The organism is Rhizobium sp. 01T417, from assembly GCF_056398905.1.
In genome coordinates this window covers 1-54,636 of record NZ_JBFTQH010000031.1, presented here as the reverse complement: position 1 = coordinate 54,636, position 54,636 = coordinate 1, and the positions used below count along the sequence as shown (strand labels likewise).

At 58.2% G+C, this 54,636-nt stretch carries 44 protein-coding genes and 9 pseudogenes; 21 read left to right on the top strand and 32 right to left on the bottom strand.

All coding sequences use genetic code 11. From position 1 onward, the window contains the following. From AC1DPR_RS24200 to AC1DPR_RS24190, 3 genes and pseudogenes are all read left to right on the top strand, one after another. Positions 1 to 237: EAL domain-containing protein (locus tag AC1DPR_RS24200; RefSeq protein WP_477817272.1), on the top strand; the 237-nt coding region annotated here is incomplete at its 5' end. Between the two features lie 225 nt (positions 238 to 462). Continuing rightward, positions 463 to 716, top strand: a pseudogene (locus AC1DPR_RS24195) (FitA-like ribbon-helix-helix domain-containing protein). After that, positions 713 to 1,125 (top strand): annotated as a pseudogene (locus AC1DPR_RS24190) (PIN domain-containing protein). The pseudogenes AC1DPR_RS24195 and AC1DPR_RS24190 overlap by 4 nt, the downstream one beginning before the upstream one ends. A gap of 266 nt (positions 1,126 to 1,391) precedes the next feature. Here the strand turns inward: AC1DPR_RS24190 and AC1DPR_RS24185 are convergent. Then, positions 1,392 to 2,210 carry an alpha/beta fold hydrolase gene (locus AC1DPR_RS24185; RefSeq protein WP_018860357.1) on the bottom strand — a complete coding sequence of 273 codons (819 nt, stop codon included), beginning with the start codon at positions 2,208 to 2,210 and terminating at the stop codon, positions 1,392 to 1,394. 177 nt (positions 2,211 to 2,387) lie between these two features. Here AC1DPR_RS24185 and AC1DPR_RS24180 point away from each other — a divergent pair, with 177 nt between their 5' ends. After that, the gene (locus tag AC1DPR_RS24180; protein ID WP_477817271.1) at positions 2,388 to 3,311 is read left to right on the top strand and encodes a LysR family transcriptional regulator; all 924 of its coding nucleotides are present in this window, start codon (positions 2,388 to 2,390) and stop codon (positions 3,309 to 3,311) included. Positions 3,312 to 3,407: 96 nt separating this feature from the next. Here the strand turns inward: AC1DPR_RS24180 and AC1DPR_RS24175 are convergent, their stop codons facing one another. From AC1DPR_RS24175 to AC1DPR_RS24150, 6 genes are all read right to left on the bottom strand, one after another. Beyond that, positions 3,408 to 4,412: a DUF2332 domain-containing protein gene (locus tag AC1DPR_RS24175; RefSeq protein WP_477817270.1), complete on the bottom strand. Its 1,005-nt coding sequence runs from the start codon at positions 4,410 to 4,412 to the stop codon at positions 3,408 to 3,410. A 523-nt stretch (positions 4,413 to 4,935) separates the two neighbouring features. Further along, a complete protein-coding gene (locus AC1DPR_RS24170) occupies positions 4,936 to 5,754 on the bottom strand; it encodes a GNAT family N-acetyltransferase (protein ID WP_018860352.1) in 819 nt (272 codons plus the stop codon). Between the two features lie 89 nt (positions 5,755 to 5,843). Beyond that, on the bottom strand, positions 5,844 to 6,695 hold the full coding sequence (locus AC1DPR_RS24165; RefSeq protein ID WP_018860351.1) for an alpha/beta fold hydrolase: 852 nt from the start codon (positions 6,693 to 6,695) through the stop codon (positions 5,844 to 5,846). A 12-nt stretch (positions 6,696 to 6,707) separates the two neighbouring features. Then, entirely contained in the window at positions 6,708 to 7,178 is a 471-nt protein-coding gene (locus tag AC1DPR_RS24160; protein WP_018860350.1) for a nuclear transport factor 2 family protein, read from the bottom strand. Further along, complete coding sequence (locus AC1DPR_RS24155) at positions 7,178 to 7,807, bottom strand: pyridoxamine 5'-phosphate oxidase family protein (protein WP_018860349.1); 630 nt, start codon at positions 7,805 to 7,807, stop codon at positions 7,178 to 7,180. The genes AC1DPR_RS24160 and AC1DPR_RS24155 overlap by 1 nt, the downstream gene beginning before the upstream one ends. Before the next feature lie 94 nt (positions 7,808 to 7,901). Next, positions 7,902 to 8,876: an alpha/beta fold hydrolase gene (locus AC1DPR_RS24150; protein ID WP_477817269.1), complete on the bottom strand. Its 975-nt coding sequence runs from the start codon at positions 8,874 to 8,876 to the stop codon at positions 7,902 to 7,904. Positions 8,877 to 9,300: 424 nt separating this feature from the next. Here AC1DPR_RS24150 and AC1DPR_RS24145 point away from each other — a divergent pair, with 424 nt between their 5' ends. The 3 genes and pseudogenes from AC1DPR_RS24145 to AC1DPR_RS24135 form a co-directional block, all read left to right on the top strand. Next, complete coding sequence (locus tag AC1DPR_RS24145; protein WP_018859102.1) at positions 9,301 to 11,202, top strand: PAS domain-containing sensor histidine kinase; 1,902 nt, start codon at positions 9,301 to 9,303, stop codon at positions 11,200 to 11,202. Then, positions 11,199 to 11,822 carry a response regulator transcription factor gene (locus AC1DPR_RS24140; RefSeq protein WP_018859103.1) on the top strand — a complete coding sequence of 208 codons (624 nt, stop codon included), beginning with the start codon at positions 11,199 to 11,201 and terminating at the stop codon, positions 11,820 to 11,822. The genes AC1DPR_RS24145 and AC1DPR_RS24140 overlap by 4 nt, the downstream gene beginning before the upstream one ends. A gap of 318 nt (positions 11,823 to 12,140) precedes the next feature. Then, positions 12,141 to 12,657: pseudogene (locus tag AC1DPR_RS24135) on the top strand (hypothetical protein); the annotation flags it as partial. On the opposite strand, the pseudogene AC1DPR_RS24130 reads toward AC1DPR_RS24135, so the two are convergent. The 3 genes and pseudogenes from AC1DPR_RS24130 to AC1DPR_RS24120 all read right to left on the bottom strand — a co-directional run bounded on the left by AC1DPR_RS24130 (position 12,543) and on the right by AC1DPR_RS24120 (position 17,701). Further along, positions 12,543 to 13,164, bottom strand: a pseudogene (locus AC1DPR_RS24130) (hypothetical protein). The pseudogenes AC1DPR_RS24135 and AC1DPR_RS24130 overlap by 115 nt on opposite strands. Before the next feature lie 94 nt (positions 13,165 to 13,258). Then, positions 13,259 to 14,965 (bottom strand): adenylate/guanylate cyclase domain-containing protein, encoded by a 1,707-nt coding sequence (locus AC1DPR_RS24125; RefSeq protein WP_477817268.1) that lies wholly within the window; start codon positions 14,963 to 14,965, stop codon positions 13,259 to 13,261. 879 nt (positions 14,966 to 15,844) lie between these two features. Further along, the gene (locus AC1DPR_RS24120) at positions 15,845 to 17,701 is read right to left on the bottom strand and encodes a mechanosensitive ion channel family protein (RefSeq protein ID WP_477817267.1); all 1,857 of its coding nucleotides are present in this window, start codon (positions 17,699 to 17,701) and stop codon (positions 15,845 to 15,847) included. Positions 17,702 to 18,582: 881 nt separating this feature from the next. On the opposite strand from AC1DPR_RS24120, the gene AC1DPR_RS24115 reads away from it, so the two are divergent. Together AC1DPR_RS24115 and AC1DPR_RS24110 are read left to right on the top strand one after the other, a co-directional pair. Continuing rightward, the gene (locus AC1DPR_RS24115; RefSeq protein ID WP_477817266.1) at positions 18,583 to 19,188 is read left to right on the top strand and encodes a TetR/AcrR family transcriptional regulator; all 606 of its coding nucleotides are present in this window, start codon (positions 18,583 to 18,585) and stop codon (positions 19,186 to 19,188) included. Positions 19,189 to 19,214: 26 nt separating this feature from the next. After that, positions 19,215 to 19,667 carry a cupin domain-containing protein gene (locus AC1DPR_RS24110; RefSeq protein WP_018859110.1) on the top strand — a complete coding sequence of 151 codons (453 nt, stop codon included), beginning with the start codon at positions 19,215 to 19,217 and terminating at the stop codon, positions 19,665 to 19,667. 459 nt (positions 19,668 to 20,126) lie between these two features. Here the strand turns inward: AC1DPR_RS24110 and AC1DPR_RS24105 are convergent, their stop codons facing one another. The 6 genes from AC1DPR_RS24105 to AC1DPR_RS24080 form a co-directional block, all read right to left on the bottom strand. After that, complete coding sequence (locus tag AC1DPR_RS24105; RefSeq protein ID WP_477817265.1) at positions 20,127 to 20,750, bottom strand: ATP-dependent Clp protease proteolytic subunit; 624 nt, start codon at positions 20,748 to 20,750, stop codon at positions 20,127 to 20,129. A gap of 43 nt (positions 20,751 to 20,793) precedes the next feature. Further along, positions 20,794 to 21,165, bottom strand: a complete 372-nt coding sequence (locus AC1DPR_RS24100; protein ID WP_018859113.1) for an SRPBCC family protein — start codon at positions 21,163 to 21,165, stop codon at positions 20,794 to 20,796. Then, positions 21,162 to 21,476, bottom strand: coding sequence for an ArsR/SmtB family transcription factor (locus AC1DPR_RS24095; RefSeq protein ID WP_018859114.1), 315 nt, complete (start codon positions 21,474 to 21,476; stop codon positions 21,162 to 21,164). Before AC1DPR_RS24095 ends, AC1DPR_RS24100 begins: the two co-directional genes overlap by 4 nt. A 320-nt stretch (positions 21,477 to 21,796) precedes the next feature. Continuing rightward, complete coding sequence (locus tag AC1DPR_RS24090; RefSeq protein ID WP_477817264.1) at positions 21,797 to 22,135, bottom strand: HD domain-containing protein; 339 nt, start codon at positions 22,133 to 22,135, stop codon at positions 21,797 to 21,799. 85 nt (positions 22,136 to 22,220) lie between these two features. Continuing rightward, the gene (locus tag AC1DPR_RS24085; RefSeq protein WP_477817263.1) at positions 22,221 to 24,122 is read right to left on the bottom strand and encodes a potassium transporter Kup; all 1,902 of its coding nucleotides are present in this window, start codon (positions 24,120 to 24,122) and stop codon (positions 22,221 to 22,223) included. Positions 24,123 to 24,749: 627 nt separating this feature from the next. Then, the gene (locus AC1DPR_RS24080) at positions 24,750 to 25,082 is read right to left on the bottom strand and encodes a hypothetical protein (protein WP_112648199.1); all 333 of its coding nucleotides are present in this window, start codon (positions 25,080 to 25,082) and stop codon (positions 24,750 to 24,752) included. Positions 25,083 to 25,355: 273 nt separating this feature from the next. Here AC1DPR_RS24080 and AC1DPR_RS24075 point away from each other — a divergent pair, with 273 nt between their 5' ends. The 3 genes from AC1DPR_RS24075 to AC1DPR_RS24065 all read left to right on the top strand — a co-directional run bounded on the left by AC1DPR_RS24075 (position 25,356) and on the right by AC1DPR_RS24065 (position 28,585). Continuing rightward, positions 25,356 to 25,637: a hypothetical protein gene (locus AC1DPR_RS24075; RefSeq protein ID WP_477817262.1), complete on the top strand. Its 282-nt coding sequence runs from the start codon at positions 25,356 to 25,358 to the stop codon at positions 25,635 to 25,637. Positions 25,638 to 26,197: 560 nt separating this feature from the next. After that, on the top strand, positions 26,198 to 27,958 hold the full coding sequence (locus AC1DPR_RS24070; RefSeq protein WP_477817261.1) for an MOSC domain-containing protein: 1,761 nt from the start codon (positions 26,198 to 26,200) through the stop codon (positions 27,956 to 27,958). 33 nt (positions 27,959 to 27,991) lie between these two features. Beyond that, positions 27,992 to 28,585, top strand: a complete 594-nt coding sequence (locus AC1DPR_RS24065) for a redoxin domain-containing protein (RefSeq protein ID WP_477817260.1) — start codon at positions 27,992 to 27,994, stop codon at positions 28,583 to 28,585. Between the two features lie 306 nt (positions 28,586 to 28,891). On the opposite strand, the gene AC1DPR_RS24060 is transcribed toward AC1DPR_RS24065, so the two are convergent. The 6 genes and pseudogenes from AC1DPR_RS24060 to AC1DPR_RS24035 all read right to left on the bottom strand — a co-directional run bounded on the left by AC1DPR_RS24060 (position 28,892) and on the right by AC1DPR_RS24035 (position 35,334). Beyond that, a complete protein-coding gene (locus AC1DPR_RS24060) occupies positions 28,892 to 29,272 on the bottom strand; it encodes a response regulator (RefSeq protein ID WP_169681996.1) in 381 nt (126 codons plus the stop codon). 235 nt (positions 29,273 to 29,507) lie between these two features. Beyond that, positions 29,508 to 29,734, bottom strand: a pseudogene (locus AC1DPR_RS24055) (SDR family NAD(P)-dependent oxidoreductase); the annotation flags it as partial. Between the two features lie 138 nt (positions 29,735 to 29,872). Beyond that, a complete protein-coding gene (locus AC1DPR_RS24050) occupies positions 29,873 to 30,553 on the bottom strand; it encodes a response regulator transcription factor (protein WP_477817259.1) in 681 nt (226 codons plus the stop codon). A gap of 306 nt (positions 30,554 to 30,859) precedes the next feature. Next, positions 30,860 to 33,361: a PAS domain-containing sensor histidine kinase gene (locus tag AC1DPR_RS24045; RefSeq protein WP_477817258.1), complete on the bottom strand. Its 2,502-nt coding sequence runs from the start codon at positions 33,359 to 33,361 to the stop codon at positions 30,860 to 30,862. Then, positions 33,354 to 34,019 (bottom strand): MEDS domain-containing protein, encoded by a 666-nt coding sequence (locus tag AC1DPR_RS24040; protein WP_477817257.1) that lies wholly within the window; start codon positions 34,017 to 34,019, stop codon positions 33,354 to 33,356. Before AC1DPR_RS24040 ends, AC1DPR_RS24045 begins: the two co-directional genes overlap by 8 nt. Before the next feature lie 292 nt (positions 34,020 to 34,311). Beyond that, entirely contained in the window at positions 34,312 to 35,334 is a 1,023-nt protein-coding gene (locus tag AC1DPR_RS24035; protein ID WP_477817256.1) for an NADP-dependent oxidoreductase, read from the bottom strand. A gap of 151 nt (positions 35,335 to 35,485) precedes the next feature. Here AC1DPR_RS24035 and AC1DPR_RS24030 point away from each other — a divergent pair. Next, positions 35,486 to 35,611, top strand: a pseudogene (locus AC1DPR_RS24030) (alkane 1-monooxygenase); the annotation flags it as partial. Between the two features lie 161 nt (positions 35,612 to 35,772). Here the strand turns inward: AC1DPR_RS24030 and AC1DPR_RS24025 are convergent. From AC1DPR_RS24025 to AC1DPR_RS24015, 3 genes and pseudogenes are all read right to left on the bottom strand, one after another. After that, a pseudogene (locus AC1DPR_RS24025) lies at positions 35,773 to 36,709 on the bottom strand (AraC family transcriptional regulator). A gap of 522 nt (positions 36,710 to 37,231) precedes the next feature. After that, positions 37,232 to 37,516, bottom strand: a complete 285-nt coding sequence (locus AC1DPR_RS24020) for a hypothetical protein (protein WP_477817255.1) — start codon at positions 37,514 to 37,516, stop codon at positions 37,232 to 37,234. Positions 37,517 to 37,754: 238 nt separating this feature from the next. Next, complete coding sequence (locus tag AC1DPR_RS24015; RefSeq protein ID WP_477817254.1) at positions 37,755 to 37,955, bottom strand: hypothetical protein; 201 nt, start codon at positions 37,953 to 37,955, stop codon at positions 37,755 to 37,757. Positions 37,956 to 38,096: 141 nt separating this feature from the next. Here AC1DPR_RS24015 and AC1DPR_RS24010 point away from each other — a divergent pair, with 141 nt between their 5' ends. After that, positions 38,097 to 38,345, top strand: coding sequence for a Fic/DOC family N-terminal domain-containing protein (locus AC1DPR_RS24010; protein ID WP_477817253.1), 249 nt, complete (start codon positions 38,097 to 38,099; stop codon positions 38,343 to 38,345). A 90-nt stretch (positions 38,346 to 38,435) separates the two neighbouring features. Here the strand turns inward: AC1DPR_RS24010 and AC1DPR_RS24005 are convergent, their stop codons facing one another. The 5 genes and pseudogenes from AC1DPR_RS24005 to AC1DPR_RS23985 form a co-directional block, all read right to left on the bottom strand. Beyond that, positions 38,436 to 38,930: a hypothetical protein gene (locus tag AC1DPR_RS24005; protein ID WP_018859145.1), complete on the bottom strand. Its 495-nt coding sequence runs from the start codon at positions 38,928 to 38,930 to the stop codon at positions 38,436 to 38,438. Between the two features lie 59 nt (positions 38,931 to 38,989). Next, entirely contained in the window at positions 38,990 to 40,093 is a 1,104-nt protein-coding gene (locus AC1DPR_RS24000; protein ID WP_477817252.1) for a DUF937 domain-containing protein, read from the bottom strand. 523 nt (positions 40,094 to 40,616) lie between these two features. Then, on the bottom strand, positions 40,617 to 41,543 hold the full coding sequence (locus AC1DPR_RS23995) for a cyclic di-GMP phosphodiesterase (RefSeq protein WP_113161781.1): 927 nt from the start codon (positions 41,541 to 41,543) through the stop codon (positions 40,617 to 40,619). 329 nt (positions 41,544 to 41,872) lie between these two features. After that, complete coding sequence (locus AC1DPR_RS23990) at positions 41,873 to 42,658, bottom strand: DUF429 domain-containing protein (RefSeq protein WP_477817251.1); 786 nt, start codon at positions 42,656 to 42,658, stop codon at positions 41,873 to 41,875. A gap of 85 nt (positions 42,659 to 42,743) precedes the next feature. Further along, positions 42,744 to 47,854, bottom strand: a pseudogene (locus AC1DPR_RS23985) (RecQ family ATP-dependent DNA helicase). A 261-nt stretch (positions 47,855 to 48,115) separates the two neighbouring features. Between AC1DPR_RS23985 and zwf the strand changes: the two are divergent. Next, positions 48,116 to 49,567, top strand: coding sequence for a glucose-6-phosphate dehydrogenase (gene zwf / locus AC1DPR_RS23980; protein WP_018859150.1), 1,452 nt, complete (start codon positions 48,116 to 48,118; stop codon positions 49,565 to 49,567). 352 nt (positions 49,568 to 49,919) lie between these two features. Here zwf and AC1DPR_RS23975 read toward each other — a convergent pair whose 3' ends face one another. Next, positions 49,920 to 50,939, bottom strand: a complete 1,020-nt coding sequence (locus tag AC1DPR_RS23975; RefSeq protein ID WP_477817250.1) for a YeiH family protein — start codon at positions 50,937 to 50,939, stop codon at positions 49,920 to 49,922. A gap of 107 nt (positions 50,940 to 51,046) precedes the next feature. Between AC1DPR_RS23975 and AC1DPR_RS23970 the strand changes: the two genes are divergently transcribed. The 5 genes and pseudogenes from AC1DPR_RS23970 (at position 51,047) to AC1DPR_RS23950 (ending at position 53,745) form a co-directional block, all read left to right on the top strand. Then, on the top strand, positions 51,047 to 51,982 hold the full coding sequence (locus AC1DPR_RS23970; protein WP_018859152.1) for a LysR family transcriptional regulator: 936 nt from the start codon (positions 51,047 to 51,049) through the stop codon (positions 51,980 to 51,982). A 228-nt stretch (positions 51,983 to 52,210) separates the two neighbouring features. Further along, positions 52,211 to 52,519 (top strand): type II toxin-antitoxin system RelB/DinJ family antitoxin, encoded by a 309-nt coding sequence (locus AC1DPR_RS23965; protein ID WP_018859153.1) that lies wholly within the window; start codon positions 52,211 to 52,213, stop codon positions 52,517 to 52,519. Further along, positions 52,516 to 52,809, top strand: coding sequence for a type II toxin-antitoxin system RelE/ParE family toxin (locus tag AC1DPR_RS23960; RefSeq protein WP_018859154.1), 294 nt, complete (start codon positions 52,516 to 52,518; stop codon positions 52,807 to 52,809). The genes AC1DPR_RS23965 and AC1DPR_RS23960 overlap by 4 nt, the downstream gene beginning before the upstream one ends. 137 nt (positions 52,810 to 52,946) lie before the next feature. Continuing rightward, positions 52,947 to 53,246 carry a type II toxin-antitoxin system TacA family antitoxin gene (locus tag AC1DPR_RS23955; protein WP_026372041.1) on the top strand — a complete coding sequence of 100 codons (300 nt, stop codon included), beginning with the start codon at positions 52,947 to 52,949 and terminating at the stop codon, positions 53,244 to 53,246. Further along, positions 53,243 to 53,745: pseudogene (locus AC1DPR_RS23950) on the top strand (GNAT family N-acetyltransferase). Before AC1DPR_RS23955 ends, AC1DPR_RS23950 begins: the two are co-directional and overlap by 4 nt. Before the next feature lie 120 nt (positions 53,746 to 53,865). Here the strand turns inward: AC1DPR_RS23950 and AC1DPR_RS23945 are convergent. Continuing rightward, complete coding sequence (locus AC1DPR_RS23945; protein WP_018859157.1) at positions 53,866 to 54,129, bottom strand: helix-turn-helix domain-containing protein; 264 nt, start codon at positions 54,127 to 54,129, stop codon at positions 53,866 to 53,868. A gap of 108 nt (positions 54,130 to 54,237) precedes the next feature. On the opposite strand from AC1DPR_RS23945, the gene AC1DPR_RS23940 reads away from it, so the two are divergent. Next, a partial coding sequence (locus tag AC1DPR_RS23940) for a LysR family transcriptional regulator (protein ID WP_477817249.1) occupies positions 54,238 to 54,636 on the top strand: 399 nt, incomplete at its 3' end.

Below are 54,636 nucleotides of genomic sequence, written 5' to 3'. Positions count from 1 at the left end.
GCTATCGGTCGGAATGCCGCGACAAGCCTGGTTACACCTCATATCATCGAGATGGCCCATAGCCTGAAACTCAAGATGGTCGCGGAAGGTATCGAAACAGCTGAACAGGAAACGATCCTGCGTCAGTCCGGCGTTCAGTTCGGGCAAGGTTGGCTATACTCGAAAGCCCTCCCGTTCGAAGAATTCATTACATTCTATGAAAAGCGCAACGCCGGGCAAAAAACGGTGAGGAGATAAGTCACATGCGGCCGAGCGCACTTCGGCAGTAGATATCTCGCAGGCTGGAAAACAAAATCTGCGTATTTGAGTGCCGACGGCGCGCGCCGACCGCGGCCAGTGATGCAGTCATCAACAACGGCGGCGCCGCGCAGGTCACGGGCAGCGACACAAATTATGCTTGGATAGAAACGTCATTTTATGTTTGTTGATATCAGTGTCATCAATCATGGTTAGGTGATTTCGATGCCGGCAATTACTAATTCACAATATTTCTGATGAAACACATCGCGGCCCACGCGTACGCGCGGCTCATCACGGACGCAGCACCGAGGCCGAAATTCGTGACATTATCGAGGCGGCGGTTCGCCCTTCTGAACGCATTAAGCTGGGCTCGCTATTAGCGGGCATTGGGCGCGACGCACCTCTCCAATTTGGACGTCGAAGCTCTGCAGCAGAATCGCGATGAGACACCTGTAGAACCGATGACTTTCGAATGATCCTGCTTGACACCAATGTGATATCGGAGCCTTGGAAGCCAGTTCCTGACCAGACCGTGATCGCTTGGTTGGATGCACAAGCAATTGAAACGCTTTTCTTTTTGCCGTAACGTTCGCTGAACTTCGTTTCGGTATCGCAGCCCCCGGGCAAACGGCAAACCATTCTTCACGATCCTCTCGAAGGTGAAGTGCTCCCGCATTTTTCCGCGCGTATGCTCCCCTTCGATCTCGCAACGTCGCAGTTTACTCGGAACTGATGGTGCGCGCTCGAGTATCCGGAAAGGCTATCGCTAAGGCGGATCTATATATTGCAGCCACAGCAGCGGCCAACGGCCTTTCGGTTACAACACGCGATACAAGCACCTTCGAAGCCGTTGGATTGAAAGTTATTAATCCATGGCTTCGATAGAGATGCCGTAGCCTCGGGGGAACCCGTTCTATTCCCTTTAAGACCAAGATGCCTCGGGCAATAACAGCTTTGCGCCCCGATCTCAGCCGTTCAGACACTATGGTCAGTGTCCCAAAAGCCGCCATCGAGCTGAGCGCCATAAAACTCAAAGACGACAGCAACGCCAGCCATGCGGGCATGTCGATGGCGGCAGGTGTCACCCGGCACTGCCGGGTGACAGATCGTCCGGCCGACGTTGGGTGAAGGCCGCGGTCCGGTCGATGTCGTCAAGACCTGATGAACGCGAGCAGGTCGGGGTTGAGGACATCTGCATGTGTGGTCAGCATGCCATGGGGGTAGCCAGGATAGGTCTTCAGCGACCCGTTCTTGAGCAGGTCGACCGCACGCGGCACGGAACTTGCAAAGGGGACGACTTGATCGGCCTCACCATGCATCACCAACACCGGCACGGTGATCTTCTTGAGGTCTTCGGTATAATCTTCCAGCCAAGAGTCGACAGTCGCGTAGTGAGCCAGGGCACCACCGGCCATGCCCTGGCGCCACCAGTTCGCAATGATCGCCTCCGAAGGCTCGGCTCCGTCGAGATTGTAACCGTAGAACGGGTTCTCAGGGACGAACCGGAAGAACTGCGACCGATTGCCCAGCACGCCCGCGCGGATCGCTTCAAACCACTCCGGCGGCTGACCGGACGGGTTTTCCTCGCTCCGGTACATGTTCGGGGTCAGGGAGGCGACCAGTACCGCCTTCGCGACGCGTTCCGGGTGGCGGGCGACATAGCGAGCCACCTCACCGCCACCTGTGGAGTGGCCGATGTGGATCGCGTCACGCAGGTTGAGGTGCTCGGTCAGGGCCGCGAGGTCGGCAACCCAGTGGTCCATGTCGTTGCCGGTGCCGGGCTGGTCGGACCGGCCGTGGCCGCGCCGGTCGTGGGCGATCACCCGGTAGCCCTGGCGAAGGAAGAAGGTCATCTGGGCGTCCCAGTCATCAGCCGACAGCGGCCAGCCGTGGCTGAAAACGATCGGCTGGCCTGAGCCCCAGTCCTTGTAGAAGATGTTTACGCCGTCCGTGGTCGTGATTGTAGGCATCGTGTCGCTCCATTTGCCCTGTTAAACATTCCTTTTTGGACACAGTTGATTGCGAAATACCTCCGGTGAGGCGCGTTCGATTATATCCGAAAATTGCGACGTTAATTAAATCTCCTTCTATCAAAGACAAATACCTTGTACGTTCGAGCTATGCCTTAAAGGTATAGCGAGGACCCGATGGAACTGAGGCATTTGCGCTATTTTGTTGCTGTTGCCGAGGAGGGAAGCTTACTGACCGCAGCCGAGCGGCGGCTACACACCTCCCAGCCCTCACTCAGCAGGCAAATTCGCGATCTGGAAACCGAAATCGGTGTAAAACTGCTGGAACGGCAGCCGCGCGGCGTGACGCTTACCGCCGCCGGTAAAGTGTTTCTTGATCACGCGCGGCTGGCGTTATTGCAAGTCGAGGCGGCTGCGGAAGGGGCTCGGCGGGCAGAACGACCGGAAAAGCAGTCGTTCGCTATCGGTTTTCTCGCAGGACAAGAGGTCGTGTGGCTACCGCACGCATTGCGCATTATTCGTGAGGAAGCGCCGGAGGTTGAAATCATACTGTCCAGTGAGTCTTCCCCGGACCTTGCTCTGGCACTGATGCGTGGCAAGCTGGACGTCGCTTTCCTTCGCCCCGAGACGCAGAGTGTTGGTGTGTCCTTCAAGTTTTTAGCCAAGGAGCCACTGATCGCCGTACTGCCGGCGGACCATCGCTTGACGTCGCGCAAAAAGATCCGGCCGCAGGACCTTGCCCGCGAAACTTACGTCAGTTCGGCCAGAATTTCTCCCGTATTGCAATCCGTGATCCAAGACTACGCGTCGAACGTCGGGATCACCCTCAAGGCAGAGTACGAGGGTGACGGCCTACCTTCAGCAATGTCGCTCGTCGTGTCTACCGGTGGAATAACGCTTATTCCGCTTTATGCGCAAAATATGCTGACGCCAAATGTCGTCGCTAGAGCGCTAGAGGGTGCGCCTCCGACAATTGATCTCACCTTAGGATACAACGATTCAAATTCCTCACCTTTGCTCCGCCGATTTTTGTCTCGTTCTGATGAATTAGTCGCCAACGTACAAAATCAGAGCATCATCCGCTATGCCGAAGTTCCATAGCAGAGATCAAGCTCATGCGATTTCTTCTTCTTGGCGTGCTCGCGAATTTTTGGCCGAACGTTCCGGCCATTCGGGAGGGCCCGCCCTGAGCAAGCTTTAGCGCAAATGCTCTGCATCGGCCGGGCCCTTGAGCTCGTCTGCGATCCATGTGAGCGAAGCTCCATGCGGGTCGGTCCAGGCTACAGGAGAGCGGTTCACAGATAGGAGGAAGCGCCCGGGTGGCCAGCTTGTTCCTGCTCGCGTGGCGATGGACGGGAATGCGCGGGGGAACTCGTTCGATACCCAATACGGAGCGAGACGCATCGCCTGTTCGGCGAAAGCCTCTCTGTCTGCGAGGTCGGAGATGTAGTCGAGAACGGCCGTGTGAAAGACGACAAGGGTGGCGTCCTTTGGAGCTTCGCTGCAGAGCCGAACGAACTCGCTCCCGCGCAGGTCACCCTTCACGATCCGTGGCTTGACCGTGGCGGCGATTTTCACGGCGGCCTGCAGATTGGCAAGCCGTTCCGTCTGCTCTGGCCAGACCAGCGTCTCAAGCCATGCGACTTGCGCAGGATCTGACGCATCGATCGGACTCAGGTCCAACCCCGCCCGCCAGACGACATGTGGTGCGGCCGTCGGCAATGGGGTCATCTCGCTGGCGGAGCAGCGGAACACGGGCGGCTCCAAGGCCATCACGGGTGCGCGGATCGCCTTGTGGCCGTAGTCGTAGCCATAGAGGTCGGGCATGAGGCAGAGCCCTGCGGAGGTCCCGACTTCGAGGAGCGCCAGCGGCTGTGGCAATCGCGCCAGGACGGGGAGTAGCGAAGCGCACCTTCCTGGTTCGTTGGTTTGTGTCGAACGCTCGAGCATCAGCGAACGAACAGCGTCGGGATGGGCCAGGAGCACCCGTCGGAACTCGGTCCAGCCCGTCGGCGTGCCGAACAGGTGACGCACCGCCGCAAGCAGAAGGTTCGGTTGCCTTTTCATGTCCGGGAGAGTCGATAGGAAGCCGAGGGTCTCCCGGTCCCCAGCAACCGCACGAGCTAACGCCTCGTAGAGCGGCGAACGGCCGAGGGCTTCTGCATCGGCGAAGCGAACATACCAGGCTGAGATCTCCGCCAAGCCCTCCTCGTCCATGTCCGCTGACCCTCGATTTCGACGTTTGGCACAGTACACGGTCTTAGGATCTAATTGCAGGCAAATATGGACTTCGGATGCGCAAGGCAAAGGCCCGCCGGCTAAAAGATCGCCGATGCAAAAACTCCAGGTTCTTCGAAAAGGAGGTTTCCTACCTGATGTGATCGCCAGACTTGCTGCGCAGTTGGCGGGACGACTCAAGTCGGCGGCAGGCGAATTTTTGCAGGCTGTAGTGGCAACTGCTTCTAATCCTGCGGACACTCAGACGGCGATCGCGGTCGGAGACCGAAGTTACGGCAACGGCGACCGCTCGGATGGTGTCGCCGAGGATAAGTGCGCGACAACCGTTCAACACGCGTAACGCTCGGTCATCGAGGACGGTGTGGGTGCATAATTGGATTTAGAAGAGGACAACGTTCTTTCCGAATTCGAAGCGCTCGTCCGCCAAGCACGACAACTTGAAAGAAAGCAGCAACTCGAGGCTCAGAGCCATGGTGCTGGACGCATCTTATGAAGCATCCGTAAATCGGTAGTTCACTCTCGAGTAAATCTGTTCAAATCCGGTTGCGATGAGATTCGCGTGAGAGATGTTCGGCTCTTGGGCCGACGGCTGGGCGGTTTCGACGACGAATGTCTGGACGCCCTGACGGGCGCCATGATTTAGACGCGCAGCAATAAGAGCCTTCTGCGCGCCTCGATTACGAAACTCGGGAACTGTCGCGCCGCCGCCGAGCCATGCAAAGTTGCCTGACGCGTACATCGCACCTGTCGCTATCGGCTTGCCGCCTAGCTCAGCGAAAAAGCAAGTCCAACCTTCTTTCCCGACGATTGCAGACCAGAGCGGTATCAGCTCTACTGGAAAGTTAAATCCGGCACACATCATCGAACCGAAAATTTCGGCTTCGTCTATATTTACCTCTCGGGTCGTGACTTCTCCAGCGTGGGCGAGCGGAGCGGCTGGAGCAGCTCGTCGCAGCTTTGCCCAWCCGTTCCCCTCAGGAAACAGGCCTCGTGTCCTTATCCAATCGAGCACCTGAAGAGGAACGACGTCGGTGTTCATTTGCAAATAGCGGCGGCCTGTCTTTTTGGTCATCCATTCGTAGGCCTTTTCGACGTCATCGAGTGCGGCAAGACCAAGAATGCGGTTGAGACCAATTGCGGGCGCTGAGGGCAGCGATATTGCGCAACCTGCACCCAGCTGCATGCAACAAAACTCAGCCTCGTCCACGACCGTCTGCGGTGCGATCATGAACAGGTCAACAAATGCTCTCACCTCAATGATATCTTCTTCGGGCACAAGTTGGCGCGAGTTTATTAGACGATCCATGGCAGTGTCCTAGAAAATTTCGATAAGACAGCGAGGAGGCGCCGCGGTTAGGCCAGGCTGGGGACGAACGCCGGCTACTGCAACGGCAGCTATGTGAGGAAATTCACGATCGCAGCGGCGACTTCAAAGGCATGCGTCTCTAGTGCAAAATGCCCTGTATCGACGAAGCGAATCTCGGCATTCGGCAGGTCCCGTTTGAAGGCTTCTGCGCCGGCAGGTAGAAAGAATGGATCCTTGTCGCCCCAGATAGCCAAAAACTTCGGCTGGTTCTGGCGTAAATAGCGTTGGAACATCGGATATAGGGCGACATTGCTCGCGTAATCGAGTGCAATGTCGAGCTGGATTTCTTCAGCGTCCGGGCGCGCCATGAAGAAGGCATCGAGCGAATACCCGTCGGGAGACACCGTTGATAAGTCGGAAACGCCGTGTTCGTATTGCCAACGAATGGCGGGAGGTCTCATGATTTCCCGTAGTTCGTCCCGATTGGCCTCCGTCGGCTCGGACCAGTATCGCTTTATCGGGTTCCAGACGTCGCTCAACCCTTCTTCGTAGGCATTGCCATTTTGGGAGATAATCGCGGTCACCCGCTCGGGATACTCCATCGCGATGCGAAAGCCGATCGGTGCACCGATATCGAAAGCGTAGAGCGTAAATCGCTCGAAGCCCAAAACCTCAATGAACCTTTTTATGCAGTGGGCAAGATTGTCGAAGGTGTAGGCGAAATTTTCACGCGAGGGCGCCTGTGACTGACCGAACCCCGGTATATCCGGCGCGATCAAGTGGAACCGATCGGCGAGCAGTGGCATGAGATCACGAAACATGTGGCTTGAAGACGGAAAACCGTGCAGCAACAGCAGGATCGGTTTTGTTGGCTCCCCGGCTTGCCGATAGAACATCTCGCAACCGTCGATATTGATGCGGTGGTAGGTCGAACGCCTCATCTTGTCCTCGCTTTAAAAGCTAAAATCGCTGAGGCAGGGGTGTTCATCCGGTCGCCGGCCAAGCGGCCAGTGGAAGCGTCGATCCGCGGCAAGGATCGGCAAATCGTTGATGCAAGCGAAGCGTTTTTGCATGAGYCCATCGGCTCCGAACTCCCAATTTTCGTTCCCGTATGACCGAAACCAACTACCGCTGTCGTCATGCCATTCATAGGCAAAGCGAACCGCGATGCGATTGTCGGTAAAGGCCCAAAGCTCCTTGATCAGTCGATATTCGAGCTCGCGTTGCCATTTCCGGGTTAGAAAGCCAACGATCGCTTCGCGGCCGGTTACAAATTCCGAGCGGTTGCGCCACTGGCTGTCCTTGCTATAGGCCAGCGCTACCTTTTCGGGGTTGCTACTATTCCAGCCATCCTCGGCAAGTCGAACCTTTTCTGTTGCTGAAGCCGTTGAAAACGGAGGCAAAGGTGGTCTTGTGGCGTCCATTATTTTTCTCCCAAGGCGGCGGCGAGCCGGGCACGCAGCTCTGTATTTTCCGATTCCAGTTGACCCAAACGCTCGCGCAACGGTGTCACCGCTTTCTCCACCTCGCCTTCGGTGTAGCGGGGGGTGATGTGCTGAGGGCAATTCCAGTCGAAAGCCTCCAGGCGTAGCCGTAAAATCTGCTCGGCCCTCGCCCGGTAGCCAGCATCGAAAACAAGGTCGGTCAGTGCCGGGTCGGCATCGAGTGCCAGCGTCTCGACATGCATATAGATCTTGAGACGGGCGCGTCGCGGATAATCGACTAAAAACAGACAGGCCCGGTCGTTTGCGACAAAGTTGCCGGTGCTGATATATTGGCGGTTACCCCGGTAGTCGGCGAAAGCCAGCGTCTTGTTGTCGACGGCTTTGAGAAAGCCCTGCGGTCCACCGCGATGCTGAACATAGGGCCAGTTGGTTTCCGACACGGAGGCGATATAGAAGCTGTCTCGTGCCGCGATGAAGGCAAGTTCACTCTCGGTGAAACTATCAGACGCGCAATGGTGCTCGCCTAACCATATCTGATCAGCACCCATTTCAGCTTGGGCCTGCCGCACATTCGGAGTGATTGCAACTTCCAAAAAATGGTAAGGCATGGGTGCTCCCAAATTCGAAATATAGTATCCGCTATTCAGCGGTGCGACCTCGATTTGGCGGAGCTTCGGTCACACCGCCGGCGACCATGGCTAGTCACTTCTTGGCGACGTTGCGATCCAGGAAGTCGTTGATAAGGGGAGCAGCGACATCCAGCTTTTCTTCGAGCAAAAAATGACCTGAGTTCAGGATATGGATTTCTGCATCTGGTAGATCCTTGAGGTAAGGATGAGCGCCTGCCTCGGGAAAGATAAAATCGTTCTTGCCCCAGACGATGAGCGTGGGTGGCTTGCGCTCACGAAAGAAACGTTGGAAGTCAGGATATAGCGGCACGTTGGTTCGGTAATCGTACAGCATATCGAGCTGGATGTCCTTGTTCCCAGGGCGATCCAGAAGGGCTTGGTCGTGAACCCAGTTGTCCGGGCTAATGCGCGACACGTCTTCCATGCCGTCGGTGTACTGGAACTTGGTGGTTTCGAGCGTGAGCAAGCCGGAGAGCGCTTCGCGGCTCTTTGCTGATCCATCGGACCAGTAGGTCTTGATGGGATCCCAGAATTCCTTCAGTCCTTCATCATAGGCATTGCCGTTCTGGACGATCAGACCGCTGACCCGTTCCGGATGCTTCAGCGCCAGGCGATAGCCGACGGGCGCGCCATAATCCATGACGTACATCGCGTAGCTCTTGGCCTCCAGACGAACCATTAGCTTGTCGACGATGTCGGCGGTCGCGGCAAACGTATAGGCATACGTACTGCGATCGGGAGTGGCGCTTTGCCCGTAGCCCGGATAATCCGGCGCGACGACATGGTACCGGTCTGCAAGAAGCGGAATCAGATTCCGGAACATATGAGACGATGTGGGAAAGCCATGAAGCAGCAGCACGACCGGAGCGTCGGCCGGACCGGCTTCCCGGTAGAAGATATCGAGGCCATCGATCTTTGCAGTTCGGTAGTGGATGGGAACCGGAGCCTCGCGAACATCTGTCGTGGCCTGCGCGGGACACGCGGACACAACTGTTGCGGCAGTCATGCTGGCGGTCGCCAGCATCAGGCACATAATCAAGCTACGCATGATAGTCTCCTCATAAGTCGAGATGAAACGAAAATTGGTTCTGAATGAGGGTTGCTTTGGCCGTACTTGCCGAGCAATCGCCCGCGATAAACAACGTACCGGCGGCGACAGCCGCAGGTCGGACGTGTCAGTTGTGTGGAATTCGATGCACGTAAATCTTGGGTATGAACGCGCGGGCGGACCGGCCGTCGTCGTCGTCGTTAATTAAGCGCCTCGATGGATAGGAGTAGGCTGGTTTTCGACTGCGCTCAATTGCGATCTAGGTCACTCGCAACTAGACAATGGCATTGCCGTCCTAGACCTTCGTCTATTGATTTGTCCTTACGCAACCCGCAGAAATCCCGTAACTATTTCCGGCGGACGATTGACCATCCTTCTACATTTCCTGACAGGAAGTCGTCCCGAACTCTGAACGGAGAGGGTTGTGGAACGAGAGCCGGAAACCGATCCCATTATCGACCTGATCCCCGCCATGGTGTGGTCAGCAACCTCGGAAGGCATGCTGGATTTTGCCAACCAGCATTTTCTCGAATTTATCGGTGCGCCGCTTGAGGAAATTTCCGGAGAGGGCTTCTACAAGTTGTTTCACCCTGACGACACGGCACATCTCGCTTCTGAATGGCATGCTATCATGGCCTCGAAGACTGCCAGAGAGGTCGTGGGGAGGCTCAAGCGCGCAGATGGCCAATATCGCTGGTGCACGCTTCGGCAGAAACCTCGGCTCGACGCCGAAGGAAATGTCACAAGATGGTATGGCGTCGTCCTGGATATCGAAGACCGCAAGCAGGCCGAAAACGCATTGAAGGAAACCAAGACTGCACTTGCGGCCAGCGAAGAGAACCTCAGCCTGATCATCAATTCGCTTCCGGTTCTCGTATGGTCTGCAAGACCGGATGGCAGCGCGGATTTTGTCAATAAAAGCTGGTTGGACTACGCAGGTCGCCCCGCTGATCAAATCCTCGAATGGGGTTTTTTGGACTTATATCATCCTGACGATATCCCAAGCATGGTGGACATTTGGAAGAGAGACCTTGAGCATTCCGACCACACCGTTCTGAAGGGACGCATCCGCGGAGCCGACGGCAACTACCGCTGGTTCTATTTCGCGGGCCGCAAGCTGGTTGATGCCAACGGAATCGTGCGTTGGTTCGGCTGCAATATCGATATCGAAGACCTACAACGTGCGGAGATTGCTCTCCGGGACAGCGAAGCTGCTCTCAGGGAAAGTGAGCATAAGCTGAATCTTATCATCAACACCATACCCGCGATGGCCTGGTCCTGCACCCCGGATGGACGGCTTGAATATTTCAATCGCAACTTGATCGATTATGTCGGTATGCCTTTTGATGAAATTGTCGGCTTCGGCTTCTATCGCATGTTTCATCCTGATGACGTCGAGCCGATGCGTGCGGCATGGGACGAGATTGTTGCTTCGAAAATAAGTCGCCCGGTCGATGCTCGTATCAGACGCGCCGATGGCGAATATCGATGGTTCAACTTGCGACAAAGCCCGCTGTTGGATGCAGACGGAAATGTTGTGAGATGGTACGGCGTCGTCGTTGATATCGAGGATCGCAAGCGGGCTGAAGAGTCCCTGCGGCAGAGCCAGAGTGACCTCGCGCACGTGACGCGGATGACGGCCACAGGGGAGCTTGCCGTTTCGATTGCCCATGAAGTCAACCAGCCACTGATGGCAATCGTCACGAGTGCTGGCACATGTCTGCGCTGGCTGCAACCGGGCCACACTGATCTGGAGCAGGCGCGGATGGCCGCCGAAAGGGTTGTTCGGGACGGACATCGCGCGGGCGATATTATCACGAGTATCCGCGCAATGGCTCAGAAATCACCAGCGCGAATGGAGCAGACGGATTTACAAGGTGCCCTGCATGAGGTGTTGAGTCTTTTGACGGGCGAACTGCAAAGGCGTGAGATAGAGGTCGGCCTCGATATGGGGGAATTGCCTATCGAAGTCGTAGGAGACCGGACGCAACTGCAACAGGTTGTTCTCAACCTGGTCATGAACAGCGCTGAAGCGATGACAGCTTCGCCAAGGGCAAAGCGCATCGCCATCAGATGTGCGGTTCAGAAACAGCGTGTAATCGTGAGTATCTCGGATACAGGCCGTGGGGTACCGGTCGGTGAGTTGGATCGGATTTTCGAAGCATTCTACAGCACGAAGGCCGATGGTATCGGAATGGGCTTGTCGATTTGCCGCTCCATCGTCGAAGCGCATGGTGGCCGGATCTGGGCTTCAGAGGCGGAAAATGGGGGAGGATCAGTGTTCTCATTCACCTTGCCAAGGGCGGAGGATACAGGCGCCGTATGATGGATGATCGCAAAAGAGGCCGGCCGACCGTCATCATCATCGATGATGACGAAAGTGTCCGCGAAGCTCTGAGAGGGCTTTTTGAATCTGTCGAATTGACCGCCGAAACCCATGGTTCGGTGACAGAGTTTCTTGCTGCGGATGATCCGGATCGGGCTGGCTGCATTGTTCTGGATATTCGCCTGCCGGGTCAAAGCGGACTGGAGTTTCAAGAGGCGCTCGCGAAAAGCCGACACCCCAGGTCTGTCGTGCTGATAAGTGCTCATGTCGACGTGGCGATGGCTGTCCGCGCCATGAAGGCCGGAGCAATCGATGTCCTTACCAAGCCAGTACGCGAACAGGACCTGCTCGAAGCCGTGAACCGCGCTTTGGCGAGTGATAGCGCCCGACGGGAAGAGGCAAATCAAACGGCAGCAGTGCGCCTGAGGTATTCCAAACTCACCGATCGCGAGCGGCAGATTATGACTTTGGTTGTTGCCGGGAAGCTGAACAAGCAGATCGCCGCTGAGGTTCAACTCGCCGAGGCCACCGTGAAGCTTCATCGCGGCCACATGATGCGGAAAATGCACGCATCCTCAGTTGCAGATCTGGTTAGGATCGCGAGAATTCTCGAGGGCTGAAATTAAGCTCTAGGAAAGAACGTGGGATAGACTGAAGGGGCCGCGGTCTTTCCTCAACTGGTGGCGATTGAATGATCTCGTCGAGGACGCCGTAAGCTGCCAGTCCGCCACCGGCCCCGTGAATTCTTGGGCTCACGCTTTTTCCTGAAGTGCAGCATGTTCGCTTTCCCTGCGTCGCTATCCAGAACTAGACGGTCTGAAGTCGGCCGGCCCCTTTGCTGCCGTTCGAGTTCGACCCGAGGAACGTGTGGGATATTCTAGAATGTGGTCCGAAGGCGGAAGGCGACAGACGCACACTGCGAGGGGCGCTGTAATCGCGCGCGCGCCATGAAAGGCCGCGATGGGAGATGGCTGATGACGGCCGGGCTGGTCCTTGTCCGCCAGAAGCCGGATTCGCGAAAGGTGTCATGTTCTTGACCATCGAGGACGAGGGCGGCCGGGCGAAGGTCGTCGTACTGGCAGCTTCGAGAAGCGCCGGCGCGTAGTGCTGGGATCTTCGATGGTGGCAATCAACGGCAAGATCCGGCGGGAAGGGGATGTCGTGCATCTCGTCGCGCAGCAGCTTTTCGATTTGTCGGGAGACCTGTCCGGTCAGGCGGATCGCGACATGTTCAAGCTGCCGACGGGCAGGGGTGACGAGTTCGCCCATGGTGGCGGGTCGGATCCACGCGACAAGCCGATGCCTGCGGTTCACCCTCGCGACATCTTCATGCGGTGGCACTACCGAAGGAGGCCGTCGATCCCGAACTCGTCCCATCCGATTAACCCGGTTGCGGCTTCATCGGGTCGTTCGGTTTTTTCTTTTTTCTTCAGCGAGCGCGTCAGCTTCGCCTGATACGCGGCCCGTCTGCGATTTTCCGCTTTAGCCGCAGCGTCGTCCTCGCGCCATTCATCCACAGCGCTACGGTCGAGAAGATCTTCGACAACATGGGGGTCGAAAACGTGAAAGGTGATCTTCCTTGCGCGCCCTTGCAGCCTGACCGTTCGTGTTCCAGCGCTGGGCAGGCGGCCGTCTTCGAGCCAGCGCTTCCGCTCTGATGCCGTGATGGTCAGGATATCCTCAATCTCCCTGGGAATGATCGGAAGGTCCGCGATGTCGTCGAGCGCCTTGGAAACGGCCGATGCCGTCGCTCTGAATGCTGTCTTCGAAGTCTCTGGCATGACAAGAATGAGCCCGCCTGCCCAGCGATTTCCGGACTGGGGATGGTAGCCGGGAGCGGATTTCCTGTAGGATCCCCTTCACCCTGACACCAGATCCCAGGGTCGCCTCCACGGGAAGCGGCCACTCCCCGATCAGCTCGGGATCGTCGCTTTCCTTGTTTTTCGTCTTCGTCTTTTGCATCTCGCAGCAGATGGTGTCGAAAGGGGCGCGCGTCAACGGAACTTGGGATGATTTCCAACGTTCTCGAACGCGTCGCGATTGTCCCCACCTGCTGTCACATCTCCGGCAGGCCGGCCTTTCGGAACCCGTCGACAAAGTGGTCTCGTACGGATGCATCGCGCAGCGGCTGGGAGCTGAGCCAATGACCGATCGTGAAATGAGGGTGGGCGATCAGGAACAATTCTGCTTCTCGCCGTGCCTCCTCACTGTGGCCCAACTGCGCAAGCGCAGCAGCCAGGAATTTGCGTGAGTTGGTACGATACGTGTCTTCCCTGCGGAGTGTAGCGGTTGCCGCCTCATAGTCACGCGCGGCGTATTGCGCCTGCCCAAGATGACAAAGATACCAGCAGGTTGGGTAGGGATTGAGTCGCAAAGCTTTTTCGATCTGCGCTAGTCCGTCGGCAACCCTGCCGTCCAGCACGGACATGTCTGACATGGCGGCCCAGGTGTCGGCGTGGTTGGGGTCCAGCTCCAGGGCCTTGGCGAAGGCGGCCTCCGATTCCTCCCATCGCCGCTCATAAGCCAAAATGGTTCCCAGAACGTAACGGCAGCCGGCATCGTTGGGATCCAGGTCGACCGCCTTCTGCGCGAACGTCACCGCCATCCGACGGTTAGGATCTTCAGGCTCGCCGAAATGAGTCCAGGCAAGCCAACGGTTGTAGGCGAGCAGACCGAGCGCCTCGGCATATGATGGCTCGAGCTCAACCGCGCGTTGGAGCAGCATATAGGCCTCACGCTCAGTTTGCGGCGACTCTTCCGTCAGACGGCGGGCGCGCACACACAGATCGTAGGCCTCAAGGTTCTTCGGCCGATTGCGCTGCTTCGGGATGGTCAGCCGGCCGACGAGGGCTTCAACAATCTTGGCGTTAACTTCATCCTGTAACTCGAAAACATCTTCCACCGTCCTGTCAAACCGGTCGGCCCACAAGTGCTGGCCGCCAAGCGCATCGATCAATTGGGCCTTGATGCGGACACGGCCCCTCGCGCGTCTGGCGCTCCCCTCGAGGATGTAGCGGACGCCGAGTTCCTGGGCGACCAGCCGTACGTCAACCGGCCTGCCCTTGTAGCCGTTCACGGAATTGCGCGCGATGACGAACAGGCCAGCCGTACGGGAAAGGTCGATGATCAGGTCTTCGGTCAATCCGTCGACGAAAGGCGCGTCCGCTTCGTCCCCACTCATATTCGTGAACGGCAATACAGCGATCGAGGGACATTCGGGCAGCGGCAATATGCTCTGCGGCACATCTGGCCAATGCCACACGTGGACCGGGCGAGTGAGGTTCTTTAGGTAGCGTTCGCCTCCATCAAAGAATTGGTCGCGGATCTTGCCGACGATCTCGCCGTGAACGTTTGCTGAAATGCAGATGCCTCCCGGTGCGGCCTGCGTCTCGAGGCGCGCCGCGACATTGACGCCGTCGCCGAGGACGTCTGAACCGTCGTCAATGACATCTCCCAGATTGACGCCTACACGCAAAAGCAGGCGCCGGTCTCCGGGAGCCTCAACGGCAGTGGTGGCCCGTTGCATTTCCAACGCTGCTGCGACCGCGCCTACCGCGCTACTGAATTCGATTAAGAATCCGTCTCCCGCGACCTTGAAGATGCGACCGTTGTGGCGCATCACAGCCGGCTCGATAACGCCAGAACGGAGTTCCCTGAGGTTCGCCAGCGTGGCGACTTCATCAGCCTCCATCAGGCGTGAATATCCCACCACGTCGGCAACGACGATGGCAGCAAGGCGACGCTGAAGAGATTGATCCGTCATAAGAGGACAAGCCTAACGACTGAGTTAGCAAGTTATTGTTCAACCGCGGGTGAGTCAACAAGTGCTAAGAGGTAGCGCCCTGGCGATCTCCATCTCCATCGAGCCGTCATCCTTCTTTGTACAGATGGCGCCGACGCGGACGACACGGAAATGACTATCCACCGAAAGCGGACGGTTCTTGGACGTCTGTGATCGCCGGCAAGCGGGGGGCTTCGGCGCCGGTTGAATTCGGACGCTCCGCTCAACCGAAATCGGGCAGGCTCCTGCGCTCGGGCAATAACCGCTATCGCATGCTGAATACATTGCAGATGTGGCCGGACATCCAGACCACGATGTCGGCTACTGGACGCACTATGGCAATACCGGAGAGCGCCAAGCCGCCAAGCGGTGGCAGCGGTCACGATGATGCAATTGCGATCGGCGCTACCGAATTGCGCGGGCGTTTGGCGTCGCATAATCTTCGGCGTCACCGGCGGATCAGAAGCCCAAACGGTGTTCGATCGATATCCTTGGTGTTCGGCGGTAGAATTCGCGCAATGATGCTACCTGTGGTCACCGAGCGCCATGCCGAGTTGCCCATGAGGATCTTATACTGCGCACTGGCATACGAATCGGATGCGTGATCAAATCAAGTTAAGGACCGACGGTTCGATTCCGTTCAAGACCAAATGTCTCGGGCTATAACAGCTTTGCGCCCGCATCCCGCACATAGCTTGCACCCTAGCAGGCTCCCATAAGCGGACATCTCGGCGGATCAGCCAGGCGGTAGGTTTGCGCCAAAACCAGTCGTTGTGGTTGTGTCTTACTGCAACGCACACTTGACGCTGCAGGGTGCCCGACCGGCAGCGTCCCCGAGAAAGAAGGAGAGCAGCCGGTTGGCTAACCAGAGTCCGCTGGACCGGCATTTGTCGTCATTGGTTTCGGCACGGCTTTAATACCGTTCTCCCTGAACGCGGTTTGGACCGCCACCAAGGCCGCGCGGCGGATCATCGACTGCTTGCCGGGTTTTGCCGTAAACGACGCCTTGATGATCAGCGTCCCGTCCTCAACGTCGCCGATTCCTTTGCTCTTGAAAGTTTCGATGAGGTCTGGGGCAAGCTCCGGGTCGGCGGCGATGTCCTGCCCGATCTTTTTGAAGAGCCTTCGGACCAATTCGACGTCGGTGTCGAACGCAACACGAAAGCTCAGCTTTTCGATCGCCCAATCGCGACTGAAATTCTGGATCTTGCCGATCTGGCCATAGGGCACCGTCGCAATTGCACCACGCGAGTTGCGCAGCGATACGGACCGTATAGAAATCTTCTCCACGGTTCCCTTGGCACCCGACGTCTCGATGTATTCGCCGAAACGGAAGGCATCGTCGATCAGGAAGAAAAGTCCGGATACGACGTCCTTGACAAGCGTCTGCGAACCGAAACCGATCGCAAGCCCAAAGACGCTCAGGCCGGTGATGAGCGGCCAGACGTTGACGCCTTGTGACACCAGGATCGAGAGCAGCGCCAGTGCTAGAATACTCGATTTTCCGACGGCGCTGATCAGCGGGACGATCGTGCCCAGTCTCGAACGAGGTACTCCTGGCTCTCCACCGCCGAGCGTAGGACCCGCTACGAGCACGGCACGCTCTGTCACCGTCCCGACCACATTCCAGAGAAAGGCCGCGACAAGCGCAATCAACGCCATCCCGAGCGTGTCGCGCGCGACGCTTCGCAATTCGAAGCCAAGTCCGAGAGCCAATGGCGTCGCCCATAGCACACCCAACATGGAAAATGCACCAATCAGGATGGCAAAGCGGAGTGTCTGCCGCCCAGCCGCAGCAGGGATGGAAATGTCCGGGGCCTCCAACTTACGCTGCGCCCAGCTTCCGAGCATCGCATCGAGATGCGGTGTTAGAAGCAGCATGAGGACAGTTACAATCACCGCTGATCCGGGGAGCGGCGCCCCCAATGTCAGAGCGGTCTGGCTGCTGACAAACGTGATGACGAGAAATCCGATGACGATCGCCGGCCAACATCGCGAAAGACGACTGCGCCAACGGCTGCGCGGGTGCGGACCGGCAACGGCAGCGGCCATCGTGCGTTTGTGTCGCCACACCATACCTGCAAGCAAAAGGTAGGCCGGGATGGCCATCAAAACCGTCCGCGTCAGATCCCTGAGGCCCGGCCCTGCATCCCAAATCTGCAATGTGGTGACAAGGGCAACCCCGACTATAGCCCAACCTATAGCGATCGACAGGTCACGGGACAGAGCCAGCACATGAAAGGACCGGCCGCGGACCTCCGGCCGTCGCGATGCTGTCAATATAAGTCTCGTCAGATATAAAACGACAAAGACAACGACAGTCGCAACCACCCATAGCCGAAGGGTTCGCAAAGGCAGGGCCGGCGGCGCAAGCATTCGAGCTGCGACAAGACCCACCGTGAGAGCAACGCCCATGGCCGCTGCACTCAATCCAAATCTACGCCAACCGGCACTCGTGGCAGTCCATTTGTTCACTTGCAGCGCTAGCACGAGGAAGGTGCCCGCCGTCAACACAACTACCAGGACGATTGCAAGGGAAAGCAAGACCGGCGAGGTCGATGCACCCACCAGGAAGCTCCGCAAGTTTGCCAACTCGCCGGGCAGATCCGACAAGGCGGAGAACCGCGCCCTCAACCCCGCCGCAAAACCGTCGGCACCCTTCTCAATGGACAATATCGCGGAATTGACGTCCAAATCGGCTACGGTCTCTTCGCTCACACTGCCTGTTCCTCTGTTGTGCTTCCACTTCGCCAACCTGTCATTGGTCCTGCAGAGTATTTGGCGGCGTTGCCATCGATGACTACATAAAGAATACCGATCTAGGCCGCGGCTCAGCACCGGCATCGGATGGTCAGCGCTGGCTTGCTATGTCTACTGCAGTGTCGCACTAATTGTGTTGGTGAGCCATGAGTTGTTGTTCGCAAAGAGGATCTGGTGCGGGATTGGCGCGCCTGAGCGTGTGCCTCTGTGACGGTGTGCGCGACGCTTCTAAAGGCTCGCGACTAAAGCCGAAACCACGGACCACGGCATGGTGAGATCACGAAGGCGAACATTGCCAGAGGCGGAACGACCCACGCACACCAGACCCTGAACCGGCCCACGATTGCGGACAGATTCTAGGCGCCTTAAAGGGAAGCGCCGTTCAAGCTCTGCAACTTACAGGTTTTGAGCCTAGCCGTCGCGGCTCGGGCTACTTCGTGATAGTTGGTCGAAGCAGGTGTAGACTTCACAACCTTGCGGGCGAGCTAGTCGTTTCTCCAAAAGCGGGCTGCTCTCGCTCAGCAAGTATATCGATTGTCAGGTGCATCGTTTGTCGGTTTTAGACCGACCTGCCTATACGGGAGGCGGTGTGGCGCATAGGCATGCAACACCAAACATCGACCGGATCGCGAAGGAAGGCGCGCGTTACACGAGCTGGTACCGCCAAGGCGAGCTGTACCAGATGCCGCCGTTGTTCACCCGCGTCCGCAATGCCCGGCCTTTCATTGAGCGCCTGGCATTTTTCATTCAGACTGATTTAATGTCACTGTTAATGGCATGAATTGACTCCTTTGAAAATTCATGACACATACAATGCCACGAACTCACTGGAGACCGAGATGGCAGAGACCCGCAGCTACAACAGTGCGCTCCGCGAGGAGAAAGCCCGCGAGACGCGCGAGGCAATCCTGCGTGCGCTTTACCGGCTGATGTGCACCGACGCCGGCCCGGACGAGATCAGCATGGACGCCATCGCCACCGAGGCTGGAATCCAACGGCGCACAATATTCCGTCATTTTCCGACCAAGGACGATTTGTTGATGGCCTTCTGGCCTTGGCTGAACGAATTGATCGGAGCCTCCATCGCACCCGACAGCGTCGCGGATATCGTGGCAGGTCCACAGGACGCCTTTCCGCGTTTCGATAACCACGAGGCAGCGATCCGTGCTTCGTTGCACTCGCCCACGGGGCGTGCGATGCGCTCGGGCATGGTGCCTGCCCGCCGTCTGCGCTTCGGCGAGGCGCTTGCTCCCGTTCTCGCCACCCTGCCGCCGGACGAGACCCAAAGGGTCGAGGCGCTGGCGCATCTTCTCTACTCGGCCTCCGCCTGGGAGGTCCTCAAGGATTACGGCGGTCTCACCGGCGCCCAAGCCGGTGAAGCCGCCTCTTGGGCGCTCGATACGATCCTGTCCGTGGTCGCCTCGGGCTCGTCACCGCGGACATGACTTCGAAAACCAAGGAGACAAGGAAAATGAGCATCTATGTGACAACGAATGAGGACGGCGAGGCCCGCTGGGTCATTGCCGATCGCGTCCGCTTTCTGGGCGGCATTGCGGGCGAACAGCTCGAACTGATCGAGGTGGAGATTCCACCGGGTTCCGGCACGCCGCCGCACAGCCACGCCTCGCCGGAGCTGTTCTATGTGATCGACGGGGTGATTACGATCCGCCACTTCCCGGCCGACAAACCACCGGTCGTGATTGCAGCCGCGGCAGGGACATCGGTGCGTGTCGATGGACACACACCGCATAACTATGTGAACGAAAGCGGCAGCCCGGCGCGAATGCTGGTACTGATCGAGCCATCGATGACGGCGTTCTTCCGCGAGATAGGCACCTCTGAACCCCAGGTCGCACCCGACTTTGCCCGCATCGGCGCCGCCATGCAACGCCACGGCATCGAAGCCCTTCAGATGGCGTCCTGACCGCCACCTGACACGATCGCCACATACCTGACTGTGGACAAGGAGCCGGTAAATCCGACGGGCGCGCTTCCGGCCGAAAGAGCGCTCGTTCAACGTGCCGACTTTTGTCAATAGGGCCTGAATGATGCGAAGGCGGTGACTATTTGTCACGCGGATCGCGAGCGCGGACGAGAAATTGACACGAGCAGGATTTCGCGGTGGCGGCTTTCTGGTCGATCGCAGCCAGTGAGCTTCGGCCGCTTTGCGCCGATCTCATCGTCGCATCGCCCTTGATGAGCGCAATACGTTGGATCACCAAGTTGCGCAGAGCCCGGAGGGACAGCAGGCTCTCACTGCGCCATGCTGGGGGCCATGTCACGTTGAATCTCATGACCGGTGAATGTAAAGAGGCTCGATCGAAACCTGCGCATGAGGTGCGTTCGCGAAGTAGCGGTGCTGCCGGATTGCGCCGGGCTCGTTTCACGTCGCGCCGACGTGGTCGGTGGAAACTGCCCGAACCTGCAGGATGCGGTCGATAAGGCCCCATTCCAATGCCTCTTCCGCCGTCATGAAGCGGTCGCGATCCATCGCTTGCTCGAATTCTTCGTAGGTGCGGCCGCAATGCTCGGCGTAGAGCCTTGTCATGCGATGCTTGGTCTTCTGCATTTCCTCGGCATGGATCAGCATGTCCGATGCATGTCCTTGGAATCCGCCTAGCGGCTGATGAATATGAATGCTGGCATTGGGAAGCGCAGTGCGTTCGCCCGGCTGGCCGGACATCAACAAGAACGAGCCCATCGAGCGGGCGGTTCCCATGCACAGCGTGTGCACCGGGGCGTGAATGTAACGCATCGTATCGTACATCGCGAGACCGCTGGTTACGACGCCACCTGGCGAATTGATGTAGAGATGGATTGGCCTTTTGGGGCTTTCGGCTTCGAGAAACAGCAATTGTGCGCAGACAAGCGCCGAGACCGTGTCGTTTACCTCCCCGTTCAGGAAGATGATCCGCTCACGAAGCAGACGGGAATAGATGTCGAAAGACCGCTGTCCTCTGCTCGATTGTTCGACGACCATAGGGACGAGTTGCATTGCTTCGCGCATCGGCGAACTCCAATCATTCGAGATTTTTCGGGGGCTTGCCGCGTCAGGCGGCGAGCATGAGGGGCGGGCTGTTGCCGTTGGCGACCGTTTTCGCCAGCCGCTCGAAGGTCGCTCCGGTCAGCTCGTGGAGGATCCGCAGGCTGGTTCCGCCCGATCCATTCGGGGCGATCGTGAAGGTGACGGTGCTTTCGAGATGGGGCGGGGTATCGTCGCGCATTTTGTAGCGGATTTCCTTGCCCGGCGTTTCGGAGAGCGACTGTGGCTCGGCAAGCGCCTCCCTCGGCAGCCACTTCTCCCGGAATTCCGCGATGCTGATCGCCCGCCAGACTTTCTCCGGAGACGCGTCCAGTTCGTATCTCTGCTCGAAACCGCTTTCCGGCACCTTCGCCTGCACCTTGGCCTTCACGTCGTTCATTGATCCATATCCTTCAGCAAGAGCTTGAGAGCGTCGATGCGAGCCGGCCAGTAGGCGCGGTATTTCGCCAGCCATTGCGCGATAAGGGCCAGCCCGTCCGGATCGACTTCATAGTTCACGAAGCGGCCCTCCTTTTGTTCGCGCACCAGCCTTGCCGCTCGCAGTACGGCGAGATGTTGGGACATCGCCGGCTGGCTGATATCCATGCCCTGGCGCAGCGTAGTGGCATTCATGCTGCCGTTCGCGAGCTTCTCGAAAATCGTGCGGCGGGTCGGATCCGCCAGAGCACGGAAAATATCATGTTCGATCATGAGAACACATAAGCACAAACTTATGCGATTCGCAAGGCTGCCTGGAGCCAGTTTGCAGTTTTATGTCAGGCATGCCTGTCTGGCCCATGCCGATGACGATACTCAAACGCTTGGGATTCCTGAGCGGCGGGCCAAATGAACAACTGTGTTGCTGGGGGATTCGTTATGAATGGACAGGAGGAAGGGACACTCCTTCAAGTCAAACCTGTCAAATGGATCCGCCTGTATCATTGCGACAAGCTCCAAGCCTCGTTTGTATTTCACGGGATCTGATCCTACCACGTTGGCCTGCTGCAAATTGTCTTGGAGATCGGCGACCTTTACAGGGCAGGCGATCTTGTTGTCGACTGCTCGAATAACAAACTGTCGGTTTCGTCTTTGCGGCGGGTCAGAGCGTTCACCGCATCAATGGCGCCATTGCTGAAGCCCGATTGTTGAAGACGTTCGAGGTTCCACCCGTCGCACTTCTCCACGATATCGTGAAGGAAAGCGACTGTCTTTTCTTTCGCACCTTCGACGCGATCAGCCACTAGCTTGCAGTGGCTGATGTACGGATTGCCGCTCTTGTCCATCTGCCCCTCATGAGCTTCGGACGAAACCTGTTGCGCCAACTCGAGTTCAGATACCTCGTCTTTTGAAATCTCGCCATGTTTTGACATCGAGCACGTCCTCCGCAGCGAAAACGCAACGGCTGTCTTCGCGGTTCCGCCAGCAGGCGCCGACATCGTCGCAGTCAACAAACAGTCAGATGACAGTTTGAAGCCCGAGTTCCACTACTCTGCCACTGGGAAGGCCGAAGTAATCGGTGGCGTTGCCTGCGTTCTGCGCGAGAACGATGAACAGCCGATCCTGCCAGAAGGGCATTCCGCCCTTCTTCGAAGGAAGGATGGTCCGGCGTGACAGGAAGAATGACGTCGACATGATATCGAACTTCAGTCCGAGCTTACGCACAAGCACCAAGGCGCGCGGAATGTTCGGCGTCTCCATGTATCCGAACGTAATCACCAGTCGGCTGAACAGAGGACTGAAACTCTCGAGAAAGATCTTCTCCTCGTCAGGCACGAACGGCTCCGTCGCGGTGACGACGCTGAGGATGACATTGTGCTCATGGAGGACCTTGTAGTGCTTCAGGCTGTGCAGCAACGCCGTGGGCGCGCCTTCGACGTCGCTCGTCAGAAAGACGGCCGTTCCGTGCACAGTGGGAGGCGGCCGCTTGGCAAGCCTGTGGATGATACCCTCGAGCGGAACTTCATCGGCACGCGTGCGGGCGGCCAACAGTCGGCGTCCCGCCATCCACGTCTGCATGATAAGGCCCATGGTGCATGCCACGGTGACCGGAACCCATCCTCCCTCAGGAAACTTGGCGATATTTGCGACGAAGAACCCGGCGTCAATGAGAAAGAGCGGGACGATGACGGCTGCAGTGGTCGCGGTCGTCCATTTCCAGATGTGCTTCATCACGACGAAGAGCAGCACGCTGGTGATGAGCATCTCGCCCGTAACCGCGATACCGTATGCGGCGGAAAGTCCGCTCGAACTCCTGAAATACAGAACGAGTGCTACGACGAATACGAAAAGGAACGCGTTCACTTGCGGCATGAAGATCTGACCGGAGTGTGTTTCCGAGGTGTGCAGGATCTGGAGACGCGGTAGCACATTGAGGTGCATGGCCTGACGAACAAGGGAATATGCCCCCGAGATGACTGCTTGGCTCGCAATGACCGTGGCCGCGGTTGCCATACACACGATCGGAACCCGCGCCCATTCCGGATGCATGTCAAAGAAGGGATGTTTCGTCATATCCGGGTTTGCAAGCACGAACGCGCCCTGTCCGAAGTAGTTCAGAAGCAGGCAGGGGAAGACGAGAAAAAACCATGCCGTCACGATCGGCCGTCGGCCGAAATGGCCCAGGTCCACATAGAGCGCCTCCGCCCCTGTGACCGCAAGAAACACTGCTCCTAGGACAGCGATCGCGTGCCCGACATTGCTCGAGGCATATAGAAAGCCATGAAGCGGGTTGATGGCGCTGAAGATTTCTAAGTCGTCGAGAATATGGATGCCGCCGCTTATTCCTAGAATCAGAAACCAGACTGCCATGATGGGGCCGAACACCGATGCAACTCCGCCTGTCCCGAAGCGCTGTACGAAGAACAGCACGGCAATGATGGTGACGGTGATCGGCACGATCCATCCGGAGAGCCCCGGGGCGACGACCTGGATTCCTTCGACGGCGGACAACACGGAGATTGCAGGCGTTATGATCGCGTCGCCGAGAAACAGGGAAGCGCCTGCGACGCCCAGAACGAGGATCCATGCTGGCTTCCCAGCGAAACTCTGGCGTGCAAGCGTCATTAAGGAGAGCGTCCCGCCTTCGCCTCGATTGTCGGCCCTCAGAACGAACGTTACGTACTTCACCGTGACGACGATCGTCAGAGCCCATACAATCAGCGAAAGAATGCCGAGCACGTTCTCCCGGTGCGATCCCGATCCTGCTGTCGCATGCAGAGCCTCGCGAAACGCATAGAGCGGGCTGGTCCCGATATCGCCGTAAACGACACCAAGCGCTGCCAAAACCAAAGCGGGTAACCCGCTTCGTGTCTCAATCGCCAGTTCCGGGTCTTCGGATCGGAGTTGCGGATAGGTCACCGGGCAGTCCTGATGGGAGTGAGTATCTTTTCGAGGTTACGGCTAATGATCTCGTTGAACGTCCGACAGTTCGATTGGTTCGAAGGGGTGAACCACACCGCTGTTTGATCCGTCATTTTCTCCGACCGGCGCAGAATCGTGCTTGTCTTGCGGTCCAAGCCCTACCAAATGCTCGGAGCGTTAGCTCGCGGCACGCGCGAGAACGTCAAAGCCCGGTCGCCATGGTACCAATAAACTCGTTCTCCTGACGCTGCGCCTGCCAGGATTGCGCGATACCTTACCACAGAGGTTCGCGATATTGCACAGAACCTACGCCAGAATGTTTGATTTTCAGGGACTTAAGTTGGTTGATCGCGTGACGCAGGTTCAATTCCGACGCTACACTCAACCGAAATCGGGCAGGACCTCCGGGTTTCACTGGTCCTTGGAATGCACCAGTGCGCAGCTCTCATTCGCGTGCGCTGCAAAGCCATTCCGGTTCGCGGCATCGCCACTCGGTCGATGCGAGCTCGCAGGGAGTGTTAACCATCGTATATCGCGTCCCGCAATCAGCGTCCCAACGTTGTTCAGAGTCCCACTCCCATTTGCGCATGACCTGAACTCCAGACTCCTAGAGTCCGCCACGCGCTACAGGCTGCAACCGGGATATTTGTAGAGGTCGGCTTGGGACAGATCGGGCGGGCATTTCACGGCGCCTGTGGCCTTCTGGCCGCATGACGATGCCTTAATCTGCGATATCGATGCATAACGCCCCTGAGAGACGCGAACCTTGACGCACTGCTTCTTGTCGGCGTTCCACCAGGTATTGTTGCCGCCCACGTCAACATAGCCCCGCGCCTGCATTTCGCTCTCGGCGCCAGCGGCTCGCGAGCCCACGAGGTCGGCGATATCGGATGGCGATTTGGCGAACGCGGCCAAGGGCACCAAGACTACGAGGCTGATTGCTATTGTCAGGCGCATGATGATTTCTCCCTGGCATACATACCGCGCAACGTTAGTAGAACCCAGTATCGTTGAGCAAGGCTGTGCTTAGACGACCGCTTGCTGCCGAAGACCCGCGGGCTTGACGTCCCCAAGCACCGCCCACTGCCAATCAGCCGGCCCCTCCCAAAAAACTGTAGATAACGTCGGTCACGCGATTTATTAGCAAAGACTAAATCTGCTACGCTTATTCGATCTTAGCAGTTAACGGCTCTATCGAATGACACAGAGGCTGATTTGCGAAAGACGGCTGTGAACAAAGAATACCTCGGGGCAGGCGCTCCGGTTCAGAGCAGCATCCTTCTGCGAGGTGCGCCATTCGACGCCCGCAATATTCCTCCATATTACCTGGACTTCTCATTCATCAAGCATGCTCTCAAGAGCATCTGCCGCGAGAACGGAATTGAGCGCGACCGCAGGGCAAGGGTCGAGGTCGCTGCTATGGTGATCGCCTTGTTTCAGGAAGGGGCACGTTCCGAAGTTGAAATCGTGGAACGCGCCCGCCAGAGGTGGTCGGAGGCAAGTATCCAATAGACACACCGAGCGGCTGCGGGTCGCGTTGTCCCAGGTAGCCAACGGCTGTCGGGGATCAGTCCACTCTCGACATTCCTAAACTGCACTAGATGCGGGATCCACATGGGTTTGGGCGCATTCGACACCCAAGCGGAGGGGTCTGCTTCGATACTTCCGTATGATTGTAATGTACTGGGGGTTCGGCGATCATGGTGTCGGTAGCCGCCGCGGCAGCACACCCGCGATTTTGATTGAGCTCAAGTCCGAAGGGTGCGTCTGGCAGCGTATGGGTCCAGTTTGTCCGTTTTTGCATACTGCTTCAAGTATCGGACATTGCTTTAGCCCTATGAAAATACGCTTGCCCAGGTATTCGTCTATTGATGACCGGGCGGCGCCGACCCGCCATGAAAGCAGGCCCGTCATCGACCCGCCATTCAACCAAGGTATCGGCCACACCTTCGTATAATGGAATGCGTGTCCGTTCGGATGTTTTCTTGTCACGGGACCGGGTAACATGTCCGCTTGCGGATCAGAAGCCTTGGATCCTCGACCAAGCGGCATTGGCATGGGGAGTATGTCTTATGGCTCGCCTTCTTTCCGTCAACGTCGGGTTGCCCCGCGACGTCGAATGGCAAAACAGGATCGTCAAGACGGCGATTTGGAAGAGCTCGGTCGAGGGTCCACGCATGGCGCGGACATTGAACATCGACGGCGATGGGCAGGCGGACCGGGCCGGACATGGTGGCAAGCAACGCGCGGTGTTCGTCTACCAGATAGACTCCTACCGGTACTGGGAAAGGCACTTGGGCCGAAGCGACTTTGTCTATGGGCAGTTCGGAGAAAACTTTACGGTGGACGGGCTTGCCGACGCCGAGGTCTGCATCGGTGACCGCTATCGCATCGGTGGGGCGCTGTTCGAGGTGACGCAGCCCCGTGTCACGTGTTATCGGCTCGGCATTCGCATGGACGTGCCCGAAATGGCGGCTCTGTTGGTGTTGCATGACAGACCGGGCTTCTATTTTCGCGTTCTTGAGGAGGGGTATGTCCAAGCGGACGACGCTATCATCAAGAACGCATCCGGAGAGGGCGGCATGAGCGTCTCGGAGATCAACGCGCTGCTCTACAAGCCTGGCCATCGCCGCGACCGATTGGAACGGGCGCTGCGCAATCCGGCGTTGAGCGATGGTTGGCGCCATTCGTTCCAGGCTTTGCTCACACAATCGGCCGAGGGCGCGAAGGTGACGGGAAATGCTGGCCTGACGGGCGTGATCGAGACGCGCCCGGCGTGGGGTGGCTTCCGCGAGTTCCGCGTTGTTCGCAAGACGCCGGTGGTTAATCACGTCACCTCGCTTGAACTCCAGCCGTTGGACGGGAGGTTGCTGGAGAATTACCTGCCAGGGCAATTCATCGTGCTCCGGCTGCAGCCACGCTCGGCTCCGCTCCTACTTCGAAGCTATTCACTGTCAGGCCGCGCGGACGGCCAGTGTTTCAGGGTAACCATCAAGCGGGAGCCGCACGGTGCTGCCGGCAGATTCGTAAGCGAAGAACTGAACGAGGGTGATCTCGTGGAGGTGAGCGCGCCGCGCGGCAGCTTCACATTGATCCGCGGCGACGGACCTGTGGCATTCCTGAGCGCGGGGATAGGGATGACGCCAGTTCTCGGCATGCTTCATGCTCTCGCGGCTGAGAAGTCTTCGCGGGAGATCTGGTGGCTCTATGGAACGCGCAGCAGCCTGGAGCATCCATTTGCACAGGAAGTACGCGAGCTCCTTCGATCGCTCCCGAATGCCCATGGCCACACCTGCTACAGCGCGCCCGCGCCAGGCGACCGACAGGGCACTGACTATGACTCGACAGGCCACCTGGACACGGCAATCCTCAAGACGCTTGGCCTTCCGATCGAGAGCGATTTCTACCTCTGCGGACCTGCGAAGTTCATGAGCGACCTCACGGAAGGACTTGCTGGCGTCGGAGTTGCGCGCCATCGCATCCACACCGAGATGTTTGGCTCCGGTTCATCCATAACGCCAGGAATCGCAACTTCGCCGCGACAGCCACCGCATCAGCCGGCTGGCGAGCCCGGCTCCGGAGGATTGGTCTCGTTCGCTCGCAGCGGATTGGCCGTGCGTTGGAACCCGAGCATGCACAGCCTGCTCGACTTGGCTGAGGCATGCGATGTGCCGGCTCGCTGGTCCTGCCGGACCGGCGTCTGCCACACCTGCGAGACCGGATTGATCTCGGGCTTGGTTACCTATCAACCGAACCCGATCGATGGAGCTGCGGATGGCAATCTGCTGCTTTGCTGCTCGCAACCGGCAGGTGACCTCGTCATAGACCTATAGCGGCCAGGGGTCGCACAAACGAAGGAATTGGACATGAGATCAGACATCGTTTCGGGAGCGGTTTTTCCAGACTACGAACTCAGCGATCACACCGGCAAGCGTCGAAAACTCTCGGAGTTGCAGGCCATCTATCCCATGGTGCTGGTTCTCAGCCGAGGCAGCTTCTGTCCCAAGGATCGACGTCAGCATGAGGGGTTGCTGCAGCTCTATCGAGAAATGGAGGTCGGGTATTGCAGGCTGGTGACGATCAGCACCGACACCATTGCCGAAGCACACGAGTTCCGCAGCGGCGTCGGGGCGCATTGGCCATTTCTGTCGGATCCGAGACGGACGATCCAGCAGGATCTTGAAATCGCGGAATACACGGACCCGGTTCATAATCCGATGATCCCCCATGTCATTGTCCTCGAACCCGGTCTGGTCGTCTACAAACTCTACAATGGCTATTGGTTCTTTGGCCGCCCGACAGTTGAGGAACTTCGCCAGGATCTGCGCGAGGTCTGCAAGAAATCCTGGCCCGACTGGGACATCACGCAACCGGAGTTGCGGTCCGCTTGGCAGGAAGGGCGTAAGGATATGTTCTTTCCCTATGGCAGATCCATCGCACAAACTCTGGCTGACGATTAGCTCACCGGTTTTCGGCGACCCGACAGAGTGCAACCAGTGCGGTTAGCAAGGCGACGGTGAAGGCGTCGTCGTGCTTCGTGACAACGGCTGGACCGACGAGGAGATCACCGCTCGCCTGCCGGGGCATCGAGGCGATCACACCTTCAGCCGCAGTTGACCGCGGCTGTCTGGGGCTCCGAGCCCTGATCGTCGAGGTGGTATGCCACCGAAGAACGGTGGACAGGCGCTTTTGACGACGACGCCCCAGACGCCACGGGATCGCGTCTGGGGCCGGTGGTGAACATCCGTGATGTCAAGCCCGGCGCGTCATCCGCTGCGTTCTGCGAGTGCTCGAAGGACGGCCTTTTCGAGGGCGTCGTCGAAGAAAGGTTTGAAAAGACAATCGGATGCGCCTTTTGCAAGGAGCCTTGACCGCTGGTTCTCGTCATGGTTCGCGGTTATAAAGACGATGGGGACCGGGCTGTTGCGACGTAGGAGCTCGCACTGCAGATCCGTCCCAGACATCCCCGTCATAACGACGTCGAGAAGCAGGCAGCTCGTCGTCGCAAGGGCGCCCGAAGCGAGAAACTCCTCCGCCGACGCGAAGGCGATGCTGTCGAGGCCAAATGATTGAATAAGCGCGGGCAGGGACTCGCGAACCGACACATCATCGTCAACGACCGAAACCAATGGACGAACGTTTTCCATGGCCAACTCCGTTGCGGCCACCACACGGTATATCTGTCAACCGGTCGGAACCACCGCCGGAACACGATTGAATCTAGGAGTTGTTCAACCTCCAGTACATTGTACCAAGGTATCGGTCCGCTGGCCCTTCTTGTCGTTTGCACGATTCAGGAACAGTCCCCGGCGTGGCTATCAGACACGCTATACCGCCAGCGATGTGGTACAGGACCGATTTCGGGAGGCCGCATGGTGGGGAGAACATCTTCGTGAATATCCCTGCGTTATTGGCGAGAGCGTCGATGGAACCGAACCGATCCACAGCCCAGCCAGCTACCAGCTCGGCCGTCGCCGGATCGCTGACATCGCCGTCGACGAGCTCGAGACGGGTTGACCGATCGGATTACCTGGCTTGCTGACGCGCCTTAATGTCCCGACGACGTTCCAGCCCTTGTCGAGAAATGCCTTCACCAGTCCGGCACCGATCCCCTGGGACGCACCGAGGCTTCAATCCTTGCTCCCATGGAAGCATCTCCCGAAATGGGACCTCAGGCTATTGTGCCAAGGTGTCTCCGATATATCGGATGTTGGTCTGGCGCGAAGGATAAACCTTTGCCGTGGTCCTCAATGCATGACTACCTGATCGCCGAGCCGGAGGCGCGCAAACATGGTGACAAGCTCGGGCAGAGAACGAGCATTCATTTTGCGCATCAACTGACCGCGATGCGCCTTAACGGTTATTTCGCTGATCCCAAGTTCGAAAGCCACCTGCTTGTTCAGGAGGCCGTGGACGACGAAGAACATGACCTCGCGCTCCCGGGGGCTCAGCATTTGATAGCAGGATCGAAGGGCGGCCAGCTCGCTATCTTCGCGCGTGAGTGCTGCACTGCGTTCCATGGCACTTCTTATGGCCTGCAATAGCGCAGCGGTGTCGATTGGCTTGGTCAGGAATTCGAATGCGCCGGCCTTCATTGCGCGCACAGTGGTCGGCACGTCGCCGAAGCCGGTTACGAAGATGATCGGTATCCTCCTTCCATCCGCGGTCAAAAGGCTCTGAAGGTCGAGACCATTCAAGCCCGGCATGTTGACATCAAGCACGAGGCAGCTCGGCCCAGCGGGTCGCGCATGTGAAAGGAAGTCCTTCGCGGAAGCGAAAAGCAGCGGCTGCCATCCTGCGGATGCGATGAGAAGTTCCAGGGATTCCCGGACGGACACATCGTCATCGACGATAAACACAACGGATCTCTCCAGAGCCTGGATCTGCGTCTTTGCCCGCTGATGTGCGGCCGCGATGGTACTGTACATAGCTTTCTCCTTCTGACTTCGCTCAGAACCGTCAAAACGCGCGCCGAGACATTCGACCGCCCTCGGCAAGGAGCAGTCGGAGCATCCCTTCGCCGCCTTGCTGTACTGAGCATGGCCGGTAAAACCCGCCCATTGCGTGTGAGCCTGCGGTGCGGGCCGCCCGCGTTCCGACGCCGAGGTTCATGCAATCGGTGTGCTTCATCTCCAAGAATGAATCGACATCAAATCCGTGCGACCGGATCAGATCGAGCGGTGGTTCCCGTATCGAAACATCCTCGTCAAGAATGCAAACGACTGGCTCCTTCTTCATCGCCGCGTCCTCGCTTGACCAAGGCCCGTCGCCTGGATTTGTGGCGCCGAATTCGAGGGAAGTCGGAAGCCGAAGGTCGCTCCCGCTTTTTCGTTGGATGACGCGTACATTTGACCGTTGTGCGCTTCGACGATCGAGCGGCTGACCGACAGGCCGATGCCCATGCCGTCGCTCTTGGTCGTGTGGAATGCCGTGAAGAGCTGTTCGATATCAGTCGCGATACCCGAACCTGTGTCCCGGACCGCGAGCTCGACCAGCCCCTCTGTTGTGATCGCCGTTCGCAAAGCGATTTCCCGAGGCTGGTGCGCGAGCTCGCCGATTGCGTCGATCGCGTTGCGGAACAGGTTCATGATGACCTGCTGAAGCTGAACCCGGTCCCCATCTACCCCCGGCAGTTGATCTGAAAGGTCCAACCGCAGTGCGATCCTGTTCCTTTGCAGGTCGCTCCCGATCAAGCCAACAACCTCGCGTGCGGCATCATTGAGGTCAAGCGGTTCGAGCGTTGCGGGCTGCTTCCTGAACAGTGCCCGGACCTTCCCGACCACTTCGGATGCGCGCTGTCCATCCCTGATCGTCCGGCGTGCCGCTTCCAGAGCGCCCTCGACATTCGGTGGTGTCGCGGCGAGCATTCGAAGAGACGTGCCGGCATTCGTGATGATCCCCGAAAGCGGCTGGTTCACTTCGTGGGCTATCGAGGCCGTCATCATTCCGAGGCTCATCACCCGTGTGATCTGCGAAAGTTCGGCCCTGAATCGGTCGCGGGCTTCTTCGGCAAGACGTCGCTCCGTGATGTCCTGGCCGGCGCCGATGCATTCCACATGGCCATCGGGATACTCGAGACTGCGCGCAACGACCCTTAGATAGCGGACGGACCCGTCGCCCGAAATGATCCTGGCCTCATACTCGGGATTGTAAGCGCCAGCGCGAATTTCGTCGCGCCGGCGTGCGAGAACCTCTCTGTCGTCAGGGTGAACCCGCGTCGCCACCGCTTCCATGGTGATGACGGCGTCCTTCTCGAAGCCGAAGATGCGGCTGAGTTCGTCGGAGAAAATGACGTCATCGGTTGCTAGCTGCCAGCAGAAGGTACCGGTGTGGCTCATCCGCTCGCCTTCCGCCAGCAGCATTTCGCTGTGACGAAGCTTGTCCTCGGCCTTCTTCCTGTCGTCGATGTCGGTATTCGTTCCATACCATCGTGCCACCGACCCATCTTTGGCGAAGACCGGGTTGGACCGGATCAGGAACCACCTGTATTCGCCATCGCGACGGCGGATGCGGGCCTCTGCTTCGCCGGGAACGCCCGCGTGCAGCACCTCCTCCCACGTCTCGAGAAGGCCGGCGACATCGTCCGGGTGAACAGCTGCCCACCAGTGGTCGGCCTCATCTGCCGCGATCCCGGCAAACTCAAGCCAGGGTTCGTTCAGATATTCCACCTCTCCGCTCGGTGCTGCGGCCCAGGCCATGACGGGAATGGCGTCTACGATCTCCTGGAGTTTCTGCTCGTTGGCCGCCCTGGCGGCCTCGGCACGCCTCCGATCATCGATATCCGTCAGGAACACGTACCATGGCGCGGTTGAGGGGTCCGGGAAGGGAACGCCATGAACCTGGAACCATCGATAGTCCCCGGCACTACCCTTTACGCGCACCTCCAGATCAAAATTCTGTTCGGCTGAGATTGCCTCGTTGAAGATCCTTATCGCTGTCGGCCGATCGTCGAGATGTATGATGTCAGCATGTTGCCAGTTTCGAAACTCTTCAAGACTAACGCCGCAGTATCGGGTGAGCTGTGCGTTCACGGCCTCGACTACTCCCTCACTGGAAAGGATCGCGACCATACCCGGCATGCTGTCGACAAGACGGCGAGCAGTGCGTTCGCTTTTGCGGAGCGCTTCCTCCGTCTGCTCACGTTCGGCGATTTCCTTCTTCAGGGCCACGTTGGCAGTGGCGAGCTCCATCGTCCGCTCGGCGATTCGCTTCTCAAGCATTGCTGCCAATTTTGCCTGACCGACATGCCGCGCCGCCTCATTGACCGCAAGTGCGGCCTGATTGGCGCCGACGTTGAGTACAAGGCGCTCCTCTTGCGACAGAAGCCTGCCGTGGCACCCCGCGACCAGAACGCCGGCAGCACCTCCCAATCCCACCTGCGCATGCGCAATGACCATCAGACCTCGCCCGAGCGACAGGTTGGCGGAAGCCGGCCAGGCCGAAAGAGGTCCAAGTGCGGAATCGAGGGACGCGCCAACCTCCTGAGCGTTGATAGCGACATCGGAAGTCGGCAGTCTGGCCAGTTCCACGAGTGCTGGGTCATCTGGCAGCATCAGCCGAAGATAGAGCAGGTCGACATCCAGCATCGCCTGGAGGGCGTCCAGGAGGATATTGCCGATCTGAAAAAGATCGCCACCCGACCACATCGCTGGCAAGGCAACGAGCGTGATCAGGTCGCTCATGCATCGGCGACGCCAATCATCACGTGGTGCGGCACTCTTGGCGAGATCAGCCATGGTTCTCACCGCGGTCGCGAGCCTCGCTCCTCCTCGCACGCCGCTCCCGCAATTCTTCCAGGAACTGCGCCGGGGCGACATAGAATGGATTCTCCTGGAGGACGCCGCCGACGACAACCATCGGATGCGTGCGGAGAACATCGACGACAGTTTCGCCGCCAAACTTTGCAAGATCATAAATGCAAATGACAACGTCGTCGTGCTGGCTCCAGACGTCGTTCACGCGCGCTTCGAAGGATATCAGATCCGCAATATCGGATCGCCCGTCGCCGGCCCAGTCCATCTGGCATATGATCCGGCTTAGCGGATAGCCGTTGTCCGAGTGACCGCTCGCCAGCTTCTCGAAGACCGCAAGCATTCTGTCGGAATCGAAGCGACCATCGCTGAGATAGACATCGGCATTCGTTCGAATGTCGAGCTGACCGACGGCCTCCGCTTCTTCGGTGTCGATCCCTTCACAGCGGAGCCTGTCGAGGTGTGCGGGCCGCTGGCCGGGATTGATCAGATGAACGGCCTTATGCCCGCATATGAACCCATCGACGATGAACGGTATAAGCACCTTGTAGGCCTCATCCTCGCTGTTGAAGAAGGCGCAGACATGGCGGCTGTGGCCCAATTCCGAGCCGGCGAAGCGAATTACATGAGCATGCTGTGCCATTTGCGATCACAGTTCTGGTTCCTGTCTCGCGCCTGGGCTCCGGATCTTTCGACGCTGCCCGCCGCGGAATATTGCCAGCGACTGCCGCCCCCGCAACCAGGATGCGCCGATTATGAAATAGGGTCTATTGTACGATGGTGTTGGCTGCCGGGGCCCTTTTTGCAACGAGAGCGATGTTTCAGGTCAATGCAAAGGTAGTGGCGACGCCCAACACAATAGAGGAAGCTCCTCCTTTTGGCCATCCTTTCGGCAACAGCCGGTGACAATGAAGGGGGCATCTCAACTTTTGATGTTATTCGCTGACACGTACAATCAGCTTCCCGAAATTCTTGCCCTGCAGCAGGCCGATGAAGGCCACGGGGGCATTCTCCAGGCCATCGACGATGTCCTCGCGGAATTTCAGGCGGCCGTCGGCCAGCCATGCCGACGCCTGGCTCAGAAAATCGGGCCGCTGGTCCGCGAATTCGCGCTGAATGAAGCCACGCACCGTCAGGCTCTTGCGAAGCACGGCTCGCATGAAGCCGGGGAGGCGATCGACGCCTTCCGCCGGTTCGTTGTTATAGTGGGCAATCAGGCCACAGACGGGTATGCGTGCGAAATCATTGAGAAGCGGAAAGACCGCTTCGGCAACGGGGCCGCCGACATTCTCGAAATAGACGTCAATCCCATCGGGGCAGGCTAACGCGAGTTGGGCGTTGAAATCCTTGGCGCGGTGATCGATTGCAACATCGAAGCCTAGTTCGTCGCGGACGAATGCGCATTTCTCAGGGCCGCCGGCAATGCCGACAGCCCTTGCACCTTCAATTTTCGCAATCTGGCCGACAACCGATCCGACGGCGCCGCTTGCTGCGGCGACAACAACGGTCTCGCCGGGCTTTGGCCTGCCGATACTGCGAAGTCCGGCATAGGCGGTGAAGCCTGGCATGCCGAGCACGCCGAGCGCCGCGGTCAGGGGTGCCTGCGTGGCGTCAAGCCTTCTCAGCCCGTCGCCGCTCGATGTAGCGTAGGTCTGCCAGCCCGAATGGGACAGGACGATGTCGCCCGGCGCAAAATTGCTGTTGCGGCTGCCGATGACGCGGGCAACCGTGCCGCCTTCCATGACGCCGCCGATAGCAACGGGCGGAGCATAAGATTTCGCGTCATCCATGCGTCCGCGCATATAGGGATCGAGTGATAGATAAAGAACCTGCAGAAGGACCTCACCTTCTGCGGCCGTCGGCAGGGGGCCGCGCTCGGTTCGGAAGTTCTCAGGCGACGGCAGCCCTTTGGGTCTTGATGCCAGCGTTACCCTTACATTCTCCAAGGCTTCGGGCATCGAATTCACTCCATAATCAAGATCGTTCATACCTGCCGGACGGTAGCGTCATCCCACCTCAGCCGCACGGTGCTTTTTTCCTTTCTTTCAACTCCAAAGAGAAAGCGGTTTCCTATCGAGCTAAATATCTACTTATTTGTGAGCCGATGTGATGACCTATCTTCTCAGCTTGCTGGACAAGGCCCCGGTCGAAGCTGGTGCGACCGCGGCGGATGCGCTTGTGGCGGCCGTCAAGCTGGCCATTGCGGTCGAGGAATTCGGTTATCACCGCTTCTGGGCATTCGTCGGCGTCGGTTGGTTGGCTGCGTTGCTGATGTAGTTCATTGGGTTGCTCCCTCATCAAGTGATTACGGAGCCCAATCTACCGACCAATTTGAGAATAACGAGACTGAATTATCTCAATATGATGCTCGAAAGGATCAATTACGCGGGTCTTTCCTACGCCTGGCCTGTCTCGCCGCCGTGCGCCTGTCTGCGCCATTCCCCGGGCGTCATCCCCATTCTCTCGGCAAGACACGCTGGAATGCCGAAACGGATTGATAGCCGACCGTTTCGGCCACGGCCTCGGTGCTGCTCGTTGGCCGCAAGGCTCATACGCAGATCAGTCAGTAGATCTAGGGCCGAACAACCCAGCCTGTCCTGAAAGTGTCGCATAAATGTAGCGCGTGACATGCCGCACAAGTCTGCGAGATCTGGGAGTTTCCAAGCTTGGGCCGGGTCGGCGAGCATGGCAGCGATGGCTGGAGCCAGCCGCGGATGGCCGGCTAGGGCCAACAGACCTTCGGGCGCTTTCTCGGACTCACTCGCGGCGCGAAGCACGAGTGTAAACAGGGCCGAAGAAAGCGCATTGAGAACCGCGCGCCCTCCTGCTCGGTCGCCGGCCGATTCCATTCGCATTAGCCCCACTAGACTGGCCAGTTGGTTGGAGGCGGAACCACTATCTCCATCGCCGTCCATGGCCCGCGTCACGAGATTTGTGGGCAGGTAGTTGCGGACCAATCTATCATGGGGCGCAGCAATGAAGAATCGGCCACACAACAGATCGAGCCGCTCTCCCTGACTGTCATTTTCGCTCAGCATCCAACCGGCGGCCCCTTGGTGCTGTTGAGTGGGGATCGGTGTTTGCCCGCTACCGTCGTGCAGCACATGCGCCGCACCGTGAGGTAGCAGCACAATATCTCCGCTCACCAGCTCCCTCGCTGTTCTCGTCTCGGGATCCTCGAAAACGGCTCGACCCTTGACGATGATGTGATAGGGGATTTCGTTCCCGGCTCCAGGCCACGCGCCATGGCGCACCGTAGGCACAGCGGACCTCGAGCTGACCTGTCACCGTGATGATTTGTAGGAGATGGCTCAACCAGTCGACTTCAGACATTGGACCTCGGGGAGTTAAAAGGGTCAAGCACCTTATCTATCCTAACGATGGCTGTGCGCGCTACATGGCCTTGCGTGCGAGCCGACACCGGCGGGGTAAATTGAAAGCTATGCAGGCCCCCTGATTGCACAGCCCGCATTAGAGTGGTGTCCAGAAACCAACCTGCCACGACGGGTAACGGGGAGGAACAAGCAAAAGCGACGGTTCAGAAAGGAAATGCCAATGTAACAACGGATGCAAACGCAGGAGAACCGACGACCGCTTGTTGCGCAAAACACATAAAGCGGGAGCGGGATCGATCGGGCGAGATTGCCGCGCGACCATCACGCCATCTCGAAGCTCGGCTTTGCTTATTGTCTAGTCCTGTCGAGTGCATCAAAGCTCCCGGTCGAACTTGGGTTCCCAGCTGCGGGTCATGCCCGGCTCGTCATCTCCCCGTGGAGCGTGACGATGGTTACATTGGCATCTTCGTCATCGAACGCGAGCGCGGCTTCGACCTCGAAATCCACCTCCAGTTGCTTCTCAGTGGACATGACCAGCTTGCCTAAGCAGAGCATGAAAGGCCCGCATGGCGTCGTTGATGTCTCCAGGACATTGGAACCAGCACGGTGAGCGCATCACAACCGAGGAGCCGACGGCACTATAGTACCCGCAGGCGCGATGTGTGGGTGGGTCAAACGCGATGTCGAAGTAGCCGAGCGGGCCACCGGAAGCCATGTCGTAGACGTCAGCCGAATAGAGGCCCCAATCTTGATGGTTCGGCATCATGATTATGATTGCCATCAGAAGGGGGTGAACCTCGGCCATCGTCGCCCTCCTTGGTAGCGTCCGGTAGGTTCCCGCAATTTGCTCAGCGCGCGGCTGTCCGGCCGGCATGTGTGACATGGCCGTGATCCTCTTCTAATGTTTGGATGTTCCTATTATGTTCTCTTTTGTGCCGGAGTCAACATTGAGATAACGGCGTAACGGAAACTCCTTCGGGTCTGACCCAAAGGCGAATTTCAACGCACTCGAAATACGGCATACCTGCAAGGGTATCGTGGGTTCAAATCCCACCCTCTCCGCCATAAAACGTATTTGATTTCATTGTTTTAAGATTGGACTGGTAGCGAAGGTCGAAACCTATCGGGCGCCGGATACGAAAGAAGCGGTTCCAGCCTGCACTGCCAACGTTTTTCAAGCTTGAGTTCCACTTTTGCTTAATTTTGGCAGAGAAATCTGTTTGTATCTCATGGATGGAAGCCAAGATCGGTCTTCTCTCAAGAACTATGTTTTTCGGCGCTCAAAAGGCATTTGGCTGTAACGCATAGCACTCAACGCCCCTTGAGTAGTGGAATATCACTATGATCAATTCCCTCCGCACGGAATCGACGCTGGCCGTTTGATCATGCCAATTGCCTCGGCATCGGCGGCACTGGCTCGCTACGATCAAATGCTCAAGGGAATGCACAATAGTGAGATCTTGCTTGCGCCACTCCGCAATCAAGAAGCCGTTGTGTCCTCACGTATGGAGGGCACCGTCAGCACGCGGATGAAGTGCTGCGATACGAAGCCGACCAAGAGGGAAGCGGTGACGGCTCTGGAGGACACTATCGCAACGAAGCGATCGAAGTCTTCCTATACGGACGTGCTCTAACCGCTGCACAGAAGTATCGAGCAGTGAGCACCTCTGTCCAGCTTTCTAATAAAAAGCGCCCACACGTCAATCGCGCGTAGCAGGCGACGCCTAGCCCGTTTGAAGCGCTGCCGATATCTCCGCAAGTGTCGCCTTCTCGGCGTCGCTGACGGCGACGCCGCCTATGCCCATGAAGCCACCCTCCTTGGAAGCCTCCGCCACTCGCTGGCTGATCTGGTATAGCCAGGCCTTGACGGCCGCCGCATCGCCCGGAGCCTTGGCCTCGATGATCGCTCTGGCCTGCTTGAGCACCTCGATGCACTTGGTCTTCATTTCGTCGGGTTTGGCGCCTTTGAGCTTCGCCTGCAATCCGTCTCGCGCGGCATCGCGTCCTTCCGAAGTTTCGAAATCGCCGACGAGCGCTAAGATCAGTGGATTTGCGTCGCCGGTCTTGGCTTGCAAGAGCGCGCTACTACTTGCAAGGCTCTCCTTGAGTGTGCCCCAGAGACCGCTCGGCTCCGCCGCAGTCACCGCGATGCCGGCCATCATCACGCTCTGCAGAAGGGTCTTCCACTCGTCTGTGGTGAACGTCGATTTGTCAGCCATGGCTGCCACTCCTTGCTCATTGGTTTTCGTCGGTACAATTGCCGGCGATCTCGCAGCTGTCACGCGGACAGGGCGGCGAGCTTCGTCTTCAATGTGTCGATGGTGGGCTTCAGGATCTCGGAGACCCCAGGGATCGCCAAGACCTTGTCAAACAATCCGTTGAGCGTCGGTATCAGGGGGCTTACCAGTGCCGGAAGCGCGGCCCGCTGGCCAGCAGAAAGCTGTCCCAGCACGGCGCTGACCTTGTCGAGTTGGTTCCCTGCATCTTGCAGCTTTGGCAAGGCGGCGTTGGCTGAGGCTGCGTCGGTTATTCCGGTGACCGTCGTTTGAAGGCTGGCAAGGCTGTCCTTGACCTGCTTGCCGACGTCGATTCCGCCGACCGTCAAGCTCTGCTCGCCCGTGGCGACCTGGGGAGTAACTGGCTGGCTCTGCCGGCCGAACAGATAGAAAAGCACGCCTGCAATAACCAAGGCGGCAACCAGCAAATAGAGCCAGTTGCGCGATGTGGGCGGTGCGGTCGTGGCCGCGCCTTGCCCGGCGCCGCTGATGGAGGAAACGGACGAGGCTGCGCTGCGTGCTGTTTGGCCGGCGGCCGCTGTAGTCGCTCGCGTCGTAGCGCCGAGCGACCCGAGCAGGCCAGCGCCGCCGAGTAGTTCGCTCATCCCCGACGGCAATGCAGCGGCAATATTGTCCTTCTGGCTCGCGAGCAATCCGGCGATGCCGTTGGCGCTGAGATCGCCGCCGCTGTGCTGGGCGAGGCCTCCCATGACAGGCGGCGCCAGCGTTCCAAGCAACGACCTGCTTGCATTCTGATCCAGACCAGAAATCTTGCCTATGGCATTCGCAAGCGCTCCGCCATCTTTGGAGCCGAACACCGACGAAATGATTTGCGAGCCGCTCTGGGCAAGCGATTCCGGGCCGCCCGCTGCGAGCATTCCAGCGAGATTACCAAGCGATCCGCTCTGCTGTTTGGCCGCGTCGGCGATCTTCTGCGCCCCACCTGGTTGTGCGGCAATACTCCCAAGCCCTGCTAGAACTGCCGGCACGGCAGCACCCACAGCGCTCTGCACCTTGCCGCTATCGAGCCCCAGAGCTGCCGCGATACGCCCGATCACATCAGGCGTCAGCATCTGCATGACATAGGAAACAAGATTGCTGGCCATTGGTGCCCCTCCCCAAGATATCGTTGATGAGTGCCTTTCTCTCCGAGCCGTCTACTCGACGGCTTGGTGAAGGGCTGCAAACGATTTGCGCTTCTCGGAGTTCGCCGCGCGACTTGGTTGTCAGAATTTCCAATCTACTTTTATTAGCATTTAAAGATATATTGCACCAGTTTGTATGTCGCTGGGCGGCTATTGTCGGGCGCGAAACCCATCCGACGCGGTCTAGCCAACGACGCAGTCCATCCTGATCGGCTCCCGCGCGAGCCACCTCGAAAAGCGCATCGATTATCGTGACGGGCAGGGCCCATGCCGGGATAATCCTTGGCACCGCCGAAGGACATGCCTGATCGACAACAGCTGTTGGAGATCACAGGTCGATCAGAAAGCTCAGGGGACGCTGGGAAGAACAGGTGCGCCGGCCCGGCAACAGCCCGGCCGCAAGTTGTTCGACGGTAGGCTCGAAGCCCAAAAGTGGCTGGCGATTCCGTCAGTCGCTCCCGGCAAGACGTGGGACTGCCTGAATTCAATCAAACAGGCTGCCCATTCGCAGGATCAGCTTTTTGTCGAAGAGGTGCCCCCTATCGAACATCCACTTCAGCGCCTGCGTGTTACTCCATGCGCGTTTGTAGGGGCGGACGCTCGTAAGGGCGTCAAATACGTCGCACACAGTGCATATACGAATAGGCAGACTCAATTGATCGGCTCTAAGGCCAAGCGGATAGCCGCTTCCGTCCAGGGCTTCATGGTGAAATCGGCAGATTTCAAGAATCAGGTCAGAGACTTCTGGATATTGTCTAAGGAGCATGTAGCCGCGCTCGGGATGACTGCGTATGGCTTTGCGCTCCGCATCTGTCAGTTGTCCGGTCTTGTTGAGGATAGCGTTTGGTATCATCAGCTTGCCAAGATCATGTAAGAGGCCGGCTAGGGTCAGTTCCTTAATCGTTTCCTCTTCCAGGCCCGACAGGTGGCCGAGCCCCGTCATGAGCCCTCCAACCGCGAGCGAGTGCACGTAAGTTCCCTCATCCTTTGTCTTCAGCCGCGTGACCTCGACCAATAGATGGGGCGAGGCCTTTAAGGAGGCGGCTATGTGCCTGGCTGCGGGGGCGAATCGATCGATATCGAATTTCCCTAATTTGATATCTTCAAAACCGTCGCGCAGAATCCCGGTAACTTGAGATACAGTGTGCTGGATCCGCGTGCGCTGGTCCAGCTCCTGCACAGACTTGGGCTGGAGGTCTTCGTCCGCCTGTCGGAACACCGGTATCCCACAATCGACCCTGCTCTTTACCCGGTTGACCAACACGTTTTCCGCCGACGAGGCGAGTATAGAATGCAGAGCGGAATCCGTTTCCAACAAGAAACGTCGGCCGGAGAACTCCAAGTCCGAGCATTCTACCGATTCAATAAACATTCCTTTGCGAAGCATAGACTTCGGAATGCGCAAGATCACGCTTAGCGACTCCTCATTGCTGAATACTTTTCCCCTTTTAAGGGTATATCTAATATCTAATAAAAAACCTTTACGTGTTTCGATAGAAAGCTGCGGTTGCGGCACGCTGAGCCGACCGGACCGAGAGGATATTCAGGCACGCTTGTCTGCTTACTGACGAGGCAAGGGCTCGTCGCAAGTGCAAAGGCGATACGTATCTTGAGACGCCGGGATAATCCTAGAGGCGAGTTGGCTTACCGGACGATGATTGGCTTGGGCCAGCAGGATATCGCTTCGTTCCGTGACGAGCGCTTGCCGAAGCGTTGTCTGCGTCGCGTGGCGACTGAGGCTCAGCTGGCATGCGTGTTTCTCCACAACTCTGTGGTGTTGCGGGCCAAGGCGTCACGCGCCCATGGAGCCCAGAGATCTGTGGGGGGCAGCCAAAACCACCCGCCAAGCTCGTCACCGACAACCTCTGACTTTCCGGCCGCGGGGCACGCTGCAGTAAGGAGGCAGATCCAGGCGGCCCGTTTCTCGTGATCCCTCTCAGCCAATACAGTGCCTACCAGTTCGAGGTTCTGCCATCCGATCGTATGAAACAGATTTTCGAGAACACCACTATCGACGGCGTGATCATACAGCCAATCGAACTTCTTGCGCTTGCCCGCCGCCGGCATTGCGAAGCGCGCTTCGGGTAAAAGAACCCCTAAGAATGCGTTGGGAAATGCTTCAACAATCGAGGCACCAATCCGAATTGTCCTTTCCACTGCAGTATTCCGGGCGGCGAGATGCACGACCTGCTCCGCCGTCTCCGCTGCGGCACGCCTCAAGTCGCGTCCATACCCATGATGGCTCAAGCCCGGCTTGCATCGCACTTGGAAGGAGCCGCGAATGAAGATTCGCTCACAGAGACGTTCGAGACTGTCGGCCGAACCGAGAGGAACAAGAGGACCGTCGATTGCGATCACAGCGAATGTCGTCGCTGAGGGAATGTGCTGACTACGGCGCTGCCAGTCGGTGTATGTCTTTGTAGCTTTGAATGCTCCACCTTTGCTCCAAGCGATACCCGTCGTTGGTCGCGATCTCGAGAAGCCGACGTCGATACCCAGCAGCGCAATACCGTCTAAATCTACCATAGCCTCCCCGTTTGGTGTCCTGCACCACGCTAATCACTATGACCAGCCGCCCCATTGTTTCGACATCGAAAACATGCTGAGTTCCTCAGTGGCGAAAAACCAGCTCTGGAAGAACAACCTCCCACGCTTCACGGCGAAGCGTGCCGCGAAATTCTTCAGCATTGTCGACCTTGCGCCAACAGATGATTGCGCCGACCTCGCCTCTAATGAACGACCCTTCAGGCGGACGGTAGCCCTGAGCCATCCGTCCGACAGTCACTCCGCCACCGACCCGGATCTCCCAACGTCCGTTGATTTCTATCAGTTGAACGGGATCACCTGTTCGTATCCGCGCCAGCGCTTGATGGGCCGGATGGTTCGCCGCCTGCCTGCCCACCCAGGAAAGATCCACCATGTGCGGCTCTACGGTTTGATACTGCAAACCGCATTCTGACTGTGTAGCCTCATCTGAGGTGATCCTCCGCTCCACCAGGGTCGCTACGACTTCCTGCAATATCGGGTGCCGGTCCTGCATCGATACGATCGCCAGGCTGCGCTTCGCCCGTGTCATAGCGACGTAAAACAGCCGGCGTGGCGCGTCGCGGTCCTCCTCTTTCGATTTCCGATCCCAACCGCCGTCAAGGATAACTAGATCATCAAACTCCAGTCCCTTGGCACGATGCGCGGTCAGAAGCATCAACCCATACTGCTCTTGACGATTGTCTCGAATCCATTCGGCCAACAACTCGATGATGTCTATGACTGGAACCGCTTTGCCGTCGATTTCGGAGTCAAGTGCCGCGATACCTTCGGCGATCAGAGCCCACCAATCATTTGAAGGCTGTCTGGTGACAAAATCCTGCATGGCTTCAGCCGCAATCATCTTCGTTGGCTCGGCCTTGAGGAATTTGAGGAATTCTCGCACTTCCCGCAAACGCCAAAACGGAGGCATACCTTCGCTCGCGAGATGCACCGGCACACCACGCGCCTCACAATAGCTACGCACTGGTTCCAGGAGCCGCCATTCTCGTGCGATGATCGCCGCCTTTGACCAGGACCAGTCCGGCACCAGCTGCGACAGGCGGATCAGTTCATCGACGGCTGCGATGGCCTGCGCTGCAGGGGCTGGCGCAGTGCGCAAAAGCTGAACCCGGCCGTGCGCGACTGGATCCAATAACGCTAGTGAGCCGCCTTGTTGTGCCTTAGCCCGATCTCGATTGATCATGATGTCATGGCCGGTCTTCATCCGGTCAGGAGCTGGCGCAATCACACGATTGGCTGCATGGATAATCGCCGCTGTGGAGCGATAGTTCTCGGTCAGATAGCTGGGTTTGGCAGCGTAATCAGCCTCGAAGCGTCGGATGAACTCAATCGAAGCGCCGGCGAAGGCATAGATGTTCTGGTCGTCATCACCTACAGCAAAAAGGCTGAGGCGCTGGTCAGGGTCGTCGAGCGACCTGCCTGCCACGGCAGCGATCAGGGCGTATTCCTCGGGACCGATATCCTGATACTCGTCGACTAGGATCCAGCGATAGCCTTGAATTAGTGTTTCGCGGAGGGCTTCGGCTTCGACCTTCGGAAGACCTTCGCCTTTCAGCAGCGTGACGGCCTCCATCACTATCTTGTCGAACTCATGCGGGGTATCGGCTTCGCCTGCAAAACTTGCTCCAACCAGTCGCATCGCGAGCGCGTGACAGGTCGAGACCGTTACGCTGTTCGCGTCGTCACCGATCAGCCCCTTTAATCGCTTGCGGATTTCGACTGCGGCATGTCGGTTATAGGTCAGAACAAGAATACCGCGCGGATCTTCGCGTTTGACCCGCACCAGATAAGCGACGCGATGCACCAGCACTCGTGTCTTTCCGGAGCCTGGTCCTGCAAGGATTAGCACGTTCGTCTGTTCGCGATCATCGGCGACGATCTTCGACTGCACCGGATTACCAAGACCGTCCACGATTTGCCGCCAGCTTTCCGGTGTCGTTTGGCGGCGCAATTCGCCCGCTCGATCTGGCAACCAGCGCTTCAAGAAGGCTTCCTTATCCAGCTTGAAATAGTCCGCCGAGAGCAGCTCGGCGTCCTGCGTTGAGGTTAGGCCGCGCTCTGCATAGGCCGCCATGATATGTGTCTGGATGGTCTGCTCGCTGTAATGATCCTCGAGAGGCAAAAAGTCCTTTTGAGTAAATTGACCACCGCCGGGGCGAAGGTGGACGGTGATCGCTGGGCGGAAGATCGTCAGACCCCGGCCAAGTGTGATCACGCCTTGTTCGTGCATCCACATAAGTGCCCTGCCGAGCAACTTGGTCGCATCCCGGACCGAGCCCCTCAGGAAAACATCCCCCATGATTGCGGCTTGCATCTTGCCCATCGTGGTCTCAACCCTGAGATCTTTGCCGCGCGTGCCTTTCGCCACCAACCCTTCGAGATGCTGGAGCAAAAGCTCTGCACCGCGACGCCGGATTTCCGCCGTCCGGCTTACCATTTCCCAGGACCGCTGCATCCGCACCAAGTAGGTGTTCCGGTTCGCTTTGCGCAGATGGATGTTGCCGCGCCCGCCTTCCTCATCGCGCCCATCCTGCGCCAAACTCCGCAGATGCGCCTCAATCAGGTCCGGGCGCGCCCCGACATGGCCCTGATCGCGTAGAATTTGACAGGTTGCTGCGAGAAGTAAGGGTTGCGCTTCGCCACCCTCTGCATCGGGCGACGCTTCACGCATCGCTGCGATCAACGCGGTTTCCAGGGCCGTAGCGATTTGGAAGCGCTGTTTTGATGCGCCCTCGACCCCGACATGAATAAAGATTGTAATGGCCGTGTCGTCGGTCGCGATACCAAGCGTCTCGAGATCGGACAAAGCCTTCCGAAGTGCCCCGCCTGTCAGACCGCTGGCTCCGGAAAGCTCGTCGGTCGAGACCCCCGCATCGGGAGAGGCTGTCATTAGATGCCGTACTAGGTCCAGAAGTTGCTTGCGCCGGCTTCCGACGAGCTCGGCCTTCGACAGGATCGCCTCGGCCTCTTCCATGGTGCGGATTCGCAGGGAGGAAGGAAAGACCTGCACCCGGTTCTCTTCCCGAGTCAGCAGTGTCGACTCTTCGAGCCAGGCAACAGCAGTTTTCACCCGCGTGTCATCAGTTGCGCTGTCGCGTTCAAATTCGTGTGCTGTCTCTTCCCGCACTATTTCGCCTGGCGTGGCGACGACCTCGCCGCTAGATTTTCCCCGGGTATCGAGCCGTCGGAGAGCTTTTAAGATTGCGCCTATCTCATGCCGGGCCAGACGCGAGCGGGCGTTAAGGGAGAATTGCCGCTCGACATCCTCGGTATTGAACAGAAGCACGCAGATCGCGGGATCGCGGTCACGCCCGGCCCTTCCTGCTTCCTGCAGATAGTTTTCGAGCGAACCCGGAATATCACCATGCACCACGAGCCTGATATCGGGCTTGTCGATCCCCATGCCGAAGGCGTTGGTCGCTGCAATGACCCGCAGCTCACCGACACGGAAACGCTCCTGCACTTCCTGCTTGCGTTCGGGCGTCAAGCCGGCGTGAAAGAAGTCGGCGGCCAATCCCTGCTGCTGTAGGAAATCCGCGATACGCTCGGTCGCAGATCGCGTTGCACAATAAACAACCGCACCCGAAGCACCATCGCGTGGAAGGGCGCGTTCGATCGTATCGAGAATATCGGCTAGCTTGCGGTTACGATGGGTCTCTTGAACTTCGAAGGTAAGGTTCTCACGGGTTGCTCCGCCGTCGAGAAGGAGCAGTTCCACGCCAAGGCGAGACTGGAAGTGATCGCGGATATCACGCACGACTTCCGGCTTGGCCGTCGCAGTCAGGCAAACCACTGGCGCGGGCTCCTGATCGCCGGAGTATTCACGGATAAAGCGCGAGATGTAGCGGTAGTCGGGTCGGAAATCATGTCCCCACTTTGAGACGCAGTGGGCTTCATCCAGGATCCAATATCCGATCTCCCGCTGCGAGAGGACCGACCGCACCGAGGGGCTACGGAGCTGCTCGGGCGAGATTAGCAGCATCGCAGCATCGCCCAGCCGCACCTGATCCAGCGCAGCATGGCGTTCCGGCATTGAGAGAAGCCCGTTGATCGTAACGCAGCCGCTGATTCCGTGCCGCGCGAGACCTTGAACTTGATCGGCCATCAGTGCGACGAGAGGCGAAATGACAACAGAAAGCGCGCCGATCTTGTCGAAGCGCGCCAACGCGGGAATTTGGTAGCAGACAGACTTCCCAGTTCCAGTAGGAAGGATACCGAGAACGGATTTACCCTCCATGGCCTCTGCAACAATGCGTTCCTGCAAGGGGCGCCCGGCATCGTCCTTTGGCTCCGGTCGAAAGCTGTCAAAGCCAAACCAGCGCGAGAGCGCTTTCCTCGGGTCGTTCTTTTCCCGGCACCAGTGGCAGCCTGGGTCGTCGCACGCGCGATCGCGGAGATGCCGAACGATCAGCGATGCCTCACGGAATTGCGCCCGCACCCAAGGCGGCATAACGGAATCCCCGCCTGCGACCGAAACCACGAGAGTGCATATGCCATCGGCCACCCGAGCTGTGCTGAGGACAGACGGCTCAGTGTTTGCTGAATCCGCCAAGGGCAGGCGTGACCATCGAGCAGCTCCATCATCGCCTTCGTGGCCTGTTCCGCTCCAGGCCTAGGCGCTCTGCGCAAGCTGGCAAACAAGGCATCGAACCCGTCACTCCCCGGCATGCAGGTGGTCAGGTAGTGGTAGGCGATAAGAGCGGCAGGCGTCTCCTGCGCCAAGGTTGCAAAGGCTGCGAGCTGGTTGGCCAGCACCTCGAAGACGAGGCGCGCATCCAGCTCCGGATCGTTAACATGTCCTGCTTGCAACCGCCCGTCGTGATGGTGCTTGACCAAACGGTGATATGGATTGCGCGGAAAGGCCAGGGGATTTAGCCAAAGTGTATCAATTGGCTTTGCTGCTAACTGCGCGAAACGTGGCCTTACGGCTCCGAGGTGTGGAAGATCAAATCTTAGTATGTTGTGGCCAAGCAGGAAGTCGGCTTCGGAAGCGAGGCCCTCGAGACCGTCAAGCGCGGCTTCGCGGTTTCCGCTTCGGAAAACCACCTTTTGGCCCTGGGAACGAACCGCGGCAAAGGCGAAAATCTTGGCTTGGCCCGGATTAACCTCAAGGTCGATCGACAGGCAACGGCTAACGAGAGAATCATCAATGTGACTGATCTCGACTCCACCCATGCGTCAGTCTTCCACCCGCGACATCAACATCGTGATTTTGCGAGATAAGCACGACGGACGAGCGCACGCTAGAGGTGAGAACATGCGACGGCGGCTCCACCCGGGAAGGTGTGTTCCGCGTAACGCCGATTTCGCAGTCTTCCGTCGTCCCTGCAGCCGCGAGGCTTCCCGCACACAAAGACCGTAAGACCTTGATTGACTGAGTAATTCATGCCTCTATTCAGGGCGCAACGGCAGAAAAAGGGAACGGGCACTGTGCGAATGAATTCCACTCGGGTCGGACCTGGCTATCCGCAGCTCGTCGTTCTCTTCGGTGCAACGGGCGATCTCTCACGGCGCAAGCTGCTGCCGGGGCTGTTTCATCTCATTAAGGCCGGCTTCATCCCGGGGTGCCGCATCGTCGGCGTCTCACTCGACGAGATTGATGCCGATGGTTTCCGCGCCATCGCACGCGAGTCGCTGAATCAGTTCCTGACTCGCAAGTTCACGGAGGCCGAATGGGAAGATTTCTCCGCTTCGCTTGACTATGTCTCGCTCTCTGCCGGCGCCGGCGTCCTGAAGGAAGCGGTGAAGCGGGCAGAGGAGGCGCTTGGGCCGGAGACGCGGCGCGTGCACTATCTCTCTGTGCCGCCGAAGGCGGCGCTTCCAGCCGTGCAACTCCTTGCCGAGGCCGAACTGGTCGAGCGTTGCCGGATTATCATGGAGAAGCCATTTGGGACGGACCTTGCCAGCGCTGTGGAACTGAACACGAAACTGCACGAGGTTTTCGACGAGAAGCAGATTTTCCGTATTGACCACTTCCTCGGCAAGGAACCGGCACAGAACATTCTGGCTTTCCGCTTCGCCAACGGCCTTTTCGAGCCGATTTGGAACCGTAACTTCATCGATCACGTGCAGATTGACGTTCCGGAGACGCTAGGGCTTTCCACTCGCGCCGCCTTTTACGAGACGACAGGCGCCTATCGCGACATGGTGGTAACTCACCTCTTTCAAATCCTCGCCTTCATGGCGATGGAGCCGCCCACGGCTCTGGAGCCGGCGCCGATCTCGGAGGAAAAGAACAAAGTGTTTCGCTCCATGCTGCCGATCGAGCCGCGCGACGTGGTCCGCGGCCAATACATCGGCTACCGCAAGGAGCCCGGGGTCGATCCGGAGAGCGACACCGATACTTTCATCGCCTTAAAATGCGCCATCGACAACTGGCGCTGGGCCGGTGTGCCCTTCTTCCTGCGTACGGGAAAGCGTCTGGCCGAGGGTCAACGCATCATCTCGATCGCCTTCCGAGAGCCACCCAAGTCGATGTTTCCGGCCGGTTCGGGCGTTGGGGCACAAGGGCCGGACCACCTCACGTTCGACCTTGCCGATGCCTCAAAGGTCTCCCTGTCCTTCTATGGCAAGCGGCCTGGCCCTGGCTTCAGGCTCGACAAGCTATCGTTGCAGTTCGCCATGAGCGAAACCGGATTGATCGGCGAAGTGCTCGAGGCCTACGAGCGCCTGATCCTCGACGCCATGCGTGGCGATCACACGCTGTTCAACACCGCCGAGGGCATTGAGCGATTGTGGGAGGTCTCGCAACCTCTTCTGGAAAACCCACCGCCAGTGCGCCTCTATGATCAGGGCGGTTGGGGCCCGAAATCGATCCACCAACTCATCGCCCCGCATGCCTGGCGCCTACCGTTCGAGCGAGCCTGGCGAGATTCGGCCAAGGAGTAACCGGCATCCTTGCCGGCATGCATATCGGGGCGATCAGATTGTCATGGAGCTCTTCGCCACCGGCGAGGTCCAAGCTTATTGATTGGCGCAGCCTATCGCGAACAATGTTGCTTTCGTCGAACGTTTAAATCTTCGGCTTCAGCGATGATAGTTTGCTTCGCCCAAATAGTGCGTAATCTCTTCATGCCGCCCGTTCGCAACATTTAGCCATCGCCGTCCATCTGAAACGCCTCAGGGCGATCGCGAATTGAGGGCCGTGATTGGGACCAGTGGCTGAGCCACCCGCGATGGCGAAGCGCACGTCAAAACCCTAACCTGGCAACGCCGTTCTGCCTCTGTCTCTTGGGCACCTTCACTTCGCGAGGACGAGGACTACGCAACAGTAGCTCATCGTCGTCAGTAATAGCAGCGAAGCCGACGCCGCGAAAATTACTCGCTTCCCTGCGCTGGCCACCGTCCATATGTTGACCGAGAGGCCGAGCGCGGCCATCGCAACGACCGTCAGGCCGCCCGAGATCGTCAGGAGGATCGGGATGAGGGCGGTGGGAATGAGTCCCATCGAACGGGCGATCACCACGACGATGAAGCCGATGATGAACCAGGGAACGAGACCGCGCTGCTCCTGCGCGCAGTCGCTGTGGTTCATCCGGAGAAGGCCGAGAACGAAGATGACCGGCCCCAACATCAAGACGCGCAGGAGCTTGATCACTGTTCCGGTCTGCACGGCGACCAACCCCGCAGGAGCGGCCGCAGCGAGGACCTGCGGCACCGCATAGACGGTCAGGCCTGCCAGCGCACCATATTGTCTCGCCGTCATGCCCGCATAGACATAAATCAGCGGCAGAATGAGCAAGGAGGCAACGCCCAGGACCGCGGTGAAGGCGAGCGCGAAAGCAACCTCATCGGAATCCGCGTCTATGACCGGCGCCACAGCGACGACGGCGGAGTTGCCGCATATCGAATTGCCGCAGGCGATCAGCATGGCGAGTCGGTCGGATAGGCCGCACATACGAGCGACGAGGAAGCTGACGCAGATCGAGATGACAACGATCGCCACGACACAGACAACAAGTGTCACACCGGCACTCCACAGCGTCCCGAAACTCAAGGACACACCAAGGAGCACGATGGCGATCTCGAGCAATGTCTTGGAGCTGAAGCTGATACCAGGCTGCCAGGATTTCCTGCTGGGCAAAGCCGTTCGCGTGACGATCCCGATAACGATCGCAAAGACGAGCGCTTCCAATGGACCGACGCCGAACACCGCAAGTTCGAGCCGCTCGAACAGATCAGCAGCGGCAGCAACGCCAATACAGACGAGCAGGCCAGGAACGATCTGGCTGCTATGTTTGAAATAGTTCTGGAGGGTCATCGGGGCACCTGGAATTCAGAGATTGCCCTTCAGATTTTTCAGCTAATTGCGTCGACTTCCATCGAATATTCTTCTACATTTTATTCGAGAAAGTAGAATGATTTCCCATGACCTTTGAACAGCTTGCAATTTTTGTCGCGGTGGCGGAGCGCGAGCATCTCACCAAGGCCGCCGCCTCGATCAATCTTACGCCATCCGCCGTCAGCACGGCCATCAAGAACCTGGAGCACCGTTATGGCGTCGAGCTTTTTCACCGAGTCGGCCGGCGCATCGAGCTGACGGAGAGCGGCCGGATTTTTCTCTCCGAGTCGAAAACGCTGCTGGCGAGAGCGCGCGCAACCGAACTCGTACTCAGCGAACTCGGCGGGATGCAGCGGGGAACGCTCAGCGTCTTCGCCAGCCAGACGATCGCAAGCTACTGGCTGCCCTCCCGTCTCATGCGGTTTCATGCCTCTCACCCCGGCATCGACCTCAACCTCACCATCGGCAACACCCGTACAGTGGCCGACGCCGTCATCAATGGCGAGGCCGATGTCGGCTTCGTCGAGGGCGATCTCGATGAGCCGGCGCTTGCCGCATCGGTGATCGACCAGGACGAACTGGTGGTCGTTGTGGCGGCAACCCACCCCTGGGCTGACGCCAAGACGCTTGCCGCCAGCGATCTCACGACCGCCCGCTGGGTGATGCGCGAGGTTGGTTCTGGAACCCGCTCGGTATTCGAGCATGCGCTGGCCAAGATCGGTGTCAATTCCGATGATCTGAATGTCGCGATGGTGCTTCCCTCCAACGAGGCGATCTTGTCGGCGCTGAAAGACAGCATATGTGCCGCCGCCGTTTCCCGCCTTGCTGCCCAGCAGCACATCGAAGCCGGCAAGCTCATCGAAATCAACTTCTGCCGGCCGATTCGCGAGTTCCGACTCCTGAGACACAAGGAGCGGCACAGCAGCAAGGCCGCCTCGAGGCTAATCGAGATGTGCCGCCATTCGGCTCAAAGCTCATCCAGCGCTAAAACGGTTGCGGCAAACTATGTGCCGGCTCGATAAAATACCGGGGCCGGTCTTCCTGCAGCCCGCATAGTCGTAGCGATTATTCCACAACAGCGGCTTATGTGGCAGATTTTCCAATAATCCAGTAGCTTAGCCAAATCAGGTGGCGACGGTTCGGATCCTTTCAAGAGCTCAAAATTGCCGCAAGCGATTGATGATGGTTCGAAACTTCTTGTTGATTTGTCATTCAAATGCATTACCTTCTCTTCAGACGTGGAGAAAGCTATGGCTGCAAATGCACTTGTCCAAACGCGCATTGATGCCGAAATTCGGGATCGTGCCTCCGCCGTGCTTGAGAGCATGGGCCTTACGGTATCGGACGCAGTCCGTATCCTGCTGACCCGCACGGCCAACGAGGGCGCGCTGCCCCTCGAACTCCTTTCGAGTAGCGAGGCGCATGACGCTTGGTTTCGCACTAGGGTGCTTGAGGCGCTGAACGATACCCGACCGGACATCTCAGATAATGAGGTTGATGCCCATTTTGCGGAACGTCGAGCGGCAGCCCGACTTAGGGCGAGCGCGCGCAAATCGTGAAGCTTACGTGGTCTGCGTTCGCGTTATCTGATCGCGATGCCATATTCACATATATCGAGACAGATAATCCTTCAGCTGCCGTCTTGATCGATGAACGGATTGTGGCCGTAACTCGCCGCCTGATCGATTTTCCTGCAAGCGGTCGCATTGGCAGAATTCCTGGCACGCGCGAACTTGTGATCAACGGGACGCCGTATGTAGCGGCGTACACCGTGAGTGAAACAACCGTACGCATTCTTCGCGTCCTTCATGGCATGCAGGAATGGCCAGACTCCCTGCCGACCAGCTAGATCGGCCCTTATTGGCGGTGCGTCGGTTCGGATCCGTTCAAGACCGGCAATGAAGTTGAGGTGTCGAAACAGCGCGACACGAAACGTGTAAAGATGACGTCGTTCCGCTATATGGTCGGTGGAAATAGGAGATGTCTATGCCCACCACCCCGCATAGGAGTAAAAGCCCGGACGCCAGCGTGCCGCTGAATATGCGGATCAAGCCTGCGACCCGCAACTTGATAGACCGCGCTGCTGAATTACTTGGCAAGACGCGCACGGATTTCATGCTGGAGGCCTCTGAACGCCGCGCAGAGGAAGTGCTGCTCGACCGTACTATCTTCACGGTCAGCCCCGAAATCTATGCCGAATACCTTGCGCGACTGGATGCGCCCACGCAGCCCAGTGAGCGTCTGAAACGCACCATGTCGACCAAAGCGCCGTGGGATGAGGCGTGACCCTCAGCGCACCGATACCACTGCCCGATCACCACGAGCTTCCAGAACTTAATGCCGGCGTCCTTGAACTGGATGACTGGCTGCGCCGCCGCGCCCGCGTCAATCAGGCAAATGGCGCATCGCGCACCTTTGTCGTGTGTGAAGAAAATCGCGTCATCGCCAATTACGCACTCGCTTTCGGGCGCAGTGAAACAGCCGGAAGTGCCTGGCCGCTTTCGGCGCAACATGCCAGATCCAATCCGGTTGCCGTGCTTGGTCGTCTCGGCATTGATCAGTCCTATCAGGGCGCGGGATCGGCAGAGCATTGGCGCGCGACGCAGGCTTGCGCTTGCTCAATGCCGTAGAGATCCTCGGCATCCGCGGCGTGCTGGTGCATGCGATTTCCGATGACACGCGAGCCTTCTATGAGGCGGTGGGCTTTCTGCCTTCGCCATCTGATTCCATGATGTTGATGAGCGGCTTGAATGATCTCAACAGCGCGATGAACTCCCAACCTTAGTTTGTCGACGTTTGGCGCAGCGCACTTACAGTCGTTTCTAACTTGCTGTAACCAGTGTAGAAACCATGCCGTTTTGTGGGTTCGCTTCTCGTCAAGGCGACCGATTAGGTTTTTCCAACATTATTTGTGCGATTTGCGACCGGGCTTCAATGGCTCCGGCCTAGGATCGGCCGGATCAGGCGAGGTGAAAAAGATCGCAACGTCCACCTTGAGAGCCCTTGCAAGGCGATCAAGCAGATCAATTGACGCATTGTGTTTGCTTCGTTCGAGATCGCTGATCACTGTGCGATCTACTCCTGCATCGACCGCCAGGTTCTCCTGAGTAACGCCCAGCGATGAGCGCAATTGTCGAAGGTTCCAAGCGATGCGAGCACGAGTGTCCATATTTCATGGCCACCATCTTGCGTTGCATTAATCCATAGGATATATCCGACATAATATATTAATCCTCCCGGACAGGGATTCTCTGGGAAAAGCGGATCGGCGAACCTCATGGAACTACGCCAACTCTCCTATTTCAAAGCGGTGGCCGAGGAACTGCACTTCGGCCGGGCGGCAGCCCGGATGCACATTGCCCAGCCGGCCTTAAGCAATCATGTGATGTCGCTGGAAAGGGAGCTTGGCTGTCCGCTGTTCATCCGCTCGACGAGAAGGGTGGAACTGACCAGGGCAGGGGAAACCTTCTACGATCGCTGTGTGCGAATCTTGAGCGACATCGACCTGACCACCGAACTGACGCGGGCTGCCGGCGGCAGCCGCATCCGCCAGATCAGGATCGGCAGCATCTACCCGGCCACCATGGGCATGCTGCCAACCTTCCTTGCCAAGATCGCCCGCAAGTATCCCGATGTCCGCATCCACATCGCCTCTGGCAATACCGGCGAGATCATC

Bases quoted from the DNA above. Each gene is read 5' to 3' on its own strand.
- AC1DPR_RS24165 (WP_018860351.1), bottom strand. From the start codon at position 6,695: ATGAGGCGTTCGACCTACCACCGCATCAATATCGACGGTTGCGAGATG.
- AC1DPR_RS24005 (WP_018859145.1), bottom strand. From the start codon at position 38,930: ATGGCTGACAAATCGACGTTCACCACAGACGAGTGGAAGACCCTTCTG.
- AC1DPR_RS24125 (WP_477817268.1), bottom strand. From the start codon at position 14,965: ATGACGGATCAATCTCTTCAGCGTCGCCTTGCTGCCATCGTCGTTGCC.
- AC1DPR_RS23975 (WP_477817250.1), bottom strand. From the start codon at position 50,939: ATGACCCTCCAGAACTATTTCAAACATAGCAGCCAGATCGTTCCTGGC.
- AC1DPR_RS24155 (WP_018860349.1), bottom strand. From the start codon at position 7,807: ATGCCTTACCATTTTTTGGAAGTTGCAATCACTCCGAATGTGCGGCAG.
- AC1DPR_RS24000 (WP_477817252.1), bottom strand. From the start codon at position 40,093: ATGGCCAGCAATCTTGTTTCCTATGTCATGCAGATGCTGACGCCTGAT.
- AC1DPR_RS24180 (WP_477817271.1), top strand. From the start codon at position 2,388: ATGGAACTGAGGCATTTGCGCTATTTTGTTGCTGTTGCCGAGGAGGGA.
- AC1DPR_RS24105 (WP_477817265.1), bottom strand. From the start codon at position 20,750: ATGCGCGAAGCAATGCAACTCGTCCCTATGGTCGTCGAACAATCGAGC.
- AC1DPR_RS24070 (WP_477817261.1), top strand. From the start codon at position 26,198: ATGGCTCGCCTTCTTTCCGTCAACGTCGGGTTGCCCCGCGACGTCGAA.
- AC1DPR_RS24010 (WP_477817253.1), top strand. From the start codon at position 38,097: ATGCCAATTGCCTCGGCATCGGCGGCACTGGCTCGCTACGATCAAATG.
- AC1DPR_RS23990 (WP_477817251.1), bottom strand. From the start codon at position 42,658: ATGGTAGATTTAGACGGTATTGCGCTGCTGGGTATCGACGTCGGCTTC.
- AC1DPR_RS24080 (WP_112648199.1), bottom strand. From the start codon at position 25,082: ATGCGCCTGACAATAGCAATCAGCCTCGTAGTCTTGGTGCCCTTGGCC.
- AC1DPR_RS24185 (WP_018860357.1), bottom strand. From the start codon at position 2,210: ATGCCTACAATCACGACCACGGACGGCGTAAACATCTTCTACAAGGAC.
- AC1DPR_RS24020 (WP_477817255.1), bottom strand. From the start codon at position 37,516: ATGGCCGAGGTTCACCCCCTTCTGATGGCAATCATAATCATGATGCCG.
- AC1DPR_RS23970 (WP_018859152.1), top strand. From the start codon at position 51,047: ATGACCTTTGAACAGCTTGCAATTTTTGTCGCGGTGGCGGAGCGCGAG.
- AC1DPR_RS23955 (WP_026372041.1), top strand. From the start codon at position 52,947: ATGCCCACCACCCCGCATAGGAGTAAAAGCCCGGACGCCAGCGTGCCG.
- AC1DPR_RS24090 (WP_477817264.1), bottom strand. From the start codon at position 22,135: ATGTCAAAACATGGCGAGATTTCAAAAGACGAGGTATCTGAACTCGAG.
- AC1DPR_RS24095 (WP_018859114.1), bottom strand. From the start codon at position 21,476: ATGATCGAACATGATATTTTCCGTGCTCTGGCGGATCCGACCCGCCGC.
- AC1DPR_RS24050 (WP_477817259.1), bottom strand. From the start codon at position 30,553: ATGTACAGTACCATCGCGGCCGCACATCAGCGGGCAAAGACGCAGATC.
- AC1DPR_RS24150 (WP_477817269.1), bottom strand. From the start codon at position 8,876: ATGCGTAGCTTGATTATGTGCCTGATGCTGGCGACCGCCAGCATGACT.
- AC1DPR_RS24060 (WP_169681996.1), bottom strand. From the start codon at position 29,272: ATGGAAAACGTTCGTCCATTGGTTTCGGTCGTTGACGATGATGTGTCG.
- AC1DPR_RS24110 (WP_018859110.1), top strand. From the start codon at position 19,215: ATGAGCATCTATGTGACAACGAATGAGGACGGCGAGGCCCGCTGGGTC.
- AC1DPR_RS24115 (WP_477817266.1), top strand. From the start codon at position 18,583: ATGGCAGAGACCCGCAGCTACAACAGTGCGCTCCGCGAGGAGAAAGCC.
- AC1DPR_RS23945 (WP_018859157.1), bottom strand. From the start codon at position 54,129: ATGGACACTCGTGCTCGCATCGCTTGGAACCTTCGACAATTGCGCTCA.
- AC1DPR_RS24100 (WP_018859113.1), bottom strand. From the start codon at position 21,165: ATGAACGACGTGAAGGCCAAGGTGCAGGCGAAGGTGCCGGAAAGCGGT.
- AC1DPR_RS24045 (WP_477817258.1), bottom strand. From the start codon at position 33,361: ATGGCTGATCTCGCCAAGAGTGCCGCACCACGTGATGATTGGCGTCGC.
- AC1DPR_RS24040 (WP_477817257.1), bottom strand. From the start codon at position 34,019: ATGGCACAGCATGCTCATGTAATTCGCTTCGCCGGCTCGGAATTGGGC.
- AC1DPR_RS23965 (WP_018859153.1), top strand. From the start codon at position 52,211: ATGGCTGCAAATGCACTTGTCCAAACGCGCATTGATGCCGAAATTCGG.
- zwf (WP_018859150.1), top strand. From the start codon at position 48,116: ATGAATTCCACTCGGGTCGGACCTGGCTATCCGCAGCTCGTCGTTCTC.
- AC1DPR_RS24140 (WP_018859103.1), top strand. From the start codon at position 11,199: ATGATGGATGATCGCAAAAGAGGCCGGCCGACCGTCATCATCATCGAT.
- AC1DPR_RS24035 (WP_477817256.1), bottom strand. From the start codon at position 35,334: ATGCCCGAAGCCTTGGAGAATGTAAGGGTAACGCTGGCATCAAGACCC.
- AC1DPR_RS24065 (WP_477817260.1), top strand. From the start codon at position 27,992: ATGAGATCAGACATCGTTTCGGGAGCGGTTTTTCCAGACTACGAACTC.